General features: G+C 40.2%; 35 protein-coding genes and 10 tRNA genes (1 of these 45 running past the window's edge). 33 read left to right on the top strand and 12 right to left on the bottom strand.

The window, feature by feature from the left end; translation table 11 throughout:
• The 5 genes from AOG27_RS14180 to AOG27_RS14160 all read left to right on the top strand — a co-directional run.
• Window positions 1-463, top strand: the final stretch of a protein-coding gene (locus tag AOG27_RS14180; protein WP_054553673.1) for a TonB-dependent receptor plug domain-containing protein. 2,309 nt of this gene lie to the left of the window's left edge; 463 of the gene's 2,772 nt are visible here — the last part of the coding sequence; the start codon falls outside the window, past its left edge; its stop codon occupies window positions 461-463.
• 595 nt (window positions 464-1,058) lie between these two features.
• On the top strand, window positions 1,059-3,881 hold the full coding sequence (locus AOG27_RS14175) for a TonB-dependent receptor domain-containing protein (protein WP_054553672.1): 2,823 nt from the start codon (window positions 1,059-1,061) through the stop codon (window positions 3,879-3,881).
• A 278-nt stretch (window positions 3,882-4,159) separates the two neighbouring features.
• Window positions 4,160-8,359 (top strand): ATP-binding protein, encoded by a 4,200-nt coding sequence (locus AOG27_RS14170; protein ID WP_054553671.1) that lies wholly within the window; start codon window positions 4,160-4,162, stop codon window positions 8,357-8,359.
• Between the two features lie 110 nt (window positions 8,360-8,469).
• Window positions 8,470-8,775, top strand: coding sequence for an H-NS family nucleoid-associated regulatory protein (locus AOG27_RS14165; protein WP_054553670.1), 306 nt, complete (start codon window positions 8,470-8,472; stop codon window positions 8,773-8,775).
• Window positions 8,776-8,844: 69 nt separating this feature from the next.
• Window positions 8,845-10,590 carry a DEAD/DEAH box helicase gene (locus tag AOG27_RS14160; RefSeq protein WP_054553669.1) on the top strand — a complete coding sequence of 582 codons (1,746 nt, stop codon included), beginning with the start codon at window positions 8,845-8,847 and terminating at the stop codon, window positions 10,588-10,590.
• A 25-nt stretch (window positions 10,591-10,615) separates the two neighbouring features.
• Here AOG27_RS14160 and AOG27_RS14155 read toward each other — a convergent pair whose 3' ends face one another.
• Window positions 10,616-10,948, bottom strand: coding sequence for a ribonuclease E inhibitor RraB (locus AOG27_RS14155; protein ID WP_054553668.1), 333 nt, complete (start codon window positions 10,946-10,948; stop codon window positions 10,616-10,618).
• A 171-nt stretch (window positions 10,949-11,119) separates the two neighbouring features.
• Between AOG27_RS14155 and AOG27_RS14150 the strand changes: the two genes are divergently transcribed.
• The 6 genes from AOG27_RS14150 (at window position 11,120) to AOG27_RS14125 (ending at window position 22,254) form a co-directional block, all read left to right on the top strand.
• The gene (locus tag AOG27_RS14150; RefSeq protein WP_054553667.1) at window positions 11,120-12,847 is read left to right on the top strand and encodes an autotransporter assembly complex protein TamA; all 1,728 of its coding nucleotides are present in this window, start codon (window positions 11,120-11,122) and stop codon (window positions 12,845-12,847) included.
• A complete protein-coding gene (locus tag AOG27_RS14145; RefSeq protein WP_054553666.1) occupies window positions 12,847-16,533 on the top strand; it encodes a translocation/assembly module TamB domain-containing protein in 3,687 nt (1,228 codons plus the stop codon). Before AOG27_RS14150 ends, AOG27_RS14145 begins: the two co-directional genes overlap by 1 nt.
• A gap of 91 nt (window positions 16,534-16,624) precedes the next feature.
• Window positions 16,625-17,503 carry a peptidylprolyl isomerase gene (locus AOG27_RS14140; protein WP_054553665.1) on the top strand — a complete coding sequence of 293 codons (879 nt, stop codon included), beginning with the start codon at window positions 16,625-16,627 and terminating at the stop codon, window positions 17,501-17,503.
• A gap of 69 nt (window positions 17,504-17,572) precedes the next feature.
• Window positions 17,573-21,463: an ATP-dependent RNA helicase HrpA gene (hrpA, locus tag AOG27_RS14135; protein WP_054553664.1), complete on the top strand. Its 3,891-nt coding sequence runs from the start codon at window positions 17,573-17,575 to the stop codon at window positions 21,461-21,463.
• Window positions 21,464-21,541: 78 nt separating this feature from the next.
• Complete coding sequence (locus tag AOG27_RS14130; protein WP_268795048.1) at window positions 21,542-21,949, top strand: response regulator; 408 nt, start codon at window positions 21,542-21,544, stop codon at window positions 21,947-21,949.
• An 8-nt stretch (window positions 21,950-21,957) separates the two neighbouring features.
• Window positions 21,958-22,254 carry a PilZ domain-containing protein gene (locus AOG27_RS14125; RefSeq protein ID WP_054553663.1) on the top strand — a complete coding sequence of 99 codons (297 nt, stop codon included), beginning with the start codon at window positions 21,958-21,960 and terminating at the stop codon, window positions 22,252-22,254.
• Here AOG27_RS14125 and AOG27_RS14120 read toward each other — a convergent pair.
• Entirely contained in the window at window positions 22,251-23,441 is a 1,191-nt protein-coding gene (locus AOG27_RS14120) for a class I SAM-dependent methyltransferase (protein WP_054553662.1), read from the bottom strand. The genes AOG27_RS14125 and AOG27_RS14120 overlap by 4 nt on opposite strands.
• A gap of 135 nt (window positions 23,442-23,576) precedes the next feature.
• On the opposite strand from AOG27_RS14120, the gene AOG27_RS14115 reads away from it, so the two are divergent.
• The 3 genes from AOG27_RS14115 (at window position 23,577) to AOG27_RS14105 (ending at window position 26,917) form a co-directional block, all read left to right on the top strand.
• Window positions 23,577-24,224 (top strand): HD domain-containing protein, encoded by a 648-nt coding sequence (locus tag AOG27_RS14115; RefSeq protein WP_054553661.1) that lies wholly within the window; start codon window positions 23,577-23,579, stop codon window positions 24,222-24,224.
• A gap of 1 nt (window position 24,225) precedes the next feature.
• Window positions 24,226-24,618 (top strand): VOC family protein, encoded by a 393-nt coding sequence (locus tag AOG27_RS14110; protein WP_054553660.1) that lies wholly within the window; start codon window positions 24,226-24,228, stop codon window positions 24,616-24,618.
• A 304-nt stretch (window positions 24,619-24,922) separates the two neighbouring features.
• A complete protein-coding gene (locus AOG27_RS14105) occupies window positions 24,923-26,917 on the top strand; it encodes a DUF3472 domain-containing protein (RefSeq protein WP_054553659.1) in 1,995 nt (664 codons plus the stop codon).
• A 49-nt stretch (window positions 26,918-26,966) separates the two neighbouring features.
• On the opposite strand, the gene AOG27_RS14100 is transcribed toward AOG27_RS14105, so the two are convergent.
• Window positions 26,967-30,065, bottom strand: coding sequence for a glycoside hydrolase family 2 TIM barrel-domain containing protein (locus AOG27_RS14100; RefSeq protein WP_054553658.1), 3,099 nt, complete (start codon window positions 30,063-30,065; stop codon window positions 26,967-26,969).
• Between the two features lie 461 nt (window positions 30,066-30,526).
• Here AOG27_RS14100 and AOG27_RS14095 point away from each other — a divergent pair, with 461 nt between their 5' ends.
• The 3 genes from AOG27_RS14095 to AOG27_RS14085 all read left to right on the top strand — a co-directional run bounded on the left by AOG27_RS14095 (window position 30,527) and on the right by AOG27_RS14085 (window position 37,693).
• Window positions 30,527-33,373, top strand: coding sequence for a TonB-dependent receptor (locus tag AOG27_RS14095; protein ID WP_054553657.1), 2,847 nt, complete (start codon window positions 30,527-30,529; stop codon window positions 33,371-33,373).
• 72 nt (window positions 33,374-33,445) lie between these two features.
• The gene (locus AOG27_RS14090; protein WP_054553656.1) at window positions 33,446-36,322 is read left to right on the top strand and encodes a discoidin domain-containing protein; all 2,877 of its coding nucleotides are present in this window, start codon (window positions 33,446-33,448) and stop codon (window positions 36,320-36,322) included.
• 57 nt (window positions 36,323-36,379) lie between these two features.
• A complete protein-coding gene (locus tag AOG27_RS14085) occupies window positions 36,380-37,693 on the top strand; it encodes a DUF3472 domain-containing protein (protein WP_054553655.1) in 1,314 nt (437 codons plus the stop codon).
• A 32-nt stretch (window positions 37,694-37,725) separates the two neighbouring features.
• On the opposite strand, the gene AOG27_RS14080 is transcribed toward AOG27_RS14085, so the two are convergent.
• The 3 genes from AOG27_RS14080 to AOG27_RS14070 all read right to left on the bottom strand — a co-directional run bounded on the left by AOG27_RS14080 (window position 37,726) and on the right by AOG27_RS14070 (window position 43,180).
• Window positions 37,726-38,715, bottom strand: a complete 990-nt coding sequence (locus AOG27_RS14080; protein ID WP_054553654.1) for a response regulator — start codon at window positions 38,713-38,715, stop codon at window positions 37,726-37,728.
• On the bottom strand, window positions 38,712-42,038 hold the full coding sequence (locus AOG27_RS14075) for an MHYT domain-containing protein (RefSeq protein WP_054553769.1): 3,327 nt from the start codon (window positions 42,036-42,038) through the stop codon (window positions 38,712-38,714). Before AOG27_RS14075 ends, AOG27_RS14080 begins: the two co-directional genes overlap by 4 nt.
• Window positions 42,039-42,199: 161 nt before the next feature.
• The gene (locus tag AOG27_RS14070; protein ID WP_054553653.1) at window positions 42,200-43,180 is read right to left on the bottom strand and encodes an ion channel; all 981 of its coding nucleotides are present in this window, start codon (window positions 43,178-43,180) and stop codon (window positions 42,200-42,202) included.
• 104 nt (window positions 43,181-43,284) lie between these two features.
• On the opposite strand from AOG27_RS14070, the gene AOG27_RS14065 reads away from it, so the two are divergent.
• Window positions 43,285-43,965 (top strand): M48 family metallopeptidase, encoded by a 681-nt coding sequence (locus AOG27_RS14065; RefSeq protein ID WP_054553652.1) that lies wholly within the window; start codon window positions 43,285-43,287, stop codon window positions 43,963-43,965.
• 37 nt (window positions 43,966-44,002) lie between these two features.
• On the opposite strand, the gene AOG27_RS14060 is transcribed toward AOG27_RS14065, so the two are convergent.
• Together AOG27_RS14060 and AOG27_RS14055 are read right to left on the bottom strand one after the other, a co-directional pair.
• A tRNA-Tyr gene (locus tag AOG27_RS14060) sits at window positions 44,003-44,087 on the bottom strand.
• Window positions 44,088-44,136: 49 nt separating this feature from the next.
• A tRNA-Tyr gene (locus tag AOG27_RS14055) sits at window positions 44,137-44,221 on the bottom strand.
• Between the two features lie 112 nt (window positions 44,222-44,333).
• Here AOG27_RS14055 and AOG27_RS14050 point away from each other — a divergent pair.
• On the top strand, window positions 44,334-44,849 hold the full coding sequence (locus AOG27_RS14050) for a VC2046/SO_2500 family protein (RefSeq protein WP_054553651.1): 516 nt from the start codon (window positions 44,334-44,336) through the stop codon (window positions 44,847-44,849).
• A gap of 135 nt (window positions 44,850-44,984) precedes the next feature.
• A complete protein-coding gene (locus AOG27_RS14045; RefSeq protein ID WP_054553650.1) occupies window positions 44,985-45,284 on the top strand; it encodes a DUF6172 family protein in 300 nt (99 codons plus the stop codon).
• 73 nt (window positions 45,285-45,357) lie between these two features.
• Here AOG27_RS14045 and AOG27_RS14040 read toward each other — a convergent pair whose 3' ends face one another.
• The 3 genes from AOG27_RS14040 to AOG27_RS14030 all read right to left on the bottom strand — a co-directional run bounded on the left by AOG27_RS14040 (window position 45,358) and on the right by AOG27_RS14030 (window position 49,495).
• Window positions 45,358-45,798 (bottom strand): hypothetical protein, encoded by a 441-nt coding sequence (locus tag AOG27_RS14040; RefSeq protein ID WP_054553649.1) that lies wholly within the window; start codon window positions 45,796-45,798, stop codon window positions 45,358-45,360.
• Between the two features lie 154 nt (window positions 45,799-45,952).
• The gene (cysK, locus tag AOG27_RS14035; protein WP_054553648.1) at window positions 45,953-46,921 is read right to left on the bottom strand and encodes a cysteine synthase A; all 969 of its coding nucleotides are present in this window, start codon (window positions 46,919-46,921) and stop codon (window positions 45,953-45,955) included.
• 240 nt (window positions 46,922-47,161) lie between these two features.
• On the bottom strand, window positions 47,162-49,495 hold the full coding sequence (locus AOG27_RS14030; RefSeq protein WP_152967152.1) for a carbohydrate binding family 9 domain-containing protein: 2,334 nt from the start codon (window positions 49,493-49,495) through the stop codon (window positions 47,162-47,164).
• Between the two features lie 215 nt (window positions 49,496-49,710).
• Between AOG27_RS14030 and AOG27_RS14025 the strand changes: the two genes are divergently transcribed.
• The 13 genes from AOG27_RS14025 (at window position 49,711) to AOG27_RS13965 (ending at window position 55,735) form a co-directional block, all read left to right on the top strand.
• The gene (locus tag AOG27_RS14025) at window positions 49,711-50,862 is read left to right on the top strand and encodes a dicarboxylate/amino acid:cation symporter (protein WP_054553767.1); all 1,152 of its coding nucleotides are present in this window, start codon (window positions 49,711-49,713) and stop codon (window positions 50,860-50,862) included.
• A gap of 107 nt (window positions 50,863-50,969) precedes the next feature.
• On the top strand, window positions 50,970-51,620 hold the full coding sequence (uvrY, locus tag AOG27_RS14020; RefSeq protein WP_054553647.1) for a UvrY/SirA/GacA family response regulator transcription factor: 651 nt from the start codon (window positions 50,970-50,972) through the stop codon (window positions 51,618-51,620).
• Between the two features lie 8 nt (window positions 51,621-51,628).
• Window positions 51,629-53,452 carry an excinuclease ABC subunit UvrC gene (uvrC, locus tag AOG27_RS14015; RefSeq protein WP_054553646.1) on the top strand — a complete coding sequence of 608 codons (1,824 nt, stop codon included), beginning with the start codon at window positions 51,629-51,631 and terminating at the stop codon, window positions 53,450-53,452.
• Between the two features lie 41 nt (window positions 53,453-53,493).
• On the top strand, window positions 53,494-54,039 hold the full coding sequence (gene pgsA / locus AOG27_RS14010; RefSeq protein ID WP_054553645.1) for a CDP-diacylglycerol--glycerol-3-phosphate 3-phosphatidyltransferase: 546 nt from the start codon (window positions 53,494-53,496) through the stop codon (window positions 54,037-54,039).
• 139 nt (window positions 54,040-54,178) lie between these two features.
• A tRNA-Gly gene (locus AOG27_RS14005) sits at window positions 54,179-54,254 on the top strand.
• Window positions 54,255-54,266: 12 nt separating this feature from the next.
• Window positions 54,267-54,340, top strand: a tRNA-Cys gene (locus AOG27_RS14000).
• A 34-nt stretch (window positions 54,341-54,374) separates the two neighbouring features.
• Window positions 54,375-54,461 (top strand) — tRNA-Leu (locus AOG27_RS13995).
• A gap of 59 nt (window positions 54,462-54,520) precedes the next feature.
• Window positions 54,521-54,596, top strand: a tRNA-Gly gene (locus AOG27_RS13990).
• Window positions 54,597-54,635: 39 nt separating this feature from the next.
• Window positions 54,636-54,722: transfer RNA gene (locus AOG27_RS13985), tRNA-Leu, on the top strand.
• Window positions 54,723-54,826: 104 nt separating this feature from the next.
• A tRNA-Gly gene (locus AOG27_RS13980) sits at window positions 54,827-54,902 on the top strand.
• Between the two features lie 18 nt (window positions 54,903-54,920).
• Window positions 54,921-54,994: transfer RNA gene (locus tag AOG27_RS13975), tRNA-Cys, on the top strand.
• 35 nt (window positions 54,995-55,029) lie between these two features.
• Window positions 55,030-55,116: transfer RNA gene (locus AOG27_RS13970), tRNA-Leu, on the top strand.
• A gap of 172 nt (window positions 55,117-55,288) precedes the next feature.
• Complete coding sequence (locus AOG27_RS13965; protein ID WP_054553644.1) at window positions 55,289-55,735, top strand: hypothetical protein; 447 nt, start codon at window positions 55,289-55,291, stop codon at window positions 55,733-55,735.
• A gap of 17 nt (window positions 55,736-55,752) precedes the next feature.
• Here AOG27_RS13965 and AOG27_RS13960 read toward each other — a convergent pair whose 3' ends face one another.
• Complete coding sequence (locus AOG27_RS13960) at window positions 55,753-57,171, bottom strand: alanine/glycine:cation symporter family protein (protein ID WP_054553643.1); 1,419 nt, start codon at window positions 57,169-57,171, stop codon at window positions 55,753-55,755.
• Between the last annotated feature and the right edge of the window lie 500 nt (window positions 57,172-57,671).

Below are 57,671 nucleotides of genomic sequence, written 5' to 3'. Positions count from 1 at the left end.
AACTGAATATGGTAGTTTCCGTACTTCATTAGACGTTTCTTACGTAATGACAAATGAGTTTGATGGTGAAGACCAAGTTGGTATCCAATATGGTGATGCTGGTTACCCAGAGTATAAAGGTACTTTCGCACTTGATTGGGCACTAGGTGACTTTGATGCTCATTGGCAAACTCGCTATGTAGATCGTATGCAAAACTACTATGACGTTTTAGGCTACACACCTTTCTACCCAGGTATGGCGGCAGAAATCGGTTCATACACAGTACACGATGTTTCAGTAGGTTACTCGATGGATGCGTATAATACTAAGTTTACTCTAGGTATTGAAAACTTATTTGCAAAAGAGCCATCTCCTGAGTACCTAAATAATGACTTAGCTATCTCAACTAACAACTTCTCTGTAACAGAGTATGACGTTAACATGGATCGCTTTGTTTATTTACGTGCAACATTCAAGTTCTAATTTAGTAACTTAAACGATTTAAAAGCCGCTCTTAGAGTGGCTTTTTTTTTACTTTTTAAATACCAGTATGATGAATTTTTAAATGGTTGTTTCATTTGCTCACCACATAAATCTTATGAGGTTTTTTCCTTCCTATCCATGTGGTTGCTTTCTTGACTGTTGCTCTCTTGATTTTAGGAGTATGTAAGTTTTTATAACTCGAAAGTCACTTGAAATAATCATACTGACAAAAGCTCATTTATCAGTAGATTTAAAAAACCACATTGCTGTTAACCCCTTTTCTTTTTGTTTACAATTTACGGTTTTTTGCAACCACTTTTAAGTTTGTAATTGCCTTTTCTGGGTTTAAACAATTTGGTAATTATTTTTTAATTTTATTTGTTAATGAGTGGTTTTAAATTATGTAAACTTATTATCTCTAATTGTGGGATGTTGTTTGTTTAAAAAATTTACATTGAAAATAATGAGTTAAAAAGCTGTTGACCAAAAACTCTCCATACTATTAGTATTTAATTCCCTTAAAGGGTACTAGTACCTTTTATGGGTTTAAATAAATTAATAGAGTCATAACATGGATATGACCAGGGAGATTCAAATGTTAAATAATAAAGTTTCAAAAGCAGTGCGTTTAGCAATTGCTTTTGGCGCAGCATCAACGTCAGCATTTTCAGTTTCTGCAGTAGCTGCAGATGAAGGTGCAGAAAAAGTAGAGCGTATCGAAGTAACGGGGTCACGTATTCGCTCTACTGACCTTGAAACAGCACAACCAATCCAAACAATAAGTCGTGAAGATATTGCTAATCAAGGTTTCACATCTGTTATTGATTTGATTGAAAATATGTCTGCAGCTGGTTCACCGCCAATCAGTCGTTCTGAGCCATTAGTGTCTGGTGAGAATGTGGGTGGTAACTACGTCAACCTTCGTAACTTAGGCGCCAGCCGTACTTTAGTTTTAATCAATGGTAAGCGTTTGGGTATTACTACCTCTGGTTATCAAGATATCTCGGCTATTCCAATGGGAATGGTTGAACGTATTGATGTGTTAAAAGATGGCGCGTCTGCAATGTACGGTTCAGATGCAATGGCTGGTGTTGTTAATATTATCACTCGTAAAAACTATGAAGGTCTTGAGTTCACAGTATACGGCGGTGGCTATGACGATGGTGATGGTGAGAAGAAAAACATTAGTATGGTCACTGGCTTTTCGGGAGAAAAGGGTTCAATTACTTTAGGTGCTGAGTGGCGTGATGAAAGTGATGTATGGGCGAGAGACCGTTCTTTCTCAGAAGTATCATATCCAGGTTATGATATTCCAAATAACCGTACTTTAGTGGGTCAATATGGTCGTTTTTATTATAATGATCAATGGTGGGTTGCTAAGCGCCCAGGCAATGCTTCATCTTTTGACGATTTTGAACCGCAAACTTATGAAAATGGTTCAAGTAATTCAATTGACCAAATGCATTTAGAAACGCCTTTAAGTGCACGCTCTCTTTATATCAGCTCTAACTACGATATTACTGATAGTGTTAGTTTTACAAGTGATATCGGATATAGTGAACGTGAAGCGTTACGTCAGGTAGCAGGTTATCCATATCAATCAGCGTCAGATGGCTTTGTGTTAAGTGGTGATAGCTATTTTAACCCAGTTGGCGAAGATGTTTCATTTACTCGTCGTGGTTGGGAAGTTCCACGTACAACTGAAAGTAATCAAGATACTTTACGTTTTACTGCCGCATTAGAAGGCTCTTTCGAGTTAGCTAATCGTTATTTTGACTGGGATGTTGGTGGTGTTTACAGCAAGAGCACAACTGTTCAAGTAGACAACGGTAACTTCTATAAGCCTGCTATTGAAGCCGCTACTGGCCCTTCATTTTTAAACGCATCGGGAGAAGTTCAGTGTGGTACTGAAGATGATCCAATTTCATCAGCTGAGTGTGTTGCGTGGAATCCTTTAGCAGGCTTCGGTGCAGGGCCTGTTGAAAACTCGCTAGCAGATCCTGATGTACAAGACTTCTTGTATCCTACACTGCATTATCGTGGTGAAACTCAAACAACAATGTACTTTGCTAACATAAGTGGTTTACTTGCAGAGTTACCTGCAGGCTCATTAACTTTCGCTGTTGGTACTGAGTATCGTAAAGAGTCGGGTGAGTATAACCCTGATGCACTAGCGCAACTCGGTCAAAGTACTACTCTTGCATCTGGTGCAACGGGTGGCGGTTACGATGTTACTGAAGGTTACGCAGAGTTAAATGTTCCTATTTTATCTGATGTTGTTGGTGCTAAGTCTCTAAACGTTAGTCTTGCGACTCGTTACTCAGATTACAGTACTTTTGGTGATACAACGAACAGTAAAGTAGGCATTGAGTGGCGTCCAACTGATGATTTATTGGTTCGCGGTACTTGGGCTGAAGGCTTCCGAGCTCCAACAATTAGTAACTTGTATGGTGGTGGTTCTCAAACTTTTACAACAGGCTTTATCGATCCATGTGATTCAGTTTATGGTACAGCAGCTGGCTCTGCGCGCTGTTTACAAGATGTACCAGCTGATTACCGTCAGTTACAACAAGGCTTTGTGCCGACGACTGGCCCTGCAGCTCAAACACCAGTGCCATTCAATAGTGGTTCAAATCCACTGTTACAACCAGAAGAGTCTGTCAGTAAAACCGTTGGTTTTGTTTACAACCCAAGTTATGTTGAAAACCTTGATATCATCCTTGATTGGTGGAGTATTAAAATCACTGACACGGTAGTTTCTGACTCACCAAATGAGATCTTAAAAGATTGTTATATTGGCGGTGATGAATCACGATGTGCAATGTTTTCACGTGATCCGAACAACTCAATTGTTAACGATTTAACATATGGTACGCGCAATGCTGGTTTCACTGAAACATCAGGTATTGATCTATCATTAGCATATGCATTTGAAACTGGTTTTGGTGACTTCCGTGCAACTCTAGATAGCACATACTTACTAAAATATGATTCAAAATCGACAAATGATCCAACAACTAAAGTTGAATCAGATGTAGGTCATGGAGATACATTTAGAACACGTGCTAACTTTGGCTTGAATTGGACGTATGGAGATTTCAGTGCAAACTGGGCGATGCGTTATTTCTCTTCAATGCGTGAGGACTGTTATTTTGAAGACCGTTGTAGTGATCCAAACTTCCAACGTGATTGGACTAATGGTGTAGTTGTGCCTAAAAATAAAGTAGGCTCTACTACATTTAACGACCTACAGTTCACTTATAATACGCCTTGGGAATCTAAGCTTTCTATTGGTGCTAACAATGTATTTGATAAACGTGGTCCTATTATGTACTCAGGCCCAAGTTCTACTTATTCATATTACGGTGGCTTTGATATTGGTCGTCAATTGTACTTCCGATACTCACAAAGCTTTTAATGTGTAAATAAAAATAAAAACCCACTGACTAAAGTGGGTTTTTTTTAGTTTAATTAACTGCTCTTGATTATTTCTTACTTCATACCCATTGGCTTTTGCAATAGTTTAGAGGTGGAAAATATGCGCATGCTATTTTTAAATAATTAACGCAATCTTTATTCGAATGGCGACTGTACGTCTGTATCGAATCATCTATTTGTTAATTTTTATAGTAGCTAGTTTTAAACAAAAATTGAGTATTTAAATTTCACTGCTAGAATGTAGCTAGTTATTTACTTTTGCTTGGTTTAGTTCTGAAACGACGATTTCTCTTTTACCTTTATGCTATTACGCTTTTATTCTCTTGTATTGCTTCTGCGACGCAACTCAAAGCGGGTATCGTAAGTTATAATTTTTTTCCTTATCACACCCAAGACGCAAATGGTCAATATACTGGTGTAATTGTTGGTTACAGTAACGAAATAGCGCGTTTAGCTGGTGCCGATTTAGAGTACCGAGTTTACGACAGTCTTGACGAGCTTCTGGACGGACTTAAAGCTGGTGAAATAGACTTTGCGGTTGGATTGAATAAAACCACGCAACGTAAAAAACATTATTTATTTTCAACACCCTTTATGGAAGGTCCACGTGGAATAGTTGTAAATCAATCTATTGCGAATAGTGCCTTAAAGAACTTTGCTAGTTTACGATGGGTTTGTATCACTGGGAGTTCGCATTGCGAATATCTAGCAGAAAATGGGGCGCTTTATATAAATCGGTTTATAAAACCAGATGATGCGTTTAAAAAAGTGGCGGATGGCTCATTTGATGCTTTTTTAGGTGATTATTCAGTTTTGTCTCATCAGTTAAAAAATCGTGGTAAAGACGGTCTTAAAGTTGTAAGTCCTATCTGGCTTTCTAGTGAAACATTTCATGTCATGTTCAACCAACAGAAGACGGCTTTACGTAATCAAGTTAATTCTTTTTTAGCATCTATCTCTCCAACCACGAAACAATTATGGGAAAGTTCGGCAAGTGAAGAATATTTGGCCGCAAAAGCCTATAGTCAATTCAAACGTGAATTCAATAAAGTAAGTGTGAAAGGCAACAATAATTATTTACTTACGTTCTCGTTTATTGATGGTTTGTTTCCAATTAATGACACAAATCAAATTGGCGAAGCTACAGGCTATTTAAATGATACCCTTGAGTTACTATCTGAACGAAGTGGGTTCCAGTTTAAATATATCCCTGCTGCAAATTCCAAAGAATTAGAAAGATTATTTTTAGCGAATAAGATCGATCTCATTCCGACGATGACACCAACAAGAATTAATGAAGGTGTTTTGATTGCTTTACCGCCGCACGTAAGCGTAGAAATGGTTTTAATTTCTAAACGTTCGAGTAAAACTCAGCGTATTGGTTATATAGATCTGTTTGCAGATCCAAAAAAGAAGCTGCCAAGTGCTGAGAATTTAGAAACGGTGTCATTTAGCTCAATTGTGACACTTTTTTATGCTTTGAGGAACGACACGATTGATAGTGTTATCTTACCGCAAAGCATTGCGGCATATCAATTAAATCAGTTTTACATAGGCGAATTTTATATCAACCCTAAATACCGATATAATCAGCCGATCTATTTCCTTGTGAATAAAAACTTTACTGAATTAGTCAGTTTACTTGAAAGCCTTTTCAAAACACTAACGAGCAATGACTTCAATCATATTGTCAATCGTCATGGTATTTTTAATATCGAGCGTGGATATGACAAAACCACCGTTAATACAACTGCAATTTTAACCTTAATTCTTATCTGTATTTCGATTATTTATTTTGTTAGCTGGCGGATTACCATAAACCGTGAGATTTCAAAACGAAAAGAGGCTGAGCAAGTTGCGTTAAGTAAATTGAACTTCACTCAAAAACTCATCGATGATTTACCTACAATGGTAGTGATACAAGATTCTGAGCAAAAAAGGATAATGTGGAACAAAGCCTATAAGGATAATTTTGCTCATTTATGGGACGAAAAAAAACGGTATTTACGTGACGAGTTAGCACAAGTTAGCCAGTTATTGACGCAGAATAAGCAAAGCTTGCACTCTGGAAAAGTTTTTAATCGTCAAATGAACTTTACCAATAAAGTAGGAAAGAAGCTTGAGCTTCTCTACACTAAAAAGCCATATCTTGGAGTTGATGGTCAGTTGGCTGGGATTATGACCGTCATCACTGATTTGACTGAACATCATAACCTTCAAAGGGAAAACCAAGCGGTTCAACAATTATTACAAACGATTACTGATACTATCCCTGGCGGGGTATTTCAGTATGAATATTATGATAATGGTGAAGGGTGTTATACCTATATTAGCAAAGGGGCGCAAAGTTTATTGGGGGTAACATCAAGACAACTCAATAGCCGCGGTATGACCGGATGTATTTCCCCTTGTATTGTTGATGAAGACCGGGTGCAAATAGCTAAAGCCTTTAAGCAAGCAAGTAAGCGCAAAGGCATGATTGATATTGAGTTTAGAATTAATAATCTTGGCCAAAAAGTTTGGTGCCGTTATATTGCCAATGCACAAACAAAAGGCAATGACATACAACAAGGGGTTAGGTGGAATGGTATCTTATTAGATATTAGCTTACTCAAACATCATCAAGTTGAATTAAATAAGGCCAACCAACAGGCGCTTCAAGCTGATTTAGTTAAAAGTCGTTTTATTGCGACGATGAGTCATGAATTAAGGACGCCTTTATCTGGGGTAAATGGTTTTATTGAGCTTTTAAAATCATCACAAGTAGACAGTGAGCAATCTACTTTAATCGAACACATTGAGGTTTCAGTAACTAAACTACAAGGTTTAGTTGATGATATTCTATATTTTGCAGACACTAGTACGGGTAACATCGAAGTAGTTGTTGAGAATGTTGATTTGGAAACTCATTTGTGTCGCATTCTACGAGCACATGAACATCAGGCTAAACAGAAGGGACTTCATTTCAATTTAAATTGGCTGACTGCTGCTTACACATCGACATCGGTTGATATTAATCATTTAATGCATGTTTTATCACACCTACTAAGTAATGCAGTTAAATTCACAAGTCAGGGCTCAATAACTTGCGAGGTAAAGTTTGAGAAACAGTTGTTAAATATCACAATTACAGATACCGGTAAGGGGATGACAACTGAAGAGCTTGCTCAAATCTATAAACCATTTGAGCAAGCCGATAACTCTTTTCAACGCCAATTTGGCGGAACAGGCTTAGGCTTAGCGCTAGTAAAACAGCTGGTTGACGCGATGCAAGGCAGTATCACTTTGTCTAGCACATACGGCAAGGGGACGCATGTTTATTTATCTATCCCATTGCAACATACTAAAAAGCCTCAATTAAGCACATCATCTGGGTATTGGATTGTTTGTAGTAAAAGTGAAGAGCTGGTCCGGCTGCTTGGAACCATGGCAGTCAAACATACCATACTTGATTGGCCCTTGGAGTTATCTGAACTTAGTCAGACTGAAAATTTAATTATTGATGAGCAATACATGGTTGAGTTACTAGGAGAGCAGTGGCGTGCTAAAAAAGGAGGCATTGCTGCTAAGTATACTATTGTGCCATTAAGCCGAAATACTCAACAAGTAAATGATTGTAATTGTCATTTACTACCTATCGAACCACTTTATCCCGATTCATTAAGAGAGCTACTTAATAATATTCATACCACCTTAGATATAATTAGCCCAGATAAAGCGCATTTATATGGCCAGATTTTAATTGCTGAAGATAATAAAACTAATCAATTATTACTTGAAAAACAATGTCAAAAATTAGGTATAAAAGCTGTAATGGTCGAGGATGGATTAGCTGCTTTAAGGGCGCTTGAAGAAGGGGACTTTGATCTACTCTTAACAGATTGCCATATGCCTCACTTAGATGGTTTTAAGTTAGCCGAACAGATCAGGACGATAGAAAAATTCCAGAACTTGCCAATTATCGGTTTTACTGCAGATGACTCTAAGACCTGCTTAAATAAAGCTCTCAGCTCAGGCATGAACAGTGTTTTGTTTAAGCCGTATAAACTTAATGAATTGTATAATCGGCTTGCAGAATTTATTGATCTTAATAAAGACGATGAAAACATTATTACAGATAGTAAGAATGTAAGTTTGCAAGGGATCAAAGATATACAGCATTGGCTTAATGTTTTTGGTAACGAAAGTGATGCAAAAATGTTGGCAGAGGTATTTATAAATAGTTTGCAGGATGATTTGAGTACGTTAGAAGGTCACCTCAATAGTGATGAGTTGGATAAAATGTCTGCTGCTATTCATAAACTGAAAGGAGCGCTTGTCATGCTTCAATATCCACCTATCTCAAAACTAATTGTAGATACGGAAAAGACGTTTATTGATAATCATGATACTGCTATTGTTATTGATTTAATTACTGAGTTAAAAGACGTCATTGTTCAGATCAGAGCATGGGTATAATAAAAAGTTAGGATAAAGAATTAGAGTCGAATAGATTATTTTATGAATAGGGCATATACTAATTCATGTTTATACATTTTACTTAACTTTAATATTAAAGAGAGCTCTCAATGAAAGAAATCCGATCTTTTGTAAAATCTGCGTCATTATCTGAATTAGAAAAAGCAAAACAGCTAATCGACACAGCTATCGAGAAATATACTCAACAGCAAGAAGCTAAAAAAGAGGTACTCGATTTACTAAAAGAAAAAGGACTTACATTAGAAGATCTACAGGATGTAGTAACAACAGACAAACGCACTAAGGTAAAACCGAAGTACCGCATCGAATTTAATGGCGAAATTGTAGAATGGACAGGCCGTGGTAAACGACCTAAAGCATTCCAAGGTGTCGATTTAACAAAACACCTTGCTTAATTTTTTGCTTTAAAGAATACCAGGGGAAGCGTATGCTTCCCTTTTTTATGTCGATTATAGTCCGATAACATGAAGTACGTACTCAGACCCTACCAACAAGAGGCCGTAGCACGCACGGTTGCTCACTTTCGACAAACAGATGACGCAGCACTAATTGTGTTACCAACAGGGGCTGGAAAAAGCCTGGTTATTGCTGAACTTGCGCGTATTGCCAAACAAAAAATTATGGTGCTTGCGCATGTTAAAGAATTGGTAGAACAAAACGCCGAGAAGTATATTAGCTTTGGCTTTAAGGCAAGTATTTTTTCTGCGGGGTTAAAACAAAAGTCATTAACGGAGCAAGTGACCTTTGCGAGTGTGCAATCATTGGCACGTAATACCGATAAGCTTACAGATGCTTACTCTTTGTTGATCATTGATGAATGTCATCGTGTCAGTGGTGATGAACAAAGTCAGTACGGGCAGGTGATAACGAGTCTAAAAAAACAAAACCCCAATCTTAAAGTACTTGGTTTAACTGCAACACCATTTCGTATGGGAATGGGCTGGGTTTATCATCATCACTATCATGGTTTTGTTAGAGGTGATAAAGACGCACCATTTAAAAAGTGTATTTTTGAGTTACCGCTGCGCTATATGATCAAAAACGGCTATTTAACGCCGCCTCATGAAGTCGATGCAGCTATTAGCCATTATGACTTTTCATCACTGCCGAGTGATTCATTTGGTCGTTACGGCATTGAGAATATGAATGCGTTATTAAAAGACAGCACCCGCGCGACAAAAGCCATTATCAAGCAAGTAATAGAGTACAGTGAACAGCGTCATGGTGTGATGATCTTCGCTGCAACCGTGATGCATGCCAAAGAAATTACTGGCTACTTACCTGAGGGTAGTACGGCACTTATCACCGGTGATACTGATAATAACGAGCGTGATCGAATTATTAATCAATTTAAAGCCAAAAAAATAAAGTATTTGGTTAATGTATCCGTACTCACGACGGGCTTTGATGCCCCTCACGTTGATTATATTGCGATTTTACGGCCCACCGAATCTGTCAGTTTATATCAACAAATAGTGGGTCGAGGCCTTCGTTTAAGCGAAGGAAAAAAAGACTGCTTAGTTATTGATTATGCTGGTAATGGCTTTGATTTGTTCTACCCAGAGGTAGGGAGTAAAAAAGCGCAAAGTGATAATGAGCCAGTTCAAGTGCTATGCCCTGGCTGTGGATTTGCGAATATTTTTTGGGGTAAAACTGATGGCGAAGGCAAAGTGATTGAGCATTTTGGTAGGCGCTGCCAAGGCTTGCTGGACGATGGTGAAGAGCAAATACAGTGTGATTATCGTTTTCGTTTTAAAGAATGTGAGCAGTGTGGTGAGCAAAATGACATTGCAGCAAGGCAGTGTCAGTCTTGTGGTGCCATGATGGCAGACCCTGATGATAAACTGCGGGAAGCGCTTAATTTAAAAGATGCTTTGGTATTAAGGTGTAGTGGTTTGTCGGCACAGTTGCTCGCAAAAGGTTTACTTAAAATTAGCTACTATGATGAAGATGGAGCTAGTTGTGATGAGGTTTTTAACTTAGCAAATGACACCGGGCGATTTATTTTTAATAAGCAGTTTGGTAAACGAGCAGCACCCGGTTTTACCCCAATAGATTGGCAAAGCGCGGAGCAGGTTGTTAATTTACAACAACAACTACTTGCACCCGATTTTGTGATTGCGCGTAAAAATAAAAAATACGGTTGGAAAGTGGCAGAAAAGCTTTTTGATTATCAGGGCAGTTTTCGTAAGGCGAATCAACTAAGTTGATCCCCTTACGAGATGTAGGAGTGGCTTATTCCTCTTCGGCCATTAAACCCCAGCCATCGCCATATCCATTATGGCCATTAGCGATGCTTTCTAAGTATTGTTCTGTTTGGCTAAGTAAGGTGTGTTCTGGCACCATCTTCACACGGGTAATGACTTCCCACACCCCTGTATCTGGGCACTTGGTTAATTCTGTTGAAGGGGCAAGCTCATCACTTGTTATCGCTTTAGCAAATTTCTCTGCTTCAGGCTTTTGTTCAAAAAGAATATAGAAATCGATAGTTTGCATACTGGTTAAATCAACACCAGCGTCAGCAATTTCAGCTAATAATTGACCGTTTTCGTCATCAGGGAAGTGCATTTAGTCGCTCGTTCATTATAAATCTAGGTATTATCCGCTATTGTAGCGAAAATAATTGTTTAACGCGTACTAATTTTAACATTTCAATTATGTCAGTGGCTATGGCACTGTGCTAGTATCTTTTTGTACTCATTTTAGATTATGACTCTTCCAAAAAAGTAAGGATATTTTTTGTATACTCGGCATTTCTTTTTTGTCTTTGTGTTTTTCTGCTTTTCATACAGCCAGCACGCCATTAGTGCCTCAACTGTCATTAAAGATTACAAAATTCAGGGGATCAGTGGTGAGCTCGAAAAAAACGTTGAGCTTTACATTAAGCAACTAATTGATGAAAAAACCTCAAAGGCATTAAAGCGTCATGCTAAAAGCCAAGTAGAAATGAGTTTAAAAGCGCTTGGTTATTATAAGCCGACTATCAAAATTAGTTTTGATAACGCACAACAGCTATTAATTGTCGATGTTGAGCGTGGTCCTGTTACTCGAATCGCAGATATCAATGTAACCATTACAGGTGCCGGTAAAGATGACGCCGAATTTATGTCTGCCGTCAACAGCATCAAAATCAAACAAGGTGACTTTTTAAATCACGGCAAATATGAGGCCGCGAGAAAGCGCATCGAAAGCCAACTATTAGACTTAGGTTATTTTGATGCAAAATGGCATGAGCATAAATTGGCGGTATCGCTAAAAAATAATAGCGCAAAGATTATTTTTAATGTCGATACTGGGCCTCGTTATCAGTTTGGTGATATCACTATTGGTACTGAGACCCCGGCTGAAAAATACATTCGCTCGCTGGCTGAATTTAAACAAGGTCAGCCATATAAAGCGACTGACATTTCTGATTACAACTTAGCACTGTCGAGCACCCCTTATTTTGCCAGTGTCCGTGTGTATGCAGACATTGCAAAACGTAAAAACAACCAAGTGCCTGTTAATGTTGATGTATTACATAAACCAGCCAATAGCTATGAAGTGGGTGGCGGTTTTAATACTGATTTTGGCCCAAAAGTTCGCTTTAAATGGACTAAGCCATGGATAACGGAAGACGGTCATTATCTTGAAAGCAACTTAAATGTGTCAGAGAGGCAGCAAGATATTTCGCTAGGTTATACCGTCCCAGTAGACGACCCTAATGATGATCTTTGGCGTTTTTCGTTAGGCTATAAACTCGAAGATGGTGTAACAAATGACCTTTACAGTAAAATTTTAACTGGCCAATTACAGCGCCAGTGGTTAACCGAAGATGATTGGGTTCGAACCGCATTTATCCGCCGTGATTATGAAACCTACCGAATTGGAGAAGAAGAACAAAGTGCAAAAATGTTGATGCCGGGTATCAGCTACGCCAAAAAAGACACTGAGGGCGGAACGACTCCTTACGAGGGGTACCAATGGCTGCTGTCAGCTGAATTTGGGTTAGAGGACATGATGTCTTCAACTAATATCCTACGTTTACAACTGCAAAACGCATGGTTGAATACCTTCGCCGATCGTCATTTACTGTACTTAAGAGCTAATTTAGGTGCCATGCTGGTTGAAGATATTAATGACGTACCGTTATCGCTTCGTTTCTATGCGGGGGGGGATCAAAGTGTCCGTGGTTTTGCTTATGAATCTATTTCACCTGAAGATGAACAAGGTCGTTTAATTGGTGGTAAATACTTAATAAGCGGTACAATTGAGTATAACTATCAATTTGCCGAGCATTGGCGAGCAGCTTTATTTGTCGATAGTGGTACCGCAACAAATGATTTTAGCGACCGCGTCGAAGTCGGTGCTGGCTTTGGTTTTCGGTATTTAACACCGGTTGGTCCTGTACGTATCGACCATGCTTGGGGTTTAACAAAAGAAAGTAAAAGTACCCGATTAAGTATTACCATAGGGCCTGAAATCTAATGAAGATGTTAAAAAAGATAACCAAGGTTCTATTAATTACGCTGGCAAGTTTGCTAGTTATTGTGTTTTGTTTGTTATTCACCGCGCCTGGTAATCACTTTATTGCATTCACGGCGAATAAGTTAGTTGATGGCTTATCAATCAAGTTGCCATCTGGTCGTTTTTTATATAACGATGCGTTTGATGTTCACTTTGAAAATCAAAGCATCAAGTTTGATGCAAAGCAGCTAAAAATTGATTTATTTTGGTGGCGTTGTGATGGGGTTTGTCTTGATAATTTAAGCGCCCAATCGATTGATTTAAATATTAAAAATCAGGCAGTATCAACTGAGCAGAGCACTGAAACAGAACCTAATGTTGAGCAAGTCACACAAATTAGTTTACCTATGAAGGTCGTTGTTAAGCGTGTTGCAATTAATCGCTTTAATCTAGCGCACCCAAGTGCCGATGTAACAGTCAACAAACTAAACTTAAGTGCTCGCGGCGAAGCAACGGATTTAACAGTGGATACACTGACTATTGCTGATGTTGCTGTAATGCTGCACGAAACAAAAGAGCAGCCTAAATCAGCCCCATTAACTGAGTTGCCAGCATTGCCCGCAATTGATATTAGGGTCCCGATTGATGTTGAGCTAAAGCAATTTCAAATAAGTAAAGTTGCCATTACCCCTTATGGCGCAGAACAGGCTCAGCTTATTGAAAATATTGAATTGGTTGCCTCAGCCAAAGAGAGCGATATTAATCTTAAAAAGCTTGCTGCAAGCTATCAGCAATGGCAATTGCATACTAATTTAACGGCTGAGCTTTCTGGTGAAAACACTATTGAGGGGGCCGTGTCTGTAAAAAGCACTGAACATCAAGCTAATCTGTCGCTTTCAGGCCCGCTTGCGGATTTAAAGTTAAGTTTAGTAACGCAAGGAACATACCCTGCACAGTTAAAAGGGGCTGTGAATCTAAAACAAACAAATTACCCATTTGATTTAACAGGCCAGATAGCAAAGTGGCAAATTGCCACAGACACACAGCAGCTGCAATTATCGGACTTTGATTTAAAAGCCAAAGGCCATGCCGATGCTTATGCTGTCGATTTGAGTTTAGTCACGCAACTAGACGCATTACCTGCGATGACTGTGAAATCAAAATTACAGGGTAGTTTAACAAATGCAAAACTTGAGCAATTAAGCCTCAATGCTAATGACAGTAAAGCAGATATTAACGCATCTGTTGATTGGTCGAATGGGGTAAAAAGCGAATTTAAAGGGGCTTTAAGCCACTTAAAAGCCCAATATTTAACGGATGCTCTTAGTAGTGATTTATCTGGTGAATTCAATGGTTCATTTAACTTACAGGCAGGTGAGTGGCAGCTTGCGTTAGATAACACGCAATTAAATGGCTCTGTGAATCAAATTCCAGTGACTTTGTTGTCGGATTTTGAGCTTGATAGTAGCTTGCATGCAAGTTTTAAAAAACTTGAAATAAAAAGCGGTAAAAATGAAATTGCGTTATCGGGACAGGTGGATAAAGTATGGCGTGTCGACGGTAAATTGCGTTTAGATGCAAGTGATCAAGATGTTTTGCCTATGCAAGGCAAGGGCTTTGCTGATCTGAGTTTGCGTGGAGAGCGTCTTGAGCCTACTGTTGATTTAAGTTTAGTCCTGAATACCTTGAGTTATCAAGATATTCAGGTTGACGGTTTAACATTAAAAGGGCAATTTGATTACGCCGCAAACTGGCAAACGGATGTATCACTGGTGCTTGATTCCGCATCGATCGCAGAGCACAAAATTAATCAAATTGAGTTAGATGCCAGTGGTGATAAAACAGATCACCATTTAACTTTTTTACTCGATGCAGATCAAGGCAAGGCATCATTCGATGTTGACGGTAAATTTAATAAAGAAACTTGGCAAGGTGCATTAAGTCAAATTCTTGTTACTGATAATCAGGTGCGTTTTGGCACTAATAAGCCAGTTAATATTCAAGTGAATACCAAAACCTTTGACTTTAATGTAGGCGCGCATTGCTGGCAAAGCGATAACTCAAAACTATGCTTTGAGACCTTGCAGCAAACTAAACAATTAGGTCAGTTAAATGCACAGCTTGCTGCGTTATCTATTGCTGAATTTAAACACTTCTTACCCGATAACTTGAAAGTAACTGGCGATGCAAACGGGGAGTTTGTTGCTAATTGGAATAATGGCGCATTAAAAACCATCCGTGCCAATATCAAAACTCAGCAGCTAGAAGCATCTTTAATTGATGGGGCAAATGTTTATAAATTACCAGTCGAGGTTTTAGAGGTCTCGGCAATGAGTGACGCGCAAGTTGGTAAACTTAATGCTACCCTTGACTCCTCTGTGTTAGGTAAAGTGACGTCCGAGCTCAACATTGATGATATTCAAAATCAGCAGAACTTAGCGGGCGACTTGGTTATTGAGAAAATTGAGTTAACAAACTTACGGCCTTTTATTTCGTCACTTGAGCAATTAACAGGCGACATTAAAGGCCGATTAGCTATTGCAGGCACCTTGAAAGAACCATTACTCAATGGTGACTTTGATGTTGAAAAAATCAATCTTGAAGGGGCAACCTTGCCTGTATCGCTGCAAAACTCTTATGTGAACATTGCCTTTAATAATCAAAGTGCAACGCTCAAGGGGGAGCTCAAAGATGCTGAAGGAGGCGCGCTCGATTTGTCAGGTGGGATTGATTGGCAGCAAGAACTACCAGACGTTGATGTGAAGTTAAATGGTAAAGAGTTTTTTGTTCGTGCTCAGCAAGATGTTACCTTTAAAGTGTCTCCAGATTTAACTATGTCGTTGAAAGATAATGCGTTTAATCTTGATGGCCAAGTCGTCGTGCCATGGGGGCGTATCGCCATTGAAGAGCTGCCAGAAGGTGCTGTGCAAGTCAGCGATGATGAAGTCATTGTTGATATTGAGCAGCAACAGTCAGAAAAAGTCCCTTTTGATTATGCTATTAACTTAAAGGTGTTGGTTGAAAATGATGTGCGCGTTGACTCGTTTGGCTTACAGTCGAAAGTTGAAGGCGACATCAACATCAGCATGGACCAAGTTACACCGATGATAGCAACGGGTGAATTGAACCTTGTTCAGGGCACCTACCGCGCTTTTGGTCAAGATTTGATAATCCGAACTGGACAAGTTGGTTTTAGCGGCTCAATTGAGAAGCCTTACCTAAATATTAAGGCAATTCGTAACCCTGATAACACCTCGAATGGCGTGATTGCAGGTATTACCTTAACAGGTAATGTTGAACAACCTTCGTTAAAAGTATTCTCAGAGCCTGCGATGGATCAAGCACAAGCATTGGCTTATTTATTAAATGGGCAACCTCTTGATGAAGGAGATAGCTCGACCGATGCGATGCTCACTCAATTATTGCTTGCCCAAGGTGTTAACCGTAGTGAAGGAATGGTTTCTAAGATTGGCGAAAGCTTTGGTTTGTCAGATGTCAGTTTAAGTTCAAGTGGTAGTGGCGATGACACTAAAGTTGAAATATCTGGCTATGTTACTCCAGGTATTCAAGTTAAATACAGTGTCGGTATTTTTGATTCATTAAGTGAAGTGGCGGTTCGCTATCAACTGCTGTCGCAACTGTATATTGAGGTGACCAGTGGCTTGAATCAAAATGTTGATATTCTTTATAAGTTTGATTGGGATTAATACCTACGCTTGTGATCAAACATCGCTTTTACTTGCTTATTTAGGTTTAAGTTAATAGGCTGAATTGTCAATTACTTAAAAGATAATAACAATGAAATTAAGTCTATTAACCTTATGCCTTGGTGCCTTCTTAGCTGCACCAATTGATGTTGATGCAAAAGAAACTAGTCAAAAACGTTCTGCTGGCGAAATCATTATGACCGCAAGTAGTAGTGAGTGGCGAAAAGTCAGTGCCGAAAACGTCATTAAATTAACCTTACCTACGGGTGCGGCTTATATCGAACTAAACGATGAATTAGCGCCCATTCACGCAAATAACATGCGACAGCTTGCCAAAGAAGGGTTTTATCAAGGCCTAAGTGTGTATCGATTTGTTGAAGGGTTTGTCGCGCAGGGCGGGGATGCTAGCGAAAGTAAACCCGTTAAAAATGCTAAAAAAGGGTTACCTGCTGAGTTTTATCTACGCACAAAGACGCCTTTAGCGATTACAGAGCTTAAAGGGCCTGATGGCTATGCCACTAAAACGGGCTTTTTAAATGGCTTTGCTGTGGCACAAAACCTAAGCCAAACAGAAACATGGCAAGTACATTGCCCAGGGGTCTTTGCCATGGCCCGCGATAATGATATCAATTCGGGTGGTACCGAATTTTATGTAACCATTGGCAATAGCCAGCGCTATTTAGACCGTAATATCACCGTATTTGGTCGTGTTTTAGAAGGCATGGAACACTTTAATTTATTGCAGCGTACAGCCACTGAAGGTCAGGCATTTAACCCCATCACCGATATGCAAGTATTAGCAGATATTAAAGACACTGATAACAGTGAGTTTCGGGTGATGAAAACAGACTCAAATGCATTTAAAGCCCTCATTGAAGCACGTAAAAACCGAGTAGAAGCGTGGTTTGTTGAAAGCCCCAATTTTATCGATGTGTGTGCAATGCCAATTCCAACCGAACGGATTAAATAAAGCCATGACCACCTGATAGATTATTTGATACAATATCAGTCTATTGGTTAAGAAATATAAGGGTATCGGGTGGTTAACCTAGGTCCGCTGTTTGGCGAATTAAAAACGTGTTTACGCAAAGATCAATTCATCTTCAAAAAACGCCTTCATGGCATCAAAAAAATCAACGATGAAACTAAGCAAGCGAGCATAGCGCAAAAAATAGCAGAAGATATTAGCCGTTCGCAGCAATTGCGCGAGCAACGTTTGACTGCCTTACCTACAGTGACCTACCCAGAGCAGCTTCCTGTTAGTCAAAAGAAAGATGACATTAAACAGGCGATTGCCAATAACCAAGTGGTGATTATCGCCGGTGAAACAGGCTCTGGTAAAACGACACAAATCCCAAAAATGTGTTTAGAGCTTGGCCGCGGTGTTGATGGATACATTGGCCACACGCAGCCTCGCCGACTCGCGGCTCGAAGTGTCGCGAATCGTATTGCAGAAGAAATGCAATGCGAGCTAGGTCAACAAGTGGGCTTTAAAATTCGCTTTAGTGACCAAGTTTCTGACAATAGCTACATTAAATTGATGACAGACGGTATTCTGCTGGCTGAAATTCAACAAGACAGATACCTAAACCAGTACGATACCATCATCATCGATGAAGCCCACGAACGTAGTCTGAATATCGATTTCATCTTAGGCTATTTAAAAAATTTACTGCCAAAACGTCCTGACTTAAAAGTTATTATTACCTCAGCAACAATTGACCCTGAGCGCTTTTCTAAACATTTTGACGATGCACCCATCATTGAAGTATCAGGTCGTACTTTCCCAGTAGAGGTTCGTTACAGACCAACTACTGAAATCAATAAAGATGAGATGGAAGCGGATGGTGACCAATTACAGGGTATTTTTGATGCCGTTGATGAGCTGTGTGATGAAGGTCCCGGCGATATTCTAATTTTCATGAACGGTGAACGAGAAATTCGCGATACCGCCGATGCGTTATCAAAGCGAAACCTCAAAGGCACCGATGTTTTACCGCTATATTCGCGTCTATCAAACGCAGAACAAAACCGAATTTTTGCGCCGCATAGCCGCCGTCATATTATTTTAGCCACCAACGTGGCTGAAACATCACTAACGGTGCCGGGTATTCGCTATGTTATCGACCCAGGTACCGCGCGTATCAGCCGTTATAGCTATCGTACCAAGGTACAACGATTACCGATTGAGCCGATTTCACAAGCTAGTGCCAATCAGCGAAAAGGCCGCTGTGGCCGTATTGAAGCGGGTATCTGTATTCGTTTATATAGCGAAGAAGACTTTAATTCGCGTCCAGAGTTTACTGATCCTGAAATTTTACGCACCAACTTAGCCTCTGTTATTTTGCAAATGCTTGGTTTAGGGCTTGGCGACATGCAACAGTTCCCGTTCGTGCAAGCGCCAGATAGCCGAAATATCAACGATGGTTTAACGCTACTTGAAGAACTCGAAGCCATTAAGCCAGCTAAACGTCATAAAAAGACTGAGCTTACTAAATCAGGCAGAAGTTTAAGCCGTTTACCGGTTGATCCACGTTTAGCGAAAATGGTGCTGACTGCCGATGGCTTAGGTGCACTGCGTGAAGTGATCATTATTGTTGCGGCATTGTCGATTCAAGATCCAAGAGAGCGACCACAAGAAAAACGCGGTGCAGCGGATGAAAAGCACGGCCGTTTTGACGATCCAGATTCAGATTTTATCGCCTTTTTAAATTTATGGAATTACCTTGAAGAGCAGCAATCTGAATTGAGCAATAGCCAATTTAGAAAGTTATGCCAAAAAGACTTTTTAGCCTATATGCGGATCCGCGAATGGCAAGATATTGTTTATCAGCTATCAACGGTGTGTAATGAAATGGGCATTAAGGCCACTACCAATGTTGCTGATAGCGAACGAATCCATCAATCTTTATTAAGCGGTATGCTAAGTCATATTGGTTTTAAAGATGAAAAACAAATTTATAAAGGCGCACGCAATAGCCAGTTTCATATTTTTCCAGGCTCAGGATTATTTAAAAAGAGCCCAAAATGGATTATGTCGGCTGAGCTTGTTGAAACCAGCAAACTTTATGCGCGGATCAACGCACGCATAGACCTAAAATGGGTTGAAGGCTTTGCACAGCATTTAGTAAAGCGCAGCTACAGCGAACCGCATTGGGAGAAAAAGCCGGGTGCAGTTATCGCGTTTGAACAGCAAACCCTGTATGGCCTATTAATTGTTAATAAGCGCCGCTGTGTTTATAGCAATATTGATCCAAAAGTAAGTCGCGAGTTGTTTATTCGCTCGGCGTTGGTAGAGCAAGAGCTGGGTCAAAATGAAGGGTTTTTACACTATAACCAAGAGTTAATTGAAGATATTCAGGTTCTTGAAAATAAATCTCGCCGCCGTGATATCTTGGTTGATGAACAAACCTTATTTGAATTCTACGACAAGAAAATTCCGCAAGATGTAAATAATCGTGCTGCGTTTAATAAGTGGTGGAAGGGACAAAAACAAAAAGATAAGCGCTTTTTGCATATGTCTCGAGAAGAATTAATGCAGCATGGTGCCGATCATGTCACCGAGTTCGATTACCCAGATACATGGCAGCAAGAGAACTTGTTATTACCACTGGCTTATCATTTTGATCCAGGCCAAGCCGTTGATGGTGTTGCGGTACAAATTCCGGTAGCACTGTTAAACCAAGTGCAAGAAACTGGCTTTGATTGGCATATTCCTGCATTTAGACATGAATTAATTTGTGCGCTTATCAAGTCGCTACCAAAAACGATCCGTCGCAACTTTGTGCCTGCGCCAAACTACGCCGATGCGGTACTTGCTGCAATCGAGCCGATGCAAGGCAACTTAATTGATGCAATTAGCACGCGCTTATTACGTATGACAGGTGTGCGTGTTGAGCCAGATGCATGGGATTTATCAACCCTTGCTCCGCATTTACGCTTACAGTTTGAAGTACGCGATGAACACGATAAGTTACTCGCTCGCGGTTTAAATTTATCTAAACTAAAAGCTCAGTTACAAGGTAAGGTAACGGATACCTTATCGAAAGTAGCCGACAAGGGCATAGAGAAAGCTGATTTGACCGAGTGGAGTTTTGGTGAGTTACCAAGTTCTTACGTGAAAAAGCAAGGTCAATACGAAATCAAAGCGTTTCCAGCGCTGGTGGATAAAAAAGACTCAGCAGCGGTTGAGTTATTTGATAATGAACACAAAGCTCAGCAGGCGCACCAACAAGGTTTACGTCGCTTAGTGTTATTAAATGTGCCATCACCGATTAAGTATTTACAGCAAAATTTACCGAATAAATCTAAATTAGGTTTGTACTTTAATCCGTTTGGTAAGGTCAATGACTTAATTGATGACTGTATCGCTGCAGCCGTCGATAGCCTACTAACTAAATATGGCAACATCCGCACTGCAGATGCGTTTGAAAAAGCGAAAGAGCAAATTCGTGGTGAGCTTGGTGACACGGTGGTTGAGATTGCCACCCAAGTAGAGCAAGTGCTAAGTATTGCACATGGCTTAAATAAACGGATGAAAGGACGCGTTGATCTAACCATGATAACAGCGCACGGTGATATTAAATCACAGTTACAAAGCTTAGTGTTCAAAGGCTTTGTTAGCCAGCATGGGGCAGCAAAGATGACGGATTTAATTCGTTACTTAAAAGCCATTGAACGCCGCTTAGAAAAGCTACCTGTTGACCCTAACCGCGATAGGTTGTGTGTACTTGAGCTTGAAAAAGTAGCCGAGCAATATCAAAAACTAGCGAACAAAATCCCTAAGGGAATGCCAATTCCTGAAGAGATCAGTGCGATATTTTGGATGCAACAGGAGTTACGTGTTTCTTTATTTGCACAAACACTAGGGACACCTTATCCTGTATCTGCTAAACGTGTTTTAAACGCAATTAAAGAATCTGAGTTATAATACTAAGGAATGAGCAATGGAGGTGTCACCTCCTTGCTTGACGCTAAAACACAGATGCTAAAAGGAGGTTATGTGGGCATTGAAAAGGAAAGACCAATCTCAGTTCCTGAACGGGCGGTAAATCGACCGCGACCAACTATTTTGGTCGTCGATGATGAATATTTTAATTTTGAAATGCTCAAAGCAAGCCTTGGAAATGAGTTTTCGTTAAGTTATGCAAATTCAGGCGCATCGTGTTTAACGTCTGCCATTGCGGAGCCACCAGATGCTATACTGCTCGATGTTTGTATGCCAGGCTTAGATGGTTATGATACGTGCCGCTTACTAAAAAACACCCCAGAAACAGCGCAAATTCCTGTTGTCATGGTGTCTGGCCTTGAAACCGAGCTTGAACAAAAAGCGGGGTTTGATGCCGGTTGCGACGCCTATGTAGTGAAGCCTTTTTCTGTTAAAACATTAATAGAAAAAATAAAAACACTGGTATAGGAGGCCATATGTTTCATGAGGAGAAACGCGATTTTCGCCGCATGCAAATTCATACCCCTGCAAAACTGATCCCATTAGATGCAGTTAATGGCGAAGAAATTCAGGTTACGTGTACTGATTTAAGTGCAACAGGGCTGGCAATACACCTTGATGAAGTCTTAGAAATTGGTAGTCTTTATCGGGTGCTAATTGCTTCGACTAGCACGGCGATTACTTCATTTGATGCAACAGCCCGTGTAATTCGGGCAACCAAGGAGCAAGATGGCTCCTTGAGTGCCGGGTTAGAAATTGTAAGTTTTAATTAGTAAACCTTACAGATCAGGCCTTTCAGATAAAAGCCTTCTGGGTAGCTGCCAGCAATCGGGTGGTCGGCAGCTTGATTTAGTCGTTCCATGATCAACAAGTCTTTACCTGCATCAAGGGCTGCATCCGCAACCACTTTTTGAAATAAATTTTGTTCCATTAATCCAGAGCACGAGAATGTAAGTAAGGTTCCACCTGGTTTTAAGATTTGCATCGCAATCATATTAATATCTTTATAACCACGGCAGGCACCGGTTAACTGCGCTTTGTTGTCAGCAAATTTTGGTGGATCCATAACGATAGTATCAAATTGCACACCTTCATCACGGTATTGGCGCAACAACTTAAAAACATCTTGTTTTACGAAATCAACTTTCGATAAATCAAGGTTGTTATGTTCAACGTTACGCTTTGCTGTATCGAGCGCTGGCTGTGACACATCAACGTTAGTCACGTGCTTACAACCACCACGCAAAGCATACAGTGAGAAAGTACCTGTGTAGCTAAAGCAGTTTAACACCGTTTTGTCTTTAACAAAGCGCTCAAGGGCTGCACGGCTATCACGTTGGTCTAAGTAAAAACCTGTTTTGTGGCCTTCTAGAATGTCTACTTCGAGTTTTAAGCCATTTTCTTCAATGATGACTGGCTCAGTTGGTTCCTTGCCCCAAAGTATTCCCTTGATTGGCTCAAGGCCTTCTTTAGTGCGTACATCAACGTCTGAACGTTCATAAATATCGCAGCCTGGAAAAATAGTCATTAATGCAGCAACAATTTCACCTTTATGGCGCTCTGCACCGGCACTAAGTAGTTGGCACACCAATACATTATCAAATTTATCGATAGTGATGCCTGGCAAGTAGTCAGACTCAGCAGCGCTTAAACGAAAACCCGTTAAACCGCCTTCGCTGATCACCTGTTCACGCGCAGCATAGGCACGGCGTAAACGTTTTTCAAAAAATGCTTGGTCAATAACTTCGTTTTGATCGAAGCTCCATACGCGAGCGCGAATTTGCGATTGCGGGCTGTAAGCTGCAATCGCTAAAAACTTACCGTCATTGTCATAGATAGTGACAGTGTCACCTAGTCCTGGCTTACCTTTTACTTTTTTAATGGCTTTAGAGAACACCCAAGGGTGTTTTCTTTTTAATGATTTTTCTCGTCCAGCTTGCAGGTAAATAGCAGATGACATAGGGATTCTCGCGTCAAACAAAAGGGGGCATAGTTTAATGAAGCACTGGCAAACATACAATGAATGTTTTGAACAAATCCAGTAAGCACGCTAAAGTAAGCATAATTTCAATCAGTAAATGGTGATAGCCAGTATATGCAGCCAAAAATAGACTTTGCAGCGTTAGAAACTCAATGTCGAGACTTTATTTTGTCTTTACTCCATGCCGATGTCGCACACGATATTAGTCATATCGAACGAGTAGTGAGGGTTGCAAAACAATTGTGTATTGCCGAGCAGGCAGAAATGGCCGTGGTGTTACCCGCAGCTTGGTTACATGATTGTGTTGCGGTTGCAAAGAACCACCCAGATCGGGCAAAAGCATCGACCATGGCCGCAGACAAAGCGCTAAGTTTTTTAGCCTCAATTAATTATCCTGAGCAGTATTTTAGTGCTATTCATCATGCTATTGCCGCACATAGCTTTAGTGCCAATATCAAAGTACAAAGTGTCGAAGCGCAAATTGTGCAAGATGCAGACCGAATGGATGCATTAGGTGCAATCGGGGTGAGCCGCTGCATGAAAGTAGGGGGCTCAATTGGTCGCTATCTGTATCATAAAGACGATCCATTTTGTTTAAACCGCGAACCTGACGATACAAAATACACCCTCGATCACTTTTTTATTAAGCTGTTACACATTGGTGAGAGTATGAACACGCCATCAGCAAAAGATGAAGCCAAACGACGTACAGATTACATGCTCGATTTTTTAGAGCAGTTAAAAACAGAAATAGGTGAGTAACATGGCTATTCCAGCTTTGTGTGGTGTTGATCATTGCCACTTAAATGTTGATGACTTAGCGGCTGCTGTAAAATGGTATCAACAAGTACTTGGTTTTAATGTGATACCGGAACTTGCATTTTGGGATGAGGGAAAAGGCCCTTTAACCTTAGAAGATCAAGCAAAAACAATTCGTTTGGCACTGTTTGAAGCTGACGGTAGAAGCAAAGGTATTGCTTTTGGCGCAAATGCAACACAGTTTTTAGCATGGCTTGAGCATCTAGCTCAGCTTGAGATTAAAACTGTTGTTGCCGATCATGGTGTTACTTACTCAATGTACTTTAAAGATTGTGCTGGTAACAGCCATGAAATAACCTCTCATGATTATGAAGCTATAAAATCAGCTCTTACCTAAAGGTTTTAATAAATGCACTTTTCATAGTGTATTTTAACCTTCATGCCACTTCGCCTTATAAAAATCAAGCAATACATTTTTCACTATCCTTCATACGGCTTTTTCACTCATTTTTACGTTGTTATTAACTTTCAATTAGGTTCATTTTTATTCGATATTTTTCATTTTGTGTTTTTTTATTTGCGATTCTTTCGTTTTTGAACCTTAATTACTCGGTGGTTTATATTTTTTTGGTTCTTTATTGCTACTAAAGGATAAGTCCACAGAATCTAGAAATTAAGTTTTATCACTTACAGGAGCTAGCATGAGAAAAATGACAATAAAATTGGCAGTAGTCGGTATGTTGAGTAGTTGGAGTGCCCAAGCTAATACGGTTGAAGATAGGGCCGCGTCGATTTGGTTTAACTTTAATGATGTAGGTCGCGGTAACACGATCATGCAGGATGTGTATGTGCCTAGCAATGGACTTACTAAGTACACCTACTATTCAGTGCTTAACTGGAATGCGGGCATGGAAGGTGGGGGCTATGCTGGCATACAAGATCACCCTGATGGCCGCAATTACATATTTTCCATATGGGATCCGCGCAGCTCTTCAAAGCCAATTGTAGCCCGCTATCTTGGTCATGGTACGGAATCTGAAAATTTTGGCGGTGAGGGTACAGGGCTAAAAACATGGAACTTTGATTTAGGGTGGCAAGCTAACCAATGGTATACCTTAGTGGCAAAGGCATGGCCGGTAGGTTCACATACTCATTTCGGCTATTGGGTGCATGATCAGGCTGCTGGAGAATGGTCGCACTTGGTGACCATGGATTACCCTGTAGCTGATGTACGTTTTGAAACGACAACAGGGTCATTTGTTGAAGATTGGTGGTATAGCGGCGAAAACGCGAGAACTGTGAGGCTCAAAAATGGCCATAAAAAGCTCGAAAATGGTAGCTGGATTGGCTTTGATTCTGCAAATTTTAGTGTTGTCCAACACCAACCAAAACGTAATTACGACAATAACTATGATGCAAGCGCAAACCCAAGTTATTTTACTATGACAAGTGGCGGGACAACCTCACCTACGTTAAGTATTAGCAATCAAACCTGTACGGATGCATATGGTAACTTGACAGCGTTTTGCGGGAGAAATTCACTTTTTCCGTTAACAAGAAACAATGTAGCGGATACCCCCAATCAACCTAATATTGAGTTCACCATCACTGATGCCACTACGCGAAGCGTAAGTTGGCAAGTGCCGCAAACGAGCACCCCTCAATTTAGCTATTCTGTGATGATAAACAACGTACTCGTTGCATCAGCAAGCCAACCAGAAAAGCGCCAAGTAGATATTATTGCGAGTGAAAATGACAACGTTATCATTACCCTCGAAGATATTTTCGGTCGAACAGTTTCGCACTCAGCGACTGTCACGATTGATAATACGTCAGCACAACACTACCTGATCGACAGCGCCACATTGACGGTAAGTTCTAACTCGCAATCAGAGCCTTATCATGAATTGGCAAACGCATTTGATGGAGACAAAACCACGCTGTGGCACACCAGTTGGTCAACTCCACAAGTGCCTAGTTACCCTCACGATGTCATCATTGATCTTGGTAAACACTATGAATTGTCAGAGCTTCATTATACGCCACGCGCTGTGGGCGAAAATGGATCAATTACAGACTATGAAGTGTATGTAAGTCATGATGGTGTAACCTATGATGAATTAGTTGCTGCGGGTACTTGGGATGCCAGCAAACAAGGCAAAGTGGTTGCACTTAATAATACGCAAACGCGCTTTATAAAATTGGTTGGCTTGTCAGAAGTAAACGAGAATGTATGGGCTAGTGCGGCAGAGATTGAGCTATATCACACAGGAAAACTTGATAGTTCGAGCTTTGTTGTGAGTAGCGACTCGCAGGCAGAGCTTGGCGAAGAAATTATCTACGCCTTTGATAATAATCCAGCCACCATTTGGCACACGAATTGGTCTGGCAGCACAGTGCCTGAGTACCCTCACTCGGTTGATATAGACTTAGGTAACCCGCAAAGCTTTTCAAAAATCACCTATCTACCAAGAACCATTGGCGTAAACGGCACTATTGCAGACTATGAGGTGTATGTGAGTGACGATGGTATCAACTTTGGCTCACCCATCGCTGTTGGTACGTGGGCTGCGAATACACAAATCAAGCAAACACAGTTTGCACCTGTTACTGCGCGGTATATTCGTTTAATCGCACAAAGTGAAATTAATGGTCGCATTTGGGCAAGTGCAGCAGAGATTGCTGTTTATAAGTAATTGATACCATATAAGAGATAAGGGCTAAAAAGAGCCCTTATCCAACATTTTAATTTATGTTAACTCCTTGCAGAGTAAAGCTATATTCATACTCTGAGGCTGTCAGCGTGTATTCTGGCAGTGCTGTTGTATGCCAACTATTAACGCCGCCAACACCCATTTGCCCATAATCAATATTCAGTGAAACGAGTGGACGAGGCTGAAGTTCACCGGAATGTGTTTGGCTTCGTCGCATGCCGGGGTCTAGATCACTGATCCTGTAGTGTAAAGCACTCATACCAAAATGAGGTGCACCAGTAATTTTTAATCCTACACCTTGCTGATTGGTCAAGTGAAGCCAGCGTACTTGCGTTTTATAGCCACTTTCTTGCGGTCTGATGTAAGGATGATATTGCTGTGACACTTTAGAGTGATATAAACCAACATGTGCTGCGGTATGTCGATCACGATAATTTTCCTGTGGTCCCCGGCCAAAGTAGGTAATATTGTTAAGCTCGGCAAATAATTCCAAGTTCATACCGACGCGAGGGATCATAGGCATATCTTGCATAGATGAACTGAACTTGTAATCGACCTTTACTTTGCCATCAGCTGTGATGATATAAATAATATTTAATTTTCCAGAAACATCTGGCACATCAAACTCAGTGGTAACAACAACTTGGTTTTCAGCTTCTACTAAAGTGAATTTTGTACGCTGTTGACGCTCTGAGGCGTATTTCCAAACCCTTAACTTATCTTGCCAATTTCCGCCGAAGTCATTATCAGTAGGAGCGCGCCAAAAGTTGGCTCTGGCAGGTGTTTTAATTAATTCAACCTCGTTAAAGCGATAGCCTGTTAACTCTGCTCGCGCGTGATTAAATCTTACTACAAAGTTATTACCAATAATCTCGCTATCGGTAACAGTTCGATAAACATTGAGTTTTCTTAAATCAGTTTGTTGTTCTTTCGCACGTGCTGTTTGTACTAAAAATTGCTCTTTTGCGATTTCAAAACTTTTTCCTATTAGTGGCTCATCAAGCCGCGTCACTACACTTACATTCAAAAATACTTCATCATTGATTTCTTTTGGAATTGAATAGTTAAGCGTGAAGTTAGCGGATTGCTGTGGTGATATTTCAAGTTTATTGATGCGGCCTTCTTTAAACACCTTACCATTGCTCATCAATTGCCAATTTAAACGGTAATGGTTGAGGTTTTTGAAAAAGTTTTCATTAAATACAGTTAACTCTTTGTCATTGAAAGAAAACAAAACAGATTGATGAACTTTTTTAATTTCATATAGAGCAGGTTCCGGTGTGCGATCAGGTAAAACAATACCATTTAAAAGAAAATTACCATCTGAAGGAGTGCCTGGAACACCAAAATCCCCACCGTAAGCATAGATAGTTTTGCCTTCAGAGGTGGTGGTTTGTATACCTTGATCAACCCAGTCCCAGATAAAGCCACCTTGTAACTTGTCGTACTTACGTATTTGATGCCAAAAGTCAGCAAAGTTACCCACACTATTGCCCATAGCATGCGCATACTCACTCATGATCATACTGCGCTCAGGGTTTGACTCGGCGTATTCTTTTAGATATTGCGGAGTAGGGTATTGGGGGACATAGAGATCGGTATTCCATTCAAAAACAGCGCGTTCGTACTGGATAGGACGAGATGGGTCACGAGATCTTACCCAGTCATAACCATGATAAAAATTGTAGCCATTACCAGCTTCATTGCCAAGCGACCAAATGATTACTGAAGGATGGTTTTTTGAACGTTCGACCATGGCCGAAATTCGTGCAAGATGGGCTTTTTTCCAGTCGGGGTTATTTCCTAATGTGTGGCCCTTTGCCAAATTATAATACATGCCATGTGATTCAATATTGGCTTCATCAACCACATAAATGCCGTATTTATCGCATAATTCGTACCAGTAAGGATCGTTAGGATAGTGAGCGAGTCTCACGGCATTAATATTGAATTGCTTGAATAGTTTTATATCCAATTCCATGCTTTCTCGGGAAACGGCATGCCCTGTAATAGGGTCATGCTCATGCCGGTTGACCCCTTTGATCAAAATAGCTTGGCCGTTAATAAGCAGTTGGCCATTTTTAATTTCTGAGGTTCTAAAGCCAATCTTTTTCTTAACGTATTGACTTAACAGCTTCTTATTATCAAAAAGTGATATGCTTAATTCGTAAAGAGTGGGCGATTCAGCAGACCAGGCTTTTATATTTTTAAATTGTTTGTTGAATTGAACTGTTTGGCTGAGCTCTTTTTTGGCTAAAGTTTGCTGGGTTTCGAAAATGATTTCATGGTTAGGATTTTTGAGCTGAATTTGCAGTGTCTGCTCTTTATTTGATGGGCTTAAATCAACAGCAAGGTTTAGATTTCCATCTTTGTAGTTATTAACTAAGCCGGCATTTACAAACACATCTTCAATATAATCTTTAGGTGTATAGTACAGGTATACATCACGCTGAATGCCGGAGATCCGCCAAAAATCTTGAGCCTCTAAATAACTACCATCGCTCCAGCGAAACACCTGAACTGCCAGTGTATTTGACCCTGACTTTACATAATCAGAAATATCAAATTCTGCAGCGGTTTTACTTCCTTGGCTATAGCCTATCTTATGTCCATTTACCCAAAGGTAGAACGCTGATTTAACGGCGCCAAAATGTAGAATTACTCGCTTATCAGTCCACAGTTCATCTAAATTAAATGTTCTACGGTAATGGCCAATTGGGTTGTCGTGTTGTTGAATAAAAGGCGGGTTTTTCGCAAAAGCGTAGGGGTGGTTAACGTATATAGCACGATCATAACCTTGCAACTCCCAATTTCCTGGCACTTTGATTGTTGACCAATCACTATCATTAAAAGTAGGGCTCTCAAAGTCTTTCAATCTTGATGCGGGGTTCTTAGATAAATGAAAACGCCAGATACCATTTAAATTCAAATAGTTTTGCGCTTGATCTGGCGCTTGTAAATTTGCAACGGTGTAGGGAAAAAAGCTTGCCCTAGCGGGTAATTTATTTATTCCGACAACTTTTGGATTTTCCCAATCATTGCTAAGTGCTGCAAAGGCAAAGTTAGACCAAAGACAGACGATTAACATTCGTTTGATTAAACTAACACGGTTATTTATTAAGTTAATCATAAATTGATTCACCTTAATTTGTTTCATAATATTTCAAATTAGATTATCAGCCTTTCAAAATATTTCAAATTCACTTTGTTGTTTTATTTGTAAAAATTAAAAAGAATCATGTTGAAGTTGAAAGTCCAACTCTTGTCAGTCAAAAATGGCTGCTTCAGCTGATAATAGATTCAATTTTGTTACTTTATGCTTATCCTGCTTCTGGTGAGGTACCTTACTTACGTAGTTCCTTTTTCGAAGACTTTCGATTTAAGTCCAAATATTTTCCCTTTGGTTCCATATTGATTGAGTGTTGATTTTTAACTAGTTTTTTATCTAGCGATAAAAATGCGACTGTTAAATTAAAAGAAAATGAAAGTTTTATTGTGTTTTCTATTGATTTCTTTCTTTCGAAAGGTGTAAATTAATTGTTATACATCTACAGATGTTCTTTCATGGAATAACTAATTCGGAGAAGTGCAATGGTAAATTACAATAAGAAGTACCTAAGCTTGCTCATAGGTTCGATACTTTCGACCTCCTCAGCAGTCGCATTAGCGGCAAATGAGCAAGACCCACAACTAAAAGAGACTGACGATGATGCTGTTGAGGTAATTGAAGTTCGCGGTATTCGTAACAGTTTGAAAGAATCTTTATTTATTAAGCAAAACTCAATACAGGTTGTTGATGCAATTGTTGCTGAAGATATCGGTAAGTTCCCTGACCAAAACGTAGCCGAAGCATTACAACGCATTTCGGGTATTACGATTACGCGTAATGCCGGAGAAGGGCAAAATGTCACAGTGCGTGGTTTAGGTGGGGACTATAACATTACAACCATAAATGGCCGACGTATGGCTTCAGAGCATAGTAGCCGTGACTTTAATTACGACTTGATTGCAGCTGAGCTGTTAGGTGGCGTTGAAGTATATAAGTCTCCCGTTGCACACACTCAAGAAGGGGGAATTGGATCTGTTATTAATATCAAAACACGTAGACCGATGGATTTTGATGGTTTCACGGCATCAGGTTCTATAAAAGGTATTTACGAAGATCGAACCGAAGATGTAACACCTCAAGCTTCATTTCTATTAAGCGACACGTTTTTCGACGACACATTTGGTGCCCTTTTCACTGCAGTTTATTCTGAGCGAACTTTAAGGATCGACAGTTATGAAGGTGAAGGCTTTTGGAATGAAACAACGGAGTCAGATATTACGGTTCGCCAAGATGTGAATGGTGATGGGGCATTTGATCCGTTAGTTGATAACGAGTGGGGCTCAATCATACCGGGCTATATGCGTTATGGTAACCAAGAAGATACTCGTGAACGTATTGGCGGAAGTTTAGCATTACAATGGATCCCGAACTCTGACTTTGAAATGAATTTTGATAGCATTTATTCATCATATAAAACGGATGCAACAGAGTCGCAAATTTCGTTTGTTACATATGATGAAAGTTGGACCGAAGGCATACCTGGCGTTAAAGATGTTGGTTTTAATGATGAGGGTTTAGTTAATAAAATGACTTTATTTGGTACTGGAGCGATGGCTGAAATACTTAATGTATCGTCGCCTCGAGTTACCGAAACGTATCAAGTTGGTGTGAATGCAAAATGGTTTGTTGCTGATAACTTTAGTGTTGCATTCGATGTTGCGCACTCGAGTTCAGAAAATAAAAATGATGGTCACAATAGATACATTGTAGCACGTGGTTTTGTTGATGAAATTATGTTAGATAAATCAGGTAATAACCTTTTACCTGATGTATCAATTTCTCCTAACTTAACTGCGAACTCTCCTTTTGGCGCCCACTACAGTTATAACAGTGGAACAGGTGTTAAAGATGTCGTAAATGAACTTCGTATTGATGCACAGTGGATGCCAAATGTTGATTGGATCAAATCAATCGATTTTGGTTTAAATATTGGTGATCAAACGAAGACCACAAATGTTAATTCGTCAGAAAATGCCAGTGCATTTAGTAATGCTGGAGCGCAACTTGATTCTGAACGTTATGATCACTTCAGCGTAGATTACTCATCAGTTGAAAATATTAACGGCTTTGACCTATTTAGACTCCCTGAAAGTGTGTTAATTGATGGTGACTTTGAGAACTTCTTTAAAGGTGAACCCGGTCAGCACCCTAATCCGTGGCCTCGTTTTGACTACGATGAGTTATTCGCATTTTATGAATCTATTAGTCCGGAAGCTGCTAATCAGTTAATTAAAGCGCTTCCGCGCCCTAAAGACTCATATGAAGTAAATGAGCAAACCAATGCAATTTACGCATCCGTGAATATAGAAGACAAAGTTTTTGGCTTTCCTTATGCTTTAAATTTAGGTGTTCGGGCTATTGAAACAACTGTAGGTAGCCAAGGTTATTCACTTAATTTAGACAAAGTTGTATTTGTTCCTGATAAACAAGGTAATCCAAGCTACGAAGGAAAAGTTGAAGATTATCAAGATATTGTGGAATTTGAGGATACGTATACGGATGTATTACCAAGTTTAAATCTAAAACTAAATTTAACAGATACTTTATTACTTAGAACAACAGCTTCAAAAGCAATTACTCGCCCAAGTATCCAATCACTCAAGGCTTGGAGTTACATCAACTTCAATAAAATGGAATATCACGCCTCAAATCCTGGACTCGAACCGCTTCGTGCTAATCAAGCAGATTTAGCTCTTGAGTGGTATTTTTCTGAGAATGGTGCACTCACTGCTGTTTATTTTTATAAAGATATCGAGTCATTTGTCATAAATGGTGAAAATGGATCAATAGATATCAATGGAGAAACCTTCAAAGTACAGTCATCTATCAATGGTGACGGTGGAGGTACCATTGAAGGTTATGAGATTGCCTATCAGCATGCCTTTACGGAATTACTACCAGCGCCATTTAATAATTTAGGGGTGCAACTTAACTACACCTATGTTGACTCAGGGTATGATCAGGTTCCTCAAGATCATCCTGAATACGACTTTAGAAGCCTTGGCCTTCCTTATCAAGGAATGTCCGAGCATTCTTATAACGCAGTCGTGTACTACGAGACGGATGACTTTCAATTACGTTTTGCCTATAACTGGCGCGATGAATATGTTGCAAATGCAGATGCATGGGGTGGCCCGCAGTGGGTTGCAGACTATGGCCAGTTAGACTTCAGTGCTAGTTACGATATTACTAAATCAATCAATTTAAATGTTTCAGGTAATAACTTAACCAATGAACGTGGCTGGCATTATATCTCTCGCTCTGATCAGGTTCATAAACTTGATAGTGCTGGGCGCCTATTTACCTTTGGGGTTAATGTCAGGTTTTAATAGCAGTAGATAAATTCACGGCAATAGTTGTATTGCCTAATTTAAAAAGAATAAATATAAGTGAGTAAATTTATGAGCTTAACAAATAAATTATCTGTGCTCAGTATTGCGGTAATAACAGCAACACTGTTCGGTTGCGGGACCGAAGAGCCTGAAGGCTCAGTTGGATCTACAGGAAAGCAAGTTGTTGCAACCCCGGGATCGATTGATCGAGCCCCTTCAGTATGGTTGCGCTTTAATGATAACGCGGCTGGGGACATCATCATGCAAGATGTGTATATTCCGGCAAAGGGTTTAACACCATATACATACTATTCGGTTCTAAATTGGAACGCAGGTATGGAAGGAGGCGGTTATGCTGGCATACAAGATCATCCCGATGGCCGTAATTTTATATTTTCTTTGTGGGACCCTTCAAATGGTGAACTTATCACTGCACCATATCAAGGTGCAGGTACTAAAGTAGAAAACTTTGGTGGCGAAGGTACAGGGTTAAAATCATGGAATTTTGAACTTGGATGGCAGCCTGATCATTGGTATACGCTGGTGGCTAAAGTTTGGCAAAAAGATGGCCATACGCAATTTGGCTATTGGTCAATGGATAAAGAAACGGGTATTTGGACACATATAGTCACCATGGATTACCCAGTTGAAAATGTCTACTTTAATAGCAATACAGGCTCGTTTGTAGAGGATTGGCTGGGGACGGGCGATCAAACCCGCACTGCATTATTTACCGCTGGTCATAAACGTCAGTTGGATGGTTCTTGGGCAGGGTTTACTAAAGCAGATTTTAATGTCATTCAAGAGGAAGCAACTGCAGCATACAATGAAAGCTATGATGCGACATCAACGAGTGAATACTATCGTATGAGCTCTGGCGGCAGTATTTCTCCTGATGAAATTGAAGCAGCAGATGTTTTATCTCGTCCTTATTCTTCTTTCTCACCGCAAAATAGCCCTTTGGCAGCAACGATTGACTCTATTGATACTCAAAGTATTCGTTGGACAATTCCGGCAACATCTACGCCTATGTACAAATACACGGTTATCGTCAATGGTGAGGTAGTTAGTAGCGGGCAAGATTTATCAGCGCGTGAAGCAAGTTTCAGCGCGATTGCGACAGATGCTGTGGTTGAGTTACAACTTGAAAACATTCTTGGCAAAGTTACTAGTTATACAGGCACTGTAGCGTCTGGACTTACAAATAATGATGATACAGTACTTTTTGATACTGAATCAGAGCCTTTAATTAGTGGTGAAGCTATGACAATTGACGCAATGAGTAAAGGAGAAACGCGTCTGTATGAGGTCATGGCTATAGATTCTGCAAATAAACTAACCGTAGAACTAAGTGGTAATGCTGGTGATGCAGATATTTATGTCACTGCAAAAGAAGCTGCTAACCCTGATAATGCAGAATGTATCGGCTATGGTGGCACGAGCAATGAAACTTGCATCGTTGCTGTAAATGTACGTAAAGAGACGCCTTATACAATCCTTGTTGTTGCACGCTCTGATGTTGAGGGTTTGAGTTTAACTGCTACACATGATGGCGAAGAAAATGGCATGCTAAATAGTGCTAATTTTGTAGTCACGGGCAACACACCTGCACAACCGGGTAATGACTTAAAATATGCCTTTGATGGCGATGATTCAACCATGTGGCACACCTCTTGGGGTGATGATATGCAAGAGTATCCTCATGAAGTTGTTATCGATTTAGGCGAAACAGTTGATGTAAATCGCTTTGAATACACGCCACGCCAAGACGGCGGACGCAACGGAACGATTGTTAGCTTTGAAATTTATGTTTCAGAGTCGTCAGTTGATTATGGTGAAAAGGTTCATTCAGGTACCTGGGCTGATAACACTAACTTGAAATTAGAAGTCTTTGGCCCAGTAACAGGTCGATTTGTTAAATTTATCGCTTTAGAAGAGCGTGGTGGTGGTGCATGGGCTTCAGCTGCTGAGCTGCGAGTCGGCATTGATGATGGCAACGTATATGAACCTATTGATGGCTCAGGCACAGGTGATGAAGATGAACCTGTTGAAGAGCCTGCTACTGAAGCGGTCGAAGTAAATAGTACGCTTTTAGATAATACGACATTTAGCTACTCATCAACATCTCCTGCACAACCAGGCAATGAGTTGGCGCTTGCTTTTGATGGCCAAGATGACACGCATTGGCATACCAATTGGGATGATACATCCGTTGTTTATCCACATGAGGTGGTCATCGACTTAGGTGAGAATTATGCTGTCAATCGCTTTGATTATGCGCCACGAGATGGTGGCGGTAATGGTACAGTGGTGCAGTATGAGTTATATGTAAGCGAAGATGAGCAGACTTTTGCTGACGAACCTGTATCAAGTGGCAGCTTTGCTGACAATGGCGATATTAAAACGGTGACGTTTAATGATGTAACAGGGCGTTTTGTTAAGTTTGTTGCACTCGCAGAACGCGGTGGTAACCCTTGGGCGGCAGCAAGAGAATTAAATGTGGGAGTTAATTTAACTCAAGCAATTGATATGAGCACAGTTTCTGCAACATCAAGTTCTGCTGCTGAGGCTGGAAATGAACTTGAGCTTGCGTTCGATGGTGATATTGACACGCACTGGCACACCTCATGGAGTGACAGTTCAGTTACTTACCCACACGACGTTGTTATTGATTTAGGGCAGTCTTATGAGGTTGCTCAATTTGACTACACGCCTCGTCCAGGTGGCGGTAATGGTACTGTAGTTAAATATGAAGTGTACGTAAGTGAAACAGCAACTGAATTTGGTGAGCCTGTTGCACAAGGTGAATGGGCTTCAAATGGTGATGTAAAATCAGCCATTATTCCAGCGACAAATGGGCGTTACGTTAAATTTGTTGCTCTTGAGGAGCAAAGTGGTGGTGCTTGGGCATCTGCGGCAGAGTTCTCTGTTCGTATAAATCCATAAACTGTTTTAAGGAGCACTATTCGTTATTACGGATAGTGCTTTTTTGTGGGAAAGAAAATGAACAATCACAGAATAAAAACGGCTGTTTTATCGCTTTTTTTGACCTCCTTGGTCGCATGTGGAAATCAGCAGTTACAGTTAGAAGATAAGAAGATAGAAACAACGCTCAGTATTCCAGTGGCAGGAAACAGTTGGATTGATAATAATGTTGAGCTGTCAGATAAGCTGATAGACAAGAGTGGTGTGACCCATTGGTTTGCTGAACAAGGCAGTTTAAGCACTTATTTTTACACATCTAAAACAGGTGAGTTAGCCGTTTCTTTGCAAACCTTTGTGAAAGACAAACCTGCAACAATTGAAGTTTCGATAGCTGGGCAAAGCAAAATTGTAACAGTAAAAAATAATCAACCAATGAGCGTACCTGTTGGTACATTTAACCTTGATGAATTAGGTTATCAAAAGTTAACCATCACGGGATTAGAGCAAGCAGAAACGCTTTTACCAGCCATAAGTGAGATTAAAATCGGCGGCGAAGTGGCTTTAGGTAAAGTTAGTTATGTCAAAGATGACTTTTACTGGGGACGTCGAGGCCCTTCGGTTCACCTGCAATACTCGTTGCCTTCTCAAACGATGAATTACCCGTGGTTTTATAGCGAAATAGAAGTGCCAAAAGGAGCCGATGCAATAGGCTCGTATTACATGGCGAATGGTTTTGATGGGGGCTATTTTGGTATACAAGTAAACTCTGATAGTGAGCGCAGAGTGTTATTCTCTATTTGGAGTCCATTTTCAACAGATGATCCTTCATTAATTCCACCTGAGTACCGAATACAGACCTTAAAGCATGGTAAAAATGTGCATGTAGGTAAATTTGGCAATGAAGGCTCTGGCGGACAAAGCTATATGCGATACGATTGGAAAGCTGACACGCGATATGGTTTTCTAACTCACATTAGGCCAGTTGAAGGAACTGAAAGTACTGATTTCACAGCATACTTTTATGATCCTATGGTTGAAAAATGGCAGTTAATTGCAAGTTTCAGGCGCCCAAAGACGAGTATATATCATCAAGGCACCTATTCATTTTTAGAGAACTTCATACCTGGGGCAGGGCAATTTGAACGTCGTGCAATTTATACAAACCAATGGGCTAAACCTGAGCGAGGGGAATGGCAAGAAGTGACCCAAGCTAAATTTACTTACGATGCCACAGCCAAAAAAAATGCGCGTTTTGACTATCAAGGTGGTACGACAGAGAAAGGGTTTTACCTAAAAAATACAGGCTTTTTTTCCGCTCCCACTCCTTATGGCAGCGAGTTTGAAAGAAGCCCTACAGACATTCCTAAAATAGATCTTAAGTCTTTACCTTAGTAATAAAAGAGCCTCCAGATAGGAGGCTCTATTTATCGAGTGAATGTATTTTTTATTTCTATAATTGCATCCAGCTGACCTATAAATAAGTCGACTAACTGCGGATCAAAGTGCTTACCAGATTCAGATTTGAGAAGTTCGACAGCTTGGTCAACAGACCATGCTTTTTTATATGGCCTTGTTGAGGTTAGTGCGTCGAACACGTCGGCAATACTCACTATCCGGCCTTCAATACTAATCTCTTCACCTTTTAGTCCATAAGGGTAGCCGCTTCCATCCCATTTTTCATGGTGCTCAAGTGCCAGCTTGTGTGCTAGCTGTAATAAAGGCGAACTAGAGTTTTCTAAAATTTTCGCCCCTATTGTTGCATGTTGCTTCATATGCTCGAATTCATTTTCATCCAAGCGCCCAGGCTTCAGAAGCACGGCGTCAGGAATACCGATTTTACCAACATCATGCATCGGTGCTGCTTGTCTTAGTTGCTCAGCTTGAAATTCAGTCATTCCGTAGGCAAGTGCAAGTACTTTACTGTAACGGCTCATACGCGCAATGTGTTCACCAGTATCTGTGTCTTTGTATTCTGCTGCACGTCCTAAACGGTTTATCAAATCAATATGAGCGAGCTGTAATTGCTGTGCTTGCACTAATGATAAATGAGTTTTAACTCGTGCTCGGACAATTGCAGGGCTGATGGGTTTTGTAATGTAGTCTACCGCACCTAGCGCAAAGCCTTCAGATTCGTCTTGTTCATGTGATAAAGCCGTCACAAAAATAATCGGAATATGAGCGGTTTCTGGTGTAGATTTCAGTATTTCACAGACTTCAAAGCCATTCATATCTGGCATCATCACATCTAATAGAATTAATCTTGGCGGCTCATTCTTAATAAGTTGCAATGCAAGTTCACCTGATTTCGCAAATGATAAGCGGTAGTCATTGCCTAATACTTCACGCATTACTTTAAGGTTAGCGGGTTCATCATCTACGATAAGAATTCTTTCGCGCTCAATAAGTTCGCTCATGATTTCTCCTCACTTGCAGTTATTTCACGTTGCAATTTTTCAATCGCTTCCTGTGCAGCATTAAAATCAAAATTGTCAAAATGTTCACAAATTTCATTTATTTGCGATTTAAAAGCCGGCTGGGTGTTCGACGCCACTTGAGCCAAAAAGTCATCGTCAATTTCGGCATGTTTTGCGTGCTCTAGCAGTGTGTCTAAGGCTTTATTTAGCTCACTCGTAGGCACCATAGTAACTGATGTTTGTTCCTCTTGAGTTTTTGTTTCGGCTATTTTTGAGCGTAAAAAATGCCATTCATCTTCACATGCATGGATGAGTGAAATAAAACGAGTCCCTCTTAGTTCATTCTCTGCTTGAGAAAGTAAATGTAGCAGTTTTCCTAGCGCTAAATTCCCGGCAACGCCTTTTAAAGTGTGCAAAATTGTTTTCACCTCAGAACTATCAGTATTAAGCTCTTTTAAACGAATCATATTGGCATAATGATCAGATAAAAACGCTGCTATTTCTGAGTTTAGTTTTTCGCTACTTCCCCACATTTTCAGGCCTTTTGCATAGTTGATATGCTGCTTAGATTTATCTGGCTGTTGTTGAGATATCGTATTAACTTCTAACCCTAAAACCTTTGCTATTTCATGGTTAACTTGCTGAATATCAACGGGCTTATTAGCGAAGCCATTCATACCGGCTTGTTTTGCGGTTAATTTGTCTTGCTGTAAAACACTGGCAGTTAGGGCAATGATAGGGGTATTTTTGAGTTGTTGTTGCTGCTCTTTTTCTCGAATCACTTTACACGCTGTAATCCCGTCGCACTCTGGCATGTGTATATCCATTAAAATTACATCAAAGCTATTTTTTTCGAAGGCGCTGATAGCCTCTAAGCCATTCTTCGCTTTTGTAACAACATGACCAGCTTGAGAAAGTAAAATATTCAGTAACTCGAGGTTTTGTTCTATATCGTCAACAACTAGAACTCTCAGAGGCGGCAGGTTTAAGATATTATTACTTAATTTATCAACTTTATTAATATCACCTTCTTTTAGAGGTAAAGAGAAAAAGAAACAACTTCCTTTGTTCTCAGTGCTAACAGCACTAATGCTGCCACCCATTAACTCTACCAGTTGCTTACTAATCGTTGTTCCTAACCCTGTGCCACCAAAACGGCGAGTCATAGTTCCATCAGCTTGCTCAAATGGCTGGAAAATTGCTTTTAGTCTATGTTTTGCGATACCAATGCCTGTATCTTGCACTTCAAAAAACAACTGATTGTTTTGCGTTTTACTGATACTAATTGTCACAGAGCCTGTTTCAGTAAATTTAATCGCATTACCAATTAGGTTGTTTAATACTTGGCGAATACGCGAATCATCTCCAATGTATATTGGCGCAACATTTTCGGCTATTTTTAAATCGAGAAGTAAGTTTTTTCGTTTCGCTTCAAGCCAAAAGGTTGAAACGATATTATCTAGTAGAGCCTGCAAATTAAAGTGTTCAAGCGTGATATCTAATTTACCTTTTTCTAGCTTTGCGGAGTCGAGTACATCATTTAATAAATGCAATAATGACCTGGCCGAACTATTCACAGTAATTATATGCTTTTGTTGTTCTTTGCTAAGCGGGCTATCCATCAAAATATCACTAAAGCCAATTATAGCGTTCATTGGTGTGCGGATTTCATGACTCATATTCGCCATAAATGCTTGTTTGGCTTGTGCAGCGGCTTCAGCTTCTTGCTTGGCTGTCTTTAACGACTCTTCATACTCATGACGTGAGGTTATGTCGACTAGCACGCCATCTATCCATTTGTCGTTGGAATCTGGATTATGGTTAACTGTGCCTTGATCTAGTACCCAAACTGTTTGGCCGTTACGGTGTTTAATTCTATATTCAACAGCGTATTGGTTAGAATTTGAGATGGCGTCGTCTAGGGCATCTGCTATGTGCTGCTCATCCTTGGAATTTATGATATCTGCAAATGCTACTTCGTTTGATGTGAACTCCTGTGCTGTGTAACCGGTTAATTCAAAGACTCGTGGGCTAATAAACAGCATCGTCCAGTTTTTATCAAGTAAACAACGAAATACAGCACCGGGTGTATTATTCATCAAGGTACGATATTGTAGTTCTTTTTCTTCTAGACTCTGTTGCAGGGCGCGTTGCTGAGTTAAATCAGTAATAAACCCTACAAATAGAGTCTCTTCACCTGGTTGTTTCACTTCTCCAAGGCCAAGACGAATAGGAAATAAATGGCCATCTTTATGTTTTGCGCAAACATCTCTGTTGATGCCAATTACTTTTTTAAGCTCATGATTGCCACTATTTAATAAGTAATCATCATGATGTGCAGCAATTTCGTCATTCATTAAAATTTTAACGTTTTGTCCGAGAACTTCCTGTTGCTGCCAGCCAAAAATAGCTTCTGCAGATTTATTAAAGCTTAAAATTTTTCCTTTAATGTTAATAGTCACAATGCCATCAATAGCTGTACTTAAAATAGCATCTAAACGAGATTCTTCGGCAGATTTCTCCACCAACAGCATACGATAGCGAACCATTCCATTGATAATGCCTACGAGTGCAGTTAATAAAACGGTGGCAAACGCGACGCAAATAGCAATAAGTTCAATATGTGATGTATCAACGTTATCGGATAAGAGGGGCGAAGTCGCAACAAAGCGAGTCGCAGCCATTCCCATGTAATGCATACCGGCAACGGCAAAACCGAGAATAATGCTGCAAATTATTCTACTTTGAAAGTTAGATAAACGCTTAAAATGGTCACTCAAATGAAAGCGAGTGTATAAGCCTATGAATGACAGGCCAACAGCGACAACAATAGATGCAGCGAACCACCAAGGGTCATAACGTAACAATGGACTCATTTGCATCGCAGCCATGCCTGTATAATGCATGGTGCCAATACCTGCACCTAATAATACAGAACTGACTAGAAGCTTTAACGTTTTTGGGATCTGGGTATTACCCTTGCGCCGAAGAAAAGAAAATGCTGTTAAACACGCGAAAAATGCCGGTACAAACGAAAAGAATGTTAAAGTCGGATCGTAGTTAATTGTTGTGCATAGTGAAAATGCCAGCATGCCAATGAAGTGCATACTCCAAATACCACCAGATAAAACCAGTGCGCCAGTACCATTGGCGAGTTGACGGTAAGAATTAAAGTTAGTTTTATTTGCAAGATCAATAAGGTGTAAAGAAAAATAAGCGGCAAAGACGGCCGTGGTAATCGACAAAAGGACTAGAGTCGGGTCGTAGGTACCGTTTATTAATAAATCTGAACTTTGATCAGTAAGAAAAAATTCTGCTAGCATAGAATAAGTTAAAGGCTGCATGTGCTTTCAGTCTAATACAATTTAAAATTTATTAAGAGTAAAAGATGTGAAATTAATGAATTTAATTATTTTATATTAGCTATAAATGCTTAGTTTTAAATTCATATTTTTTATCCATCACTTTTTATCACTAGATACTGTTAACGCGTCATGCGTTTGACGAATACGACAACGAATAAAGCGAGTGAAAAGCTCCCACAAAATGCTTCAACTGCTGCAATAAATCGAGAGAAACCAATAGGTGTTATGTCACCGTAACCTAGAGTCGTAAAGGTAACAACACTAAAATAAATGCTATTTAGAAATGCAAATAAATTGTCTTCAATAGAGTTAGAAAAATCTAATCTTATTAGCGTATCTTGATAATTCACCCCAAATAAAAAATAACAGAGTGCACAACAAATAATAAGCGACAAACTAAAACGAATGACATTCTCAGGCTTTTCGCCATAGCCGCATAACATATCGATAAAGCTTGAAGTTATTTGTTTACTTGAACCTTTAGGGTATTGCGCATGACGCATGCGCAATTCTTTATAAGTAAAGTTACCAGCAAGCTCAAATAGTCCTTGATTTTCAGAAGCTTTTCTTAAATTACGGTATATTTCTTCAGATTGTTCGAATAAGTCTCGTGCTTCTGAGTTGTGCTTATTCTTGCGGGCTTTAATGGCCGCCGTTTCTTGCAGTAATTGGTCGCCTAGCTCGATATTATCAATTCTGCTGTCGTTGAGTTTGATACCTAACAAGTTGGTATTTCTTAAGTCACAGTAATGCAAACTAGCACTGTGAAGGTTAGCTTTCATTAGTGAGGCATTAGCAATCTTATTATTAAATAAATGAGCGCCCGTTAAATTTGCTCGATAGAAGTTGCAGTAAGAAAGGTTATAGCCCTCTTCATCATCCTGTTTGATTAAGTTAAGCCCAGAAAGATTTGCTCGCTTTAATTGTAACCCTTCTAGTAAGCCTCCTTTTTTGGCATAGCGTTCTAATTTTTGGGTTAGATCTAGCCCTGATTTATCAAATTTACTATCATGCCAAAAGCAAAATCCAGAGCCCATATCTGTTTCTTGGCACTTGTTACCTGTTGGTGAGGTATAACTACAACATGGTTTGTCAGGCATAAGGATGAAAACTTATTTGTGAGTCATCTTTATAGATTAGCAGCTATTTAGCAGGGTAAAATGGAATCTCTCATTTTTTTATTAATTGAATTGGCTTACTTTTGTTGGATTACACCCTAAAGCGCAGTAAACGCAGAACAACCGTGGCAATTAAAGTTGCTGAGCAGAAACTCACTGTGTATGCGCCTTTTTATGTTCCACAAACTGAAATAGATGCCTGGCTAAACACTAAGCAAGATTGGGTCGCTGAACAAATAGCAAAGCAATCTATGCAAGCTGAGCGTCGCCAATTGCCATTAGTAAACGCCACTATTAAGTTGTTTGGGCAAAACGTCCCAATAGTATTCGGCAAAGGCCCGAAAAACACTTGGCAACAAGATGCGCGGCCTCAGCTTACCTTACTAATATCATCACGTGTCAAACATCAAGAGGCTAACTACCTCGCTTTGCTTGAGCAGTTTATGCATGAAAAGCTTGAGAGCTATATCGAAATGCGAGTGCATGATTACTGCTTGCAAATGTCTGAGACGTTGCCTACAAAGCTTAAAATTCAACATTATAAACGTCGCTGGGGCAGTTGTAACAAACGCCGTGAGCTGACTTTTAATTTACATTTAGCAAGTGCGCCAACCTGGGTGATTGATTATGTAGTTGTCCATGAGCTTGCGCATCTTTTACATATGAATCATAGCGCTAAGTTTTGGCAACGTGTGAGCCAGTTTTATCCAGACTATAAAAAAGCAGAGCAATGGTTAAAAGCGAATGGGAGCAGTTTGAGTTGGTAGATTAAGTTAGCGAGAGTAAAGCTAGAAAGAGTAAGAGTGGTGGAGGGAGCTGGATTCGAACCAGCGAAGGCTGAGCCGTCAGATTTACAGTCTGATCCCTTTGGCCGCTCGGGAACCCCTCCACACAAATTTTTACTATTGCATTTGGCCCCACTTCACTGAGAAGAAAAGTGGTGGAGGGAGCTGGATTCGAACCAGCGAAGGCTGAGCCGTCAGATTTACAGTCTGATCCCTTTGGCCGCTCGGGAACCCCTCCAATGCAACGGCGCTGATAATAGCAAACTGATTATTTAAGTAAAGAAAAAAACTAAAGAAAAATGCATAAATGCCGATAACTGGTTAATCAAGAAACTATTTGGCTAAAGACTATGCAAATTGATGGTTTGTTGCTCACAGAGAGTCAACTCGATAATCGTCTTAATAAAAGTGTTCACGAGCACCGCTCTGGAGAGTTTGCTTTATTACTCGCAATGCTTTCTCATGATGCGCTCGATTTTAGCCAGTTCCACCTACCAAAAACTGAATTAAGCAATCCTGAAGTATCTGAGTCTGCTCTGCGTACTGAATTAGGTGCTGGTCCTACACAACCATTAGCTCCCGAACAGTTTGATATGCTAATTGGGCAAGAAAATGCATTTAGACTATTGCAAGGTGGTTTATCAGATATAAAATTACGTCATTGCTTAAATCCAGAGCCTTTGAATGTTCGTGATGATAAGCAACATGTGCCGCTAGAAGTGATTGATAACTGTGAGCCAGCAGTTAGAAAACGCTTTTATGAAAAAAACAAACCCGTTGAGCGCCCACAAATCGACGCTGCCGCATTTTATGATAGTCTTACTAATGAGGCGATACATCAACCTCTGCATTTGGCGACAGCTTAGCATTCGAGGCTTAATCGAATTGTCATAGACTATGAATAAACTTAATAAAAAGTACAGCTAAATTAAGATGCGCTTGTTATAATAGCAGTCTATGGCTTAATGCCATTGTCATTGAACCAAGTTACTAGGACTATAATGAAGAAAACATTCACGCTAAACCACGAGAAAATTAAATACCCTCGTATGGTTGATGCAGCCAAGCACGAAGTAAAAAAATACTTGAAACGTGAGCGTAATAAAACACTCCCAGCAGGTGCCGACTATTGGGCGTTTGACTGTAAGTTTGGTGAATCAGCGGATGAGGCCAATGTCGTTCACGTGGCAGAGATTAATAAATGTATTAGCGATATTGAAGCAAAAGAGCTTACATCGTTTTATGTTGAAATCTTAGCGCGTCCTGCACAGCGTCAACATCAAGAGTTTGACGAAGAGTAATACGAATATCAGTTCGCAGTAATACTCTAAAACAAAAAAGGGCCATCAGGCCCTTTTTAGTTTTAGTAATCAATTATCGCGCAAACGGATCGGCATTTATTTTTTCTATGTACCAATTGCCTTTTTTACGCATCATTTTCACACTGCGCATATCATCAATTTTCTTACCATTAAAATAACCCGTAAAAATCAAATTGATGTTGGCTTTATCGCCATACTGTTCGCGCAAGCTCATGTTAGTCATATCGACTTCAATCACCACTTCATCGTATTGCATATTGACTAAGTTGCGAGCGAACTGCCCAGCGGTACCATAAGATTTCATAATTCGCGCCATTTTCGGCGTGGCGTATTCCATCGCTTTATTTAAATCGTTTTGGTTATACAAAGCATCAAAATAGAGGGTCGCTACGTTACCAGGGGTGTTTTTTTCACCTTTTGGTGCATCTTCAGAGCCGCAACCAAAAAGAATGCTGCTACTTAAAAGGATAAAAATTAAAAGTATATTTTTCATTGTTGTAGTTTTTCGAGTGAACTTAAAATAAAGTGTGTGACTAAATGAGCATGATGTAAAGTTAACTCGGTAAAATTAATAGTTTTATTTATTTTGGATAATAAAAAAGGATGCATGTTTGCATCCTTTTTAAAAACTAAGAGATTCTTGGTGATTACTGAACAAGCTCTTTATCGCTGAACTCTTCAGCAAATAATGGGCTTGATAAGTAACGCTCAGTTGCACTTGGTAAAATTACCACAATGTTTTTGTCTGCGTTTTCAGGTTTTTCAGCAAGGCGCTTTGCAGCAACTACTGCGGCACCTGAAGAAATACCCACTAAAATGCCTTCGTTTTTCATCAGTTCATGAGCCATGGCAATGGCATCTTCATTTGATACTTGCTCTGCAGCATCTACAACTTCTAAATCAAGGTTGCCAGGGATAAAGCCTGCACCGATACCTTGGATTTTATGAGGGCCAGGTTTAATTTCTTCACCAGCTAAAGTTTGGCTAATAACTGGCGAGTTAGTTGGTTCAACAGCAACCGATTGTACATTTAAGCCTTTCTCTAGTTTGAGGTAACGGCTAACACCTGTAATAGTACCACCAGTACCAACACCTGCTACGAAAATGTCGATTTTTCCGTCCATTGCTTCAAAGATTTCAGGACCTGTTGTTTCAAAGTGAATTTTTGGGTTAGCTGGGTTTTCGAACTGTTGTAAAAGAATGTACTTTTCAGGCTCACTTGCTTGAATTTCTTTTGCTTTTTGAATTGCGCCATTCATGCCTTTAGCGCCATCAGTTAAAACTAGGTTAGCACCTAACGCTTTTAATAATTTACGACGCTCAAGGCTCATTGTGTTAGGCATAGTTAGAGTTAGTTTGTAGCCACGAGAAGCCGCTACAAATGCTAGTGCAATACCTGTGTTGCCTGAAGTCGGCTCGATTAACTCTTTGTCTTTAGTTAAGACACCTGACTTTTCTGCTTCCCAGATCATTGAAGCACCAATACGGCATTTAACACTGAAGCTTGGGTTACGTGATTCTACTTTAGCAAAAACATTACCTGATGTTACGCGGTTAAGCTTTACAATTGGTGTATTACCAATCGTTAATGAATTATCTTCAAAAATGTTAGACATACTGTTCCCTTGGAAGCAATTTATTCAATCGTGATCAATGAGCTTAGGCTATTGATCTGTAATAGTCACACTTTACTGTGGTGAATAAAAAACGAAAGTAAAGTTTGGCTATAACATATAGCGAATAGGCTTAGATACCCAAACCATCTCAAGGTGCGAGTTTCAGTTGGAATTAATATAGTTTAGGAACAAGCAAACAAAGTAAGGGGAGGGCGCACCAAAAGGTGCGCTGATAAGGTCTTAAAGCAACCAAGCGTAGCTAAATTTAGCAAATAACGTGCGCTGCTCTTTAGTCATTGATGACAGCTCATCATCTTGATAGCCATTATCAGAGTAACCAGCAAAGAATACAGTTTGCGGATTCAGCTTGTAAGAATACAGTAGCTGAGTGGCTAACTTTTTATATTGGCTATCAACATCATCTATGTAATTAGCCTGATTGCGTTCTAAATCGGTATAAATGACTGCAAGGCGTAAAAAGCTATTCACGTTGAATTGGTAAGTTAAACGCACATCACTTAAATTGGCGGTAAATACTTCACTGCCATCGGCTTCAAGTTGCTCATAAGTATGACGTAAACGCACTTCAAAATGCTTACCAAGGTTCATATTCAGCACAGGGCGTATATGGAACTTATCACCAACGCGGTTATTAGCTAAATCAACGGCATTACCTGTGTACATATATAAAGAAGCAAATACCCCAGCGGTGGGTTTAAAGTCACTGTACAAGCCAACGCCATTTTCGCTAAACAAGTCGGTGTTGCCGTCGATATCTAAACGTGATTTGTCGTGGCGAAGGCCAGTGCGATTACGATGCTCAACAGAGACCTCAAAAAAGCTTTGTAACGGGCCGCTGACTGAAAAGCTGGTTTGTGCTTCTTTTTCGAGAAGTTCATTATTTTCGTTGTGAGTAATATCCCAATCAGCATATAGGTTAGCGCGATTCCACCAATTGCCTTTATCGCCATACCAGCGGTATTCGCCACCAGTCGTAAACTTTTTAAAATCAACTTGTGAGATAAAGCCTAAGTCAGCTCTCAAATCAGCATCGCGGTAATTATAATCGGCAAATGCGCGCCAGTACTTCTCGTCGTGTTGATACTTTAGGTAGTAGCCAGTACCTGATTGCTGTTCTCTACTTAAAACACGAAGTACGCCTTCGTTATAGTCGCAGTCACTATTTAATTCACAGCTTACTTGCTCTGGCTGTGAGCAGTTATCTCCATCACATAACTCATCTATGAAGTCTTGGCTGTATTGCGTTTGTGACTTTAATACTTGCACTAAAAAAACATCGTTGACTGTTGGTTTGTATTTACTATCAATACTGTAAACCGTGTTTTTATAATCATCACTTTGTCTGTGTGTTGCCGTTGAGCCAAGTGATAATCCTGATTCAAAATCGTATCGATAACGCAGGGCACCGTTTTCGCTTTTCTCGTCAAGGGCAACAAGAGATGAGCCTAAATTGCCCGGGATCAACACATTGGTTTGTGTATCATTGGCAATGAAGCCGGCAAATGTATGGCCATTTTTGCTGCCGGTGATTTTCGTGCCGTAATCTGGCTGGGCAATATTACGGGTATGAATAAGGTTAAGTGTTGAGGCAAAGTAGTCAGCGTTATCTAAAAAGAAGGCACGCTTTTCTGGGAAGAATAAACTGAAATTATTGTTCACGCTCAATTGTGCGACATCCGCTTCGACCTGAGAAAAATCAGGATTAATCGTCGCATTTAAGGTGATATCTGGGGTGATCCCCCATTTAACATCGAGGCTGGCTTCAGTATTGTTTTCTGTTTCCCAATCAGCCACTTGTGCGCCATCAATATCACGTGTCTCATTTTTGCCAAGCACCACAGATGGAATAATCGCCACGTTATTGCCTTGCTTTGCTTGTTCAAAGCCTTGGTAAGTTGGCATTTGGCAAATCCAACAGTTGTTACCATGGTCAATTTGCATATTTGAGATACGTAACCGCTCACTGCGCGGTAAAAAGCGTAAAAACTCCATCGCCATAGTCTTACTTGCTACGCTGTCGTCAAAATTCAATACGCGTAATGGAATGGCAACTTCAACTGTGTAGCCTTTCTCATGAATAACACCGACGCTATCCCAAATACCGTCCCATGATGAGCTTTCATGTTTAGTCAGTTCGTTTTCTATTGAATCTTGTTGTACGCCAAGTGGGTTAATAAAAAATTGATAAGCTAATTGAGAATTATTGTATGAATCAATTTTTAGCCCGACTAGGTCATCATCCCAGGCTGCGTCACGGTCACGGTAAAAAGCACGAATAAGTTCTGGGTTTGGATCATTCGCTTCAAAGCCAATAAAAAGTGTTTCGCCATCCTCATAAACATAAGCGTGGGTGGTAACTGGGCTTTTACTGTTTTCGTAAGGCCAAGTAACGTTGTCTATGGTAATTTTTTTGGCACGTTGCCAACTTGGCTCATTGAGCTGGCCGTCGATTGTTGCTTGCTCCGCAATAAAAGGGAGGGTGACAGGTTGGCTGGTGGCCAAGGTAGTAAAAGGCACGTTCAATAGAGCGGCACTTAACATTGATTTATACATAAGCACTATACGGGTATTCAAAACTGCGAGCATGTTATTAATTTGCAACTTTGTTAACAAATGCAACGCGACAGGGCGCATATATTTACGTTCAAATTAGATTCTAACAAGCTGTGGTGGTAATTTGCGCAGTTAAACGTTAATTTGGCTGTTTTATAACAAAAGTAAACTAAAACGTGGTAAAAGATTACCACCTAAAAATTGAAGTGATCGTTATGAATTTAATTCTAAAATTAATTGCTGGTATTGTTGCCGGTATTTTAGTGGGCTTATATGTGCCACTAACAGGTGTTGAACTCCTTTACACAGTAAAAGAAATAATAGGTCAGTTGATCACCTTTACCATCCCGTTAATTATTTTATTTTTTATCGCATCAGGTATTGCTGGTTTACCAAAAGGGTCAGGCCACTTGTTAGGAAAAACAGTTGGCTTTGCATATGGTTCAACCGTTATTGCTGGAACCTTAGCTTTTTTACTTGTCAGCGCTATGATCCCATTGTTTGATGGCGGTTTAACGTTTGAAGCAGAAGTTGCTACCGAAGTGGGCAGCTTTATTGATTTAGAAATCCCACCTCTTATGAGTGTAATGACAGCACTTGCTGCGGCATTCATTTTTGGTATTGGTATGAGCCAGTTACAGCTTGATACGTTAAAGAAAGTATCTGATCAGGGCCGTGATGTGATTGATGGCTTGTTAGCAAAAGTAATTATTCCTGCGTTACCTTTCTACATTGCCGGTGTTTTCGCGGAAATGACAGTTGCTGGTACCGTGGTTGATACGTTGCAAACATTTGGTATTGTTTTGCTAGCTGCATTAATTATGCATTGGCTATGGCTTACTGTTTTATATGTATCTACAGGCCTTTTACTAAAGCGTAATCCTTTAGAGCTTGTAAAAAATATGCTACCCGCTTATTTTACTGCTTTAGGTACAATGTCGAGTGCAGCAACAATTCCAGTTTCACTTCGCTCAAGCAAAGCAAATAACGTAAAAGAAGATGTGGCTAACTTTACAGTACCTTTATGTGCAACTATCCATTTATCGGGCTCAACAATTACGATTGTGACATGTGCAATGGCTGTCATGTTCTTATCACCGAATATGGATGTACCATCGTTATTTGGTATGTTGCCATTTATTATGATGCTAGGTGTTGTAATGATTGCTGCGCCTGGCGCACCAGGTGGGGCAGTTATGTCGGCATTGGGTCTTTTAACAAGTATGCTTGGTTTTAATGAAGGTGCGGTTGCATTAATGATTGCACTTTATTTAGCACAAGATAGCTTTGGTACTGCCTGTAATGTAACAGGTGATGGTATCATTGCCCTATGGGTTGATCGTTTCAGCGAGAAAGCATCAGCTTAAATTTAATTAGTGAAACGATATTTTGATTTATCGTTTCACTTTTTCTGTGCTAATGTGGCACATTAAATTGTGCGAAAGCAGCTATTTGGTTATTTGAGGGTGTTCCATTGATTAATGTACTTTTAGTTGATGACCATGAACTTGTACGGACAGGGATCAGACGTATACTTGATGATGTTCGCGGTTTTAAAGTGGTGGGTGAAGCTAAAACCGGTGAAGAAGCGGTGCAATTTTGCCGTCAACATTCACCAGATATCGTGTTGATGGACATGAATATGCCAGGTATTGGCGGTTTAGAAGCGACAAAGAAAATCTGTCGTTATTGCCCAGATGTAAAAATTATTGTGCTTACTGTGCATTGTGAAGACCCATTCCCAAGTAAAGTAATGCAAATCGGTGCACACGGTTATCTGACTAAAGGTGCCGGTTCTGATGAAATGGTTAACGCCATTCGTGCAGTGAATGCAGGACAACGTTATATTGCGCCTGAAATTGCGCAGCAAATTGCGCTTGCCCAGGTAAGTGGGCGAACAGATGAAAACCCTTTCCAGAGTTTGTCCGAGCGTGAGCTGCAAATCATGCTGATGATCACTAAAGGTGAGAAAGCGCAAGACATCGCAGAGCGTTTGAACCTCAGTTCAAAAACGGTGAATAGCTATCGCTATCGCATGTTTGAAAAGCTAAATGTAGGGGGTGATGTTGAACTTACCCATTTAGCAATTCGTCATAAAATGATCGACATTGATAGCTCGCATTAATTTGCTCAATGTCTGATTTCGAACCAGCCCGTTTTTTAAAAACACTATCAAGTGAGCCCGGTGTCTACCGAATGCTTGATAGTGAAGGGCAAGTTATCTATGTCGGTAAGGCAAAAAATCTAAAAAAGCGTGTCAGTAGTTACTTCCGTAGCAATGTAACTGATAGTAAAACGCGTGTCTTAGTCAGTAATATTTGCGGTATTGAAGTCACCCTGACTAACACCGAAACAGAAGCCTTATTACTCGAAAACAATCTAATAAAAAAATATCAGCCTCGTTACAATATTTTGCTGCGAGATGATAAGTCATATCCGTATATTCTGTTAACTGATCATAAGCACCCGCGACTTGCTTTTCATCGTGGTAGCCGAAAAATTAAAGGCGAATATTTTGGCCCATTCCCAAGTGCGGGAGCGGTATCTGAAAGTTTGCGTTTAATGCAAAAAATTTTTCCGGTTCGCCAATGTGAAGATGCCTATTATCGAGCGAGAAGCCGTCCCTGTTTACAATATCAGTTAAAACGCTGCTCAGCACCGTGTGTAAATAAAATCTCCGATGAAGAATATCAACAAGAAGTTGATTTTGTTCGCAAGTTTTTGCTGGGTAAATCTCATGAAGTCATTGCCGATTTAGTCACTAAAATGGAGCAAGCAAGTAAAGAACTTAAATTTGAGCTTGCGGCCAAAGTCCGTGACCAAATCATGTTGCTTCGAAAAATGCAGGAGCAACAATCTATTTCAGGTAATCATGCCGAAATGGATGTAGTGGGTTTTGCGCATTTAAATGGTTTAAATGCGGTTCACTTATTAATGATCCGCGACCACAAAGTGCTAGGCAGTAAAACTTATTTCCCTAAAGTACCAAAAGACTCCGGTGAAGAAGAAATTCTAACCTCGTTTTTAGGTCAATATTATTTAGCACCCGGTGCAACGGGACGTATTGCCAAAGAAATTATCTTACCGTTCAGTATTGAAGAAAGTGAGCCATTAAGTGAAGCGCTTACGGCTATCTCTGAACGTAAAGTGAGTTTAAAAGTTGCTAATCGCGGTGAGCGGGCACAGTATTTAAAGCTTGCTAATAAAAATGCCCTTAATAGCATTAGTGTTAAGCAAAGTACCCAAGACTCCATTAATAAACGTTACGCACAATTAAAAGAAACATTACGTCTAGATGATATTAATCGCATGGAATGTTTTGATATCAGCCATACAATGGGTGAAAACACGGTAGCAAGTTGTGTGGTGTTTGATTCGCAAGGGCCAAATAATAAAGAATATCGCCGATTTAATGTTACTGGCATCACAGGTGGTGATGATTATGCTGCGATGGAATTTGCACTTAATAAACGCTATAACAAAGTTGTTGATGAAGAAAAAATTCCAGATGTCATCTTTATCGATGGTGGTAAAGGTCAATTATCTCGTGCTGAGCAATATTTTGAAAACTGGCCGCATAATAAAATGCCATTGCTGGTAGGTGTTGCAAAAGGTACTAGTCGAAAACCAGGTTTAGAAACGCTATTAATTGATGGCGGACGTAAAACAATACCACTTGATTCAGATGCGCCAGCGCTGCATTTAATTCAGCATATTCGTGATGAGTCGCACCGTTTTGCTATTGCAGGGCATCGTAATAAACGACAAAAACAACGCACACAATCATTGTTAGAAGAAATTACCGGCGTAGGACAAAAACGCCGACAAGCATTATTAAAATATTTAGGGGGCATGCAAGGGGTAAAAGCTGCTAATATAGACCAATTAAAACAAGTTCCTGGGATCAGCCCTGAAATGGCTGAAAAGATATTTAATCATTTGCATGACAAGGCTTAGCCTTCGTGCGAATATAGTAAAAAAGACATCTCCAAGTAGTTATGTGGAATATTCCAAACACACTCACAACCTTTAGACTTTTTCTTATCCCCATTTTTTTGGTGATATTTTATTTGCCTTTTTCATGGGCATTTTTTGCAGCTGCGTTTGTTTTCTGGCTTGCGTCAATCACAGATATCCTTGATGGCTATCTAGCGCGTCGTTTAAATCAGTCAACGCCTTTTGGTGCGTTCTTAGATCCTGTCGCTGACAAAGTAATGGTGTGTGCAGCACTGGTTGCTTTATCAAGCCACTATCAAAGTTTGTATATGACTATTCCGGCATTAGTGATTATTAGCCGTGAAATTGTTATCTCTGCCTTACGCGAATGGATGGCAGAGCAGGGTAAACGTGACAACGTAGCTGTATCAAACATGGGCAAGTTTAAAACTGCGGCACAAATGCTAGCCATTATTGGTTTGATCTGGCAGTTTGATACATGGATGATCTACTTAAGTTATGGCCTTTTGTACGTCGCAACATTGTTAACGCTTAGTTCTATGTTGCAGTATTTAATAGCGGCATGGTCAGAATTGACCAAAAATTGATCCTAAACGTTTAATTACACACCGTTTTAGATAAAAAATAAGCAAACAGTTCAAAACTAGCATTTTTTATATTGACGCGTTTAATAATCTCTGTAGAATGCGTCCGTGTTGAGAGGGCATAGCCCCCAAGATAAAGAAAGCGGCACTAGCTCAGTTGGTAGAGCGCAACCTTGCCAAGGTTGAGGTCACGAGTTCGAGCCTCGTGTGCCGCTCCAATTATCTAATTTGGCGGAATGGCAGAGTGGCCATGCAGCGGATTGCAAATCCGTCTACCTCGGTTCGACTCCGGGTTCCGCCTCCATTCAACACTCCACGCGCTCTATGAGCAACCCGATGCCCGGGTGGTGGAATTGGTAGACACAAGGGATTTAAAATCCCTCGCTGGTAACAGCGTGCCGGTTCAAGTCCGGCCCCGGGCACCATTTGTGGTTAACTACAGTACCAAATGTGGTTATAAAAATGATATTAGAGTTAATATGATGCGGCACTAGCTCAGTTGGTAGAGCGCAACCTTGCCAAGGTTGAGGTCACGAGTTCGAGCCTCGTGTGCCGCTCCATATTAGCTTTATCCACTTGCTTTAAATAGCAAACCCGATGCCCGGGTGGTGGAATTGGTAGACACAAGGGATTTAAAATCCCTCGCTGGTAACAGCGTGCCGGTTCAAGTCCGGCCCCGGGCACCATTTTGATAAAGAAAAATTTGCGGCACTAGTTCAGTTGCCAGAACGTTATCATCGCAACCTCAAAGTTGTGCACCAACGGACAAAACACTGACAGAAACAAATTTGCGGCACTAGCTCAGTTGGTAGAGCGCAACCTTGCCAAGGTTGAGGTCACGAGTTCGAGCCTCGTGTGCCGCTCCAATTATTTGGAAGCGATAAGGCGGAATGGCAGAGTGGCCATGCAGCGGATTGCAAATCCGTCTACCTCGGTTCGACTCCGGGTTCCGCCTCCATATAATACTCCACATGCTCTTTCGAGCGACCCGATGCCCGGGTGGTGGAATTGGTAGACACAAGGGATTTAAAATCCCTCGCTGGTAACAGCGTGCCGGTTCAAGTCCGGCCCCGGGCACCATTTATATAAAATACCTCTTCTCTATTTCATTTTTATTTCTTTTTTTAATCTCATCAAATTATTTTTTTATTGCCAAAATAGCTTTATAGTTTCCTTAGTCTTTTTAAAACAGCTAACGCGTTTTCAAGTTTTCAGCACTACTGAATTCAATAAATAGGATCAAGGAAAGATAATGGAGCAATTTAAACGTGGCTTAAATCAGTTCTGGGTAGGCGCAGTGTTTGGGCTTTGTCTAGCGATATCGTTAGTTCTTATTCCTGTTGCGATTATTATGTCGAACATTAACGACGTTCTGAAAATTCATGAGGTGAGCGTGCTTGTTGATAAAGTATCGACGGTCTTCGATAAATCAGAGCAGGCAATTAGTAATGCGAAAGCGGCGCTAACCGATTTTGATAATGACGTGGTGATGGATATACTTAATGCTGTGCAATCTTATCAGCAACAATCGCAGCCATTACTAACCGCAGAGCAAAAACAAGCATTAAAAGCGCAAATTAAAGGGCAGCTTGTTACTGAGCTTGAGTCAAAGCTTAACGAGCAACAAATTACATTCATATTGTCTGTTTTCGAAAAGTTAACAAATACAAAAAAGGGAGCACAAACGCTCCCTAAATAAGAATTTACTTAACTAGATTATTTACGCCATGCGCCTTTAGGAATGGTTTGATCTAGCTTTTTGTTTTGCGAAGGATCAAAAGTAGGTAATTTACCTGCCTTACGTTGGGCGTTGTAATCCTTCGCGAGCCAAATAACGACGCCCGATAACATAAACAAAGCGATGACGTTAACGATAGCCATTAGACCCATAGAGACATCGGCAAGGGTCCATACTAGTGGTAATTCTCCAAGCGCACCAAACATCACCATACCAAGTACCAGTAATCGGAAGATCAACATACCCGATGCATGGTTATGCTCTAAGAACAATAAATTGGTTTCGGCATAAGAATAATTAGCAACAATCGAGGTAAATGCAAAAAACAAAATTGCAATTGCAACAAAGGTGGCACCCCAGCTACCAACATGTTCTTCAAGGGCAGCTTGTGTTAACGCAATGCCAGTCACACCTGAATCAGGTATAAGCTGTTGTGATAATAAAATAAGGGCTGCAGTTGCAGTACATATAATAATTGTATCTACAAATACGCCGAGCATTTGTACATAACCTTGTGAGGCTGGGTGCGGTGGGTTAGGTGTTGCCGTTGCAGCAGCATTTGCAGCGCTACCCATACCAGCTTCATTAGAGAATAAGCCACGCTTAATACCCTGGATCATGGCCTGCATTACACCATAACCTATTGCACCCGCACCCGCTTGCTCGATACCAAAGGCACTATTAATGACATGCATAAATACATTAGGTAATAAATCGTAGTTTATGGCACATACATAAAGTGCAACTAACAAATAAGCCAGCGCCATAAATGGCACAACCATTTCTGCAAAACGTGAAATAGTTTTTAAGCCACCAAAAATGATAATACCTGACCCTAATACTAAGCCGATGCCTACAACATAGTTTGGAATACCAAATGCAACATTAAATGCAGCAGCAATAGAGTTTGATTGAACAGCATTAAATACCAAGCCAAAAGCAAGAATAAGGCAAAGAGAAAAGATCACACCCATCCAGCGTTTGCCCAAACCATATTCCATATAATAAGCAGGGCCACCACGAAAGTTGCCATCTTCATCGACCGTTTTATATGCCTGAGCAAGGGTACTCTCGGCAAAACTTGTCGCCATACCTATTAATGCAATAAGCCACATCCAGAAAATTGCACCGGCTCCGCCTAAATAAAGTGCAACGGCAACACCTGCCATATTACCCGTACCAACTCGCGCAGCTAAAGAAGTACAAAAAGCTTGGAATGAAGAAATGCCATCGCCAGAACCTTGGCGGCTCTGAAACATTACTTTGATCATATGTGGGAATTGAGTGAATTGAATAAAACCGAGTCGAAGAGTGAAAAATAGCCCCGCAGCTATTAAAAGGTAAACCAGAATGTGACCCCAAAGGAGACCACTTATACTATTTATAATGTCTGTCATTTTTCTTGCCTTGTGAGCGAGTTGAAAATCTGCGGCGCAAGTTACCATATCAAGCGAGGAGAGTTTAGTTATTCTGCTAAAAAACATCAGTTATCCACAGGGGTTTGTGGGTAACTTGTTTGCATTTGGTGGGTATGTGATTAATTTGAAAATATTCAAAAAAACCTTCAAAAAGTGCTTGCGTTAAAAATCCATCTCCCTATAATGCGCACCCACTGACACGGCGGGCAGCAATGAAAAGGGCTGAACAACGTGACAGAGAGTTAAGTAAAACTTCGGTTTAAAACGGTCTAAAAAGAAAGTTTAAAATTAAGTGTTGACTCGAAAAATTAAGGATGTATTATACGCATCCCTAGCGACAACGTCGCAACGTTCTTTAACAATATAAAGCAATCATCTGTGTGGGCACTCGTACAGATTGAGTTCTAACAGCGAAGCTTAGTTTACTAAGTGGAGCAAACAAATTTAGAGTCTCAAATGTAACTGAGTGACTTCATAGT

The sequence above is a fragment of the Pseudoalteromonas lipolytica genome (assembly GCF_001306915.1).
Taxonomy (GTDB): Bacteria; Pseudomonadota; Gammaproteobacteria; order Enterobacterales; family Alteromonadaceae; genus Pseudoalteromonas; species Pseudoalteromonas simplex.
The sequence above is the reverse complement of the archived record's forward strand: the minus strand, read 5'-3'. Positions and strand labels throughout refer to the sequence as shown.

Coding starts and splice junctions, on each gene's coding strand:
- AOG27_RS14175 (WP_054553672.1), top strand. CDS start 1,059: ATGTTAAATAATAAAGTTTCAAAAGCAGTGCGTTTAGCAATTGCTTTT.
- AOG27_RS14165 (WP_054553670.1), top strand. CDS start 8,470: ATGAAAGAAATCCGATCTTTTGTAAAATCTGCGTCATTATCTGAATTA.
- AOG27_RS14160 (WP_054553669.1), top strand. CDS start 8,845: ATGAAGTACGTACTCAGACCCTACCAACAAGAGGCCGTAGCACGCACG.
- AOG27_RS14155 (WP_054553668.1), bottom strand. CDS start 10,948: ATGCACTTCCCTGATGACGAAAACGGTCAATTATTAGCTGAAATTGCT.
- AOG27_RS14145 (WP_054553666.1), top strand. CDS start 12,847: ATGAAGATGTTAAAAAAGATAACCAAGGTTCTATTAATTACGCTGGCA.
- AOG27_RS14140 (WP_054553665.1), top strand. CDS start 16,625: ATGAAATTAAGTCTATTAACCTTATGCCTTGGTGCCTTCTTAGCTGCA.
- AOG27_RS14125 (WP_054553663.1), top strand. CDS start 21,958: ATGTTTCATGAGGAGAAACGCGATTTTCGCCGCATGCAAATTCATACC.
- AOG27_RS14120 (WP_054553662.1), bottom strand. CDS start 23,441: ATGTCATCTGCTATTTACCTGCAAGCTGGACGAGAAAAATCATTAAAA.
- AOG27_RS14115 (WP_054553661.1), top strand. CDS start 23,577: ATGCAGCCAAAAATAGACTTTGCAGCGTTAGAAACTCAATGTCGAGAC.
- AOG27_RS14110 (WP_054553660.1), top strand. CDS start 24,226: ATGGCTATTCCAGCTTTGTGTGGTGTTGATCATTGCCACTTAAATGTT.
- AOG27_RS14105 (WP_054553659.1), top strand. CDS start 24,923: ATGAGAAAAATGACAATAAAATTGGCAGTAGTCGGTATGTTGAGTAGT.
- AOG27_RS14100 (WP_054553658.1), bottom strand. CDS start 30,065: ATGATTAACTTAATAAATAACCGTGTTAGTTTAATCAAACGAATGTTA.
- AOG27_RS14095 (WP_054553657.1), top strand. CDS start 30,527: ATGGTAAATTACAATAAGAAGTACCTAAGCTTGCTCATAGGTTCGATA.
- AOG27_RS14090 (WP_054553656.1), top strand. CDS start 33,446: ATGAGCTTAACAAATAAATTATCTGTGCTCAGTATTGCGGTAATAACA.
- AOG27_RS14085 (WP_054553655.1), top strand. CDS start 36,380: ATGAACAATCACAGAATAAAAACGGCTGTTTTATCGCTTTTTTTGACC.
- AOG27_RS14080 (WP_054553654.1), bottom strand. CDS start 38,715: ATGAGCGAACTTATTGAGCGCGAAAGAATTCTTATCGTAGATGATGAA.
- AOG27_RS14075 (WP_054553769.1), bottom strand. CDS start 42,038: ATGCTAGCAGAATTTTTTCTTACTGATCAAAGTTCAGATTTATTAATA.
- AOG27_RS14070 (WP_054553653.1), bottom strand. CDS start 43,180: ATGCCTGACAAACCATGTTGTAGTTATACCTCACCAACAGGTAACAAG.
- AOG27_RS14050 (WP_054553651.1), top strand. CDS start 44,334: ATGCAAATTGATGGTTTGTTGCTCACAGAGAGTCAACTCGATAATCGT.
- AOG27_RS14045 (WP_054553650.1), top strand. CDS start 44,985: ATGAAGAAAACATTCACGCTAAACCACGAGAAAATTAAATACCCTCGT.
- AOG27_RS14040 (WP_054553649.1), bottom strand. CDS start 45,798: ATGAAAAATATACTTTTAATTTTTATCCTTTTAAGTAGCAGCATTCTT.
- cysK (WP_054553648.1), bottom strand. CDS start 46,921: ATGTCTAACATTTTTGAAGATAATTCATTAACGATTGGTAATACACCA.
- AOG27_RS14030 (WP_152967152.1), bottom strand. CDS start 49,495: ATGTATAAATCAATGTTAAGTGCCGCTCTATTGAACGTGCCTTTTACT.
- AOG27_RS14025 (WP_054553767.1), top strand. CDS start 49,711: ATGAATTTAATTCTAAAATTAATTGCTGGTATTGTTGCCGGTATTTTA.
- uvrC (WP_054553646.1), top strand. CDS start 51,629: ATGTCTGATTTCGAACCAGCCCGTTTTTTAAAAACACTATCAAGTGAG.
- pgsA (WP_054553645.1), top strand. CDS start 53,494: ATGTGGAATATTCCAAACACACTCACAACCTTTAGACTTTTTCTTATC.
- AOG27_RS13965 (WP_054553644.1), top strand. CDS start 55,289: ATGGAGCAATTTAAACGTGGCTTAAATCAGTTCTGGGTAGGCGCAGTG.
- AOG27_RS13960 (WP_054553643.1), bottom strand. CDS start 57,171: ATGACAGACATTATAAATAGTATAAGTGGTCTCCTTTGGGGTCACATT.